This window comes from Streptomyces sp. NPDC055025 (assembly GCF_053608565.1).
On the sequence record NZ_JBSGVS010000070.1, the window covers coordinates 1 to 47207 of the forward strand.

Below are 47207 nucleotides of genomic sequence, written 5' to 3' on the forward strand. Positions count from 1 at the left end.
GGTCAGCCCAGTGGGCTGACCCCGTCACGGGTTGATGTCCAGATTTTTAGTACGGGTGTTGAAAAAGTACTTCACTACAGTCTCGGGAAAAGAGACAAACGGCTTCCCATCGTCATCAATCTCAACATTTCCGGCTTTGCCATCCGCGACCCAATAGAGCGTCGCAGTCCACTCAACTACGCCTTCCGTCTGCCCCATCAAGACAAACTTCTCAGGCTCGGAAGAAGAGACTCGATACGGGAAATCTATTGGCTTCGATATGAGATTTCCTTCATCGTCAACATCGGCGATTTCAAATTTTGGACGCGGCGCATCCAGATCCGTCTTGAAGAATCTCGCAGGAAACCCTCCACCACACTGATCCCCCACCGTCGCCAGATCACCCAGAGTGGACTTCTTTACGATATTCGGCTTTAGGCCCTCCAGTATCACAACCTGTTCTTTCTTTCCCTCAATTGTGACATCGACTCTATTTCCAGTGGGAACCTGAGAGCCTGTCGAATTTTTCGACTTTTCCAGAACACTATCCATTTGATCCCCGAAAGGGTCCACGCCTCGCAGATCGGATCTAAGTTTCTGCGCGAAAAAATTCGGCTCTTTGCTTAAAAGCCAGGTGGAACAAAAGACGGCATCATTCGCCCCGACAGTGAGTACCGGCTTGTTCGGTTCTTCGCCGCCGAACGCAGCGGAAAATACTTCGATCCCACCCTGCGTCAACCAGCCGCCGATCACAGCAGCCGCGACAACACCATAAGCCGTAACCAAGGCCGGTCTCTTCCACCAAGGGACCTGAGGGGCATTGCCGCCAACCTCTCCAGAACCAGGGCTTCCTGTGCTGCTCATTTAGCCTCCAGGTTCAATTCTGCACACGCTACACAGCACGTCGTCTGCATTGTTCCACATCCGAGACAAGGGATGACTTGACCTACGCTAACCTCAAGGACTTGCTCGACCGCCTTGATTGGGAACTTGACGCCGACGAGCTGCGAATCGGCGCCAGCGCCCTGGAAGATGCGACTGAGCTGGCGATCACTTACGGCCGGGAGTGGCCAGTAAACACCGTACCCCGATTGGTACGGACACTCGTGCTGAAGGCCGCAACTCGGTACATGCGCAACCCTGCCGGATACACCCAGTCGCGCGCCGGGGACGAAACGCTCGGCTGGTCTGACGCGCATGGACGGGACGCGGGGACCGTGTACTTCACCCGCGAGGAGATCCGGCTCCTTGAGGGAATCGCCGGGCAGAAGCCCGGACTCGCGAGCGTCGTCGTCAGCTCGTGGGGCACCAAGCTCCGGCCCAGGAATGCCGGACGTGTGCCCGTGGACTACGGGGGCGACTCGTTCCCGATGTTCTCGGACGAGGTGAGTCCCTGGTGAGCGTCCAGCGAAGGCGCGGCCAGAAGGCCCGCGTCTGGACGACGGCCGAGGTCGTCGACAACCGAGGCAACACGGTGATCGCCGCGGACCCGGAAGGGGCGATCGAGGTCACCGCGGCTTTCATTCCTCAGCGGAGCGCGCGGGCGGAGGTGCCCGGTCAGCAGCAGATCAACGTGACCCGGATGATCGTGAGCGCTCACCTCGAAGGCGTGTCCCTCTGGTCCCTGGTCGAGTACGCGGGCCGTCAGTGGGATGTGGTTTCCCCGCCCGCGTATCACCATGGCCACCGCCTCACCCGGCATTGGTCAATCGATATCCGGGAGCGGCCCTGATGGTTTTCATGTACGCGAAGACCCCTCGCATTCTGTCCCGGCATCAGGACGTCCAAGACGAGCTCGAACGAGTCGTGTTCGAGATCGCTGTCAGGGCCGAGGAGATTCTCGTTCAGCACCGCGCCGATGGTGACTCGTCGATCGAGGTCGAAGAGGGCGACGTGGACAAGTACGTCGTTCTGAGCGACGAGCGCGGCCAGAAGGCCGCCCTCAGCATCGAGTACGGCCGCGCGGCTTACACGGTGACTCGAAAAGACAAGTTCGGCAATGAATTCGAGGTCGAAGTCCCGGGGATGGACGGCCTATACGTGCTGGCGACGGCCTCCGGTCTTCCGAAGAAGCGCAAGGGCAAGGTGAAGCTCGACTAGTGGCCGGCGTTCCTGATCACATCAAGGCACTCGCCGAACTCAGCCCAGTCGAAGACCTGTTGCTCTCCATCCTGCGGGACAGATTGCCAGGTATCCGCGTGAAGTCTCTCGTCGACCAGCACGAAGTGTTCCCGCTGGTCCTTATCCGCCGCGATCCCTCATTCGGCGCGTGGAGTGGAGATACCCGTTTCACCGACGCAGCCCGGGTGGTCATCAACTGTTTCGCGCAGGACCCCGACGGAGACGAGGACGCGGCGATCCTCTCCGAGGCTGTACGCGTCGTCCTGCGGGACGCCTGGCTGAACAACGTCGTCGTACCCGGGCGAGGTCACATCACCCGCGTGGACATGAACAGTTCGCCGCGACGCGCCTCGGACTGGGCCACTGCGACGGGGCCGGTGCAATACGCGAATCTCCCCACGGGCGTGTGGAGGTACGAGTCGATTTACGACATCCAGATCAGGAAGCCGCGCACGCGCCCCTATCCCCTCCCTCAGTAACCATCCCGCACAAGACCTCGGTCAGCTTTCCAGCGGCCGGGGTCTTTGGCGTGCGCGAGTAAGGACTCCCCTCTTTGCCCATAAATGACGCTGCGACACTAGTCGTCGGCTCCGGTAACTACCTTACGGCCCCGACCGGCACCGCGATGCCGGATGACCTTCTGGTCCCGGTGTCGCCTTGGCAGAACGTCGGCCACACCAGCCTTGAAGACGTCTTCGGAATCACCTCCGAAGGCGGTGAGGCAACCACGATCGGCACGCTCCAGAACAAGTCTCTCCGCACGAAATACAGCGCGAGAACCGAAACAATGACGTTCACGCTGCAACAGCTCGACGCTGCGGCACTGCGTCTCTACTTCGGCGCGAACGCGCCGATCCTGCCGGACGGCAGCGTGGGTGTCCCAGCCAACCCGCAGCCCACGCAGGCCGCCTTCATGGCGATTTTCGTCGATGGCGAGAATCATTTCGCGTTCTACGTACCGAAGGCGGAGATCTACCGCAACGACGACATGGCGATCGGCGACACGGAATCCCTCGCAGGCTTGCCCCTCGGCGTCAAGCCGATGACGTTCGGGTCCAACTCGTGGACCTACGCGGTCACCCCGCTGGGCGGCACTGTCGCGACCGGCGCGACCGCAGGCATTCCCGGGTCCTTCACCCCGGCCGGCGCGGTCGCCCCAGCGAATCTGGCCGAACTGGCGGCGGTGATCGCCACCCCGTCGACCGCATGGACGACGGGACAGTATGTCGTCCTCGGTGACTCCTCGAAGGCGGCCTGGTCCGGCTCCGCCTGGGTGACCGGCCCCGCGACTTGACCTCCCTGGTCCGCTTCTCCGTTCCTCTTCACTCCCTCGGAGGTCCCACACCCATGGCTTCTTACTCTCTCGACGAGATTCGCGCCGCAGCCGAGGCCCGCTACGGCAGTACGGACATCGAGCTCGGCACCGGCACGGTGCGACTGCTCAACCCGTTGCGACTGCCGAAGCAGAAGCGCGACGACCTGGCCGGCCTTCAAGACAAGCTCAGCGCCGAGGACGCCGATCAGGAAGCGCTTATGTCCCAGGCGATCCGCCTCGTCGCCGACTCCGGCAAGGCCGCTGACAAGTTGCTCAGCGCGGTCGGCGGTGACCTTGCCGTCCTGGCGGAGATCTTCGACCGGTACGGCAAGGGCACCCAGGTGGGGGAAGCCTCGGCCTCTGCCGCCTGATCGACCAGTACGGAGAGGGTCTCTACCCCGATCTGCTGCACCACTTCGGTGTCGACCTGACCGAAGTGATCGCTGGCCGGGGGCCCTCGCCCTCTCTGGTCCTCGCGCTGGTGCGGAGGCTCCCCGATACGTCCCTGACCGTCGCCCTGGCGTCGGGCGGCAGGGAGTTCTTCGGCTGGGGTCAGGACCGCCACCTCACGGCTGACCTCTACGACGCCATCAATGCCAACACGCGGGCCACGGGCCAGTGGGGCAAAGGCAAGGCCCCGAAGATCCCGGCATACCCGCGCCCCAAGAAGTCCACGGCGAACACCGCCGGCAAGCGCCACCCCATGTCGGTGGCCGAGATCTACAAGCGGTTCGCGGGGAGGTAGCCCATGCCTGCGGGCCAGGTGATCGGGCGCATTTCCGTGCGCGTCCTGCCCGACACGTCCGACTTCAAGGAAGAGGCGAAGACTCAACTCCGCCGTATCGAGCAGCAGCTCACGGTCACGATCAGCACGAAGATCGACACGACCGGCGCGCGGAAGGGCGTCCTCGAAGCCGTCCGGGACATCAATCGGGACAACAAGGTCGACTCCCGGAAGATCCGCTTCTACACGAGGATCGCCACCGACGGCATGGCAACGGCCGTACGCCAAGCGGCTCGTGAACTCCAGAGCCGGGCGAACAGCCAGAAGGTCGCCTTCAAAGTCGATGACCTCAAGGCCCATGGCAAAATCGAGCTGGAACTCGACCAGCGTTCCGCCGACCGGGCCAAGCAGAAGATCAAGGACTGGCTCGACGGCATCTCCCCGCTGACGGTGCCGGTCAAGCTCGACATTGCCAACGGGACCGGCGCCGCCATATCCGCGCGGCTTCAGATCCTCACCCGTCCGCGTACGGTGCCGATCGTCCCCGAGCTGGACAACACTGCCGTTCTTCGGGTGGCAACGGCCCTGGCCGCGCTGTCCGGCGCCCGGGTGCTGAACTCGATGTTCGAGAAGCTCGGTAACACCCTCCGAAACCTCGACAAGAGCGTCCCGATCATCGGGTCACTCGCGCTCGCAATTGCCGGCCTCGCCGGATGGGGACTCTCCGCCGCCTCGAACCTGGCCGCGCTGTCCGCGTCCCTGGCCTCGATCGGCTCAACCACACTCCTGTTGCCCGGCCTCCTCGGCGGCATCGCGGTCGGCCTGGGCGTCACCATCGCCGCCTTCCGCGACTTCAACACCATCCTGCCCGAGGTCAAGGCGGCCCTGTCGGGTCTTCAAGACACGATCAGCAAGAACTTCTGGGCCAAGGCCGCGGAGCCGATCCGCACGATGGCCGATGAACTCCTCCCGGAATTCACGGCCGGAGTCGCCCAAACCGGCACACAGCTCGGCGGATTCTTCGCCGACTTCGCCGCATCGCTAAAGGGCGCGCTCAACCCGGCCCTGACCCAGATGTTCACCGACCTGTCCGCGTCGATCACGGTCGCGGCCACAGGCACAGGCGCCTTCGCGAACAGCATCGCTGTCCTCGGGCAAGTCGGCACGTCCTACCTGCCTGCCCTGGCTCAGTGGTTCGTCGACATCAGCACGCGGTTCTCCGACTTTCTTACGAAGTCCGAGGGGAACGGCAACCTCAAGGGCTGGATCGACGAGGGCATTCAGGCCCTCAAAGATCTCGGCTCGGTTCTGCTGAATGTTGGCGGCATCCTGGCCGGCATCGCGCGGGCGGCCGAGGCTGCGGGTGGCTCTTCGCTCGGCATGATGGCCGACACGCTGGAGCGCATCCACAGCACCGTGGACAGCGCGGGCTTCCAGGCGGGCTTGATCGGCGTCTTCAGGGGTGCCCACGCGGCGATGAACGCCATCGCCACCCAGTCGGGCCCGGCGGTCAAGGAGTTGCTCTCGCAGCTCGCCCAGCTTGCAGAAACGATTCTGCCGCAAGTCGGGCAGATCATCGGCACAGCTTTGTCGGCCGTCGCGAATGGGCTCAACCAGCCAGGCGTCATGGGCGGCGTACACGCCCTATTTGACGGCATTCAGGCCGCGGTGACCGGACTCGCCCCCGCGATGGCCCCACTCGGCCAGGCGCTCGGTGCGCTGATGACTCTCGTCGGCGCGTTCGCCGCGATGCTCGGCCCGCTCGCCGCCGCCGCGCTCGTACCGCTCGCCCAGGCGTTCGCGGCACTGGCCCCTTCGATCGTCCCAATCGTTCAGCTCCTCGGCGGTGCACTCACCACGGCCGTACAGGCGCTTGCCCCGATCGTCGCCCAACTGGTCCCGGTCGTCGGCGCAATGCTGGCTGCGGCGTTTGGCCTGCTCCAAGCGGTACTGCCCGTCGTTGCCCAGTTGTTCCAGCAGATCGTCACGGCAGTGGCTCCGCTGGTCACACAGCTCATCTCCGGACTCGGGCCGATCCTGCCCGTGATCGCTGGGTTCATCGCCCAGGTCCTCGCCGCGCTGACGCCGGTGGTCTCGATCCTGATCGAGATCGTCTCGGCCGTCATCACCCCGCTGATCCCGATGCTTCAGAGCATCGTCTCGGCGATCCTGCCTCCGCTCGCGGACGCATTTCAGCGTGTCGCCGAAGCCGTGCAGCCGCTACTTGAGGCACTGCTCGCGGTCGTCGACTTCCTGATGCCGGTCCTGGTACCGGTGATCCAGTTCGTCATCCAGGTCTTGGGCGGCGCCCTTGTCGCCTGTATCAACGGTGTCGCCCTGGTCCTCGAAGGATTCGTCGAGTTTTTCAAGGGCGTCTGGAACACGGTCAAGGGCGTTTTCGAGATCTTCTGGGGTCTCTTCGAGGGCATCTTCACCGGCAACTGGGACACCTTCAAGCAGGGCTTCGAGGATCTGTGGGACGGCATCCTCGGGATGCTCAAGGGCATCTGGGACGCAATCCTCGGTGCGCTGGAAGTCTTCCTGAACCTCGGAATTCTCGGCTTGGCGGGCAAGGCTCTCAAGGCAATCCGCGCCTTGTGGGATGCGGCCTGGGGCGGCATCCGCATGGCGGGTGTCGTCATCTGGGACGCCATCAAGACGGCGTTCACCGGCTTCGGGTCCACCCTGTCGAGCCTGGGCAGTTCGATGATGTCCGGCCTCCGTCAGCTCTTTTCGGCGGGCTGGGAAGCAATCAAGTCGGCTGCCGGTTCGGCGATGTCCGCCCTCGGACGGGTCATATCCACCGGCGTCACCAACGCGATCAAGTTCGTCAAGGAACTGCCAGGCGAGGCGAGGTCCGCTCTCACGAGCCTCGGCTCCACGCTCGTCAGCGCGGGAAAGGCCCTGATCCAGGGGCTCATCGACGGCATCACCTCGATGTTCAGTGCGGTGAAGGACAAGCTCGGGTCGCTGACCTCGAAGCTGACCGACTGGAAGGGCCCCGAGTCCCTTGACCGTGTGCTCCTGGTGGGCGCCGGCCAGCTCGTCGTTGACGGGTTCATCAAGGGCCTCGAATCCCGGTACGACGCCGTTCGCAAGTCGCTCCGCGGACTGACCGACGAGGTGGCGGACACCTCGTTCGCCTTGCCAGGCGTGAGGCAGACCGGTGCTTCGCACGCCATCAATACGGCCCTGTCCAGTGCGCTGAACGCCCGCTCCGAAGGGTGCGGCACGACGCGGGTCCTCAACTACTACGCGGCGCCCGGCGCCAGTCTCAGCGGCGAAGAGGATCTCTTCGCCGCCGCCAACCGAGCACGAATGGGGTGGTGAGTGACTGCGCTCCTGCTGCAAACCCCGGGCGATCAGCTCGACCTCAATGAGGTGGCCCAAACCGGTGTCGGCTACCAAGCCACCGCCGGACTCACCGGTCTCGGCCTGCCGCCCGTCGCGGTCCAGTGGTTGGAGGGGGCTGGGGACGGCGCGCGCTACCGGGGCCAACGGGCCCTGTCCCGGACCCTCGACATGCCGTTGAACGTCGTGGGTCGCGACAGACGACACCTTGCCTCACTCGTGTCCCGGCTGGCGCGGGCTGTCGCCAGCCCGTGCGCCCTCGTCGTAGTGGACGACGAGGGCACCCGCTGGTCCACATCGGTGATCCGCACAGGTGGTGGAGACATAGAACTCGATGGCAGCCATGAGCTTGACACGGTGATCACCTGGCGGGCACCTGACCCCTTCTTTACGGCCGAGAAGGTCTCCCGCCAGACAGTCGGCGGCGACCCTGGCATGCCCTTCCTGTCGGCGATGGCCTCTCTTCCCCTCGCCGCCTCGCAGGCAATTGGGGAGATGCAGCTCGACAACACCGGAGACGCTGACGCCTACCCGGTGTGGGAGATCTTCGGTCCGGGTCGGGACCTCACCCTGACAGCACCGACCGGCGATTTCCTGCGCTGGGCTGGAGCTCTCTCCTCGGCAGAGCGGCTCACGGTCGACACGCGCGCCGGAACGGTCACGGACGGCCAGGGCCTGAACCGGTACTCCGATCTCGCGTCGGCGCCTCGCTTCTGGACCGTGCCGCCCGGGGTGTCGACCGCCAGCGTGCAACTCCTCGACACCACGGCGGCTTCGAGGATCGTGTGCTCTTGGAGGCCGCGGCGATGGTTGGTGATCTGAACTGAAACTCGCGGACCTCACGGTCGAGGTCAGAGACAAGACTCTGACTCGCCTCGGCCTCATCCGGCCCGAAGACCTGGCATTCGAGGTCGCGGACACCTTCAACAACGTCGGTGCGTGGAAACTGACAATGGCCTCGGAGCACCCGCTCGCGGACGTGCTCCGCACACCGGGGTCCGGGCTGATTGTCACGGGCCCTGAGGACGTCCTGATGTCCGGGCCGGTCGTCTCCTCCCAGTACGCGGCCACTCCGGAGGACCGGCGCGGAAGCATCGTCTTCGACGGGGTGTCCGACTCGGTGATCCTCGCCGACATGCTCGCCTGGCCCCAGCCCTCCAACCCCGACGTGACCACCCAGACGGCCGGGCATGACAAGCGCACCGGACCGGCCGAGACTTTGATGCACGCATACGTCGCGGCGAACTGCGGTCCCCTGGCGCCCGCCGCGCGACGCAAGGCCGGACTGACCATGGGCATGGACCAGGGGCGCGGTCCGGTCATCTCCAAGTCCGCCCGCTTCCCCGCCCTGGGGGAACTGCTGACCGCCATCGCGGTCGTCGGGGACCTCGGGTTCCGCATCGTCCAGCGCGGCGCCCATCTCGCCTTCGAGACGTACCAGGTGACCGACCGGACGAAGGAGGTACGGCTCGACGTCCTGGCCGGCAGCCTCGCCGGCCAACGCGTCGCGGTCTCGACGCCCGGAGCAACCCGAGTGATCGTCGCGGGCCAGGGCGAACAGGTGGACCGGACATTCGTCCCTGTCGACAACGCGGTCTCGGTCGGCGCCGAGAACGACTGGGGCCGCCGTATTGAACGCTTCGTCGACCAGCGGAACACCGACAACCTCGACGAGCTCGCCCAGGCCGGCACCGAGGTGTTGGCGGACGAAGGCTTCACGGCAACCGCTGTGCAGGCCGTACCTGTCGAGGACTCCACGACCGAGTTCGGCGTCGACTGGGGCCTCGGCGACCGTGTCACCGTGATCGCAGGAGGCGAGGAGCTGACCGCGCCCGTCACTGGGTTGGTCATCAAGGCCAATGACAGCGGCTTCCGGGCCGGGGCCCTGCTTGGTGACCCGAGCACCTTCGACCCGAACCCGACTTCCGGACAACGTCCACAGAGCACTGAACGGCGCGTGTCCGCACTGGAGAGGACTGCCGAGGGAGGGGGGTCGAGCGGGGCTCCCGGGCCGCAAGGGCCCAAAGGCGAACCCGGTGTTGTCCAGGCCGTCAACGGGTTCAGCGCACCGAGCATCACACTTGTCGCGGCCGACGTCGGCGCCGCACCTGCCGTCCACACGCACACCGCCGCGCAAGTAGGAGCCATCGCCACAACCGCGAGGGGCACTGCGAACGGCGTGGCCTCGCTCGACGGGGCGGGCAAGGTCCCTCCCACCCAGCTACCCGAGGTGTTCCTCCCGGGCGATCTGGGCCTCAAGTCCTGGGCGTTCGACCCCGGCTTGGGAATGTCCGACTACAAGTACCCCTCGTCCGGATCGCTCCGCGTCACAGCCGTACCGATCCATGCCGCCACCACCGTGTCGAAGATCGTCTGGCACGTCTTCGGGTACGCGGGTGGCCTTCTGGCGGGCAGCAACGCAGGCATCTTCAACTCGGCCGGCACACGCGTTGCTCAGGTCGGCGACATGACTGGGGAAACCAAGCTCCCTGGCGTCCACAACGTCGGAGGCGCCACCGTCGCCGCACCGCTCACTGCGAGCGTGTCACTTCCCTCGGGCATCTACTACGTGGCCTGGTGGTTCAAATACACCGCGAGCCCGATTGACGGCCCTGCGCTGCTCGTCGCCGACTCGGCCGCGACCGCCCCGCCCGGCCGGTTCGGGCTGAACAACATCCACCGCTTCGGCGTCGTCAGCTCTGTGTCGAGCTTCCCGAGCACGCTCAACTTCGCCACGTTCGAAGGCGGCCCTAACCGATTCTGGGTTGGCCTCGCCTGAGTCCCCTATCTCTCCCCCACCATGAGCCCCCGCGAACGTCGGGGCCTTTCCGTTGCCACAGGAAGGAACCGCTTAGTGGCGAAAAGCTCGTACCCCTTTGACGGGCAGGCCGCGACCGAATCTCAGTACAGCCGCCTATTCCGCGAGTTCCAGGACTCAGGAGTCGTCGGGTCGGCAGATGGCACAGACCTGAAAGTCTTCGCGGACGGGTCCGGCATGAAGGTCTTCGTGCAACCGGGCTTCGCGATCCTGCGTGGCCACGCCTTCTTCTCCGCAGCCGTCGAGCCGCTGGACATCACGGCCGCCGGCAGCTCGGAGCGCAAGGACCGCGTGGTGCTCCGTCTCGATCCCACGGCGAACAGCATCGGTCTTGCCGTTCTGAAGGGGCCGACCGGCGGCGAGGCAGTAGACGTCACGCAGACGGACACCGACATCTTCGAACTCTCCCTCGGTCTGGTGACCGTGGCTGCGGGGGCAACGAACATCCCAGCCGACGCGGTGACTGAGGAGCGGCGCTACTCGGGCTCCCGAGTCGGCACCTGGACGACGAACACGCGTCCTTCCCTCCCTCGGACCGGTCAGCTCGGACTCAACCGCACCACTAAGGCGTGGGAGTACTGGGACGGGGCGGCCTGGGCTGATCTCGCCCCCACTGTTACGTGGTCGAACATCGCCGGTCGTCCGACAGCCTTCGCCCCAGCGGCGCACACGCACGGATGGGCAGCCGTCACCGACAAGCCGACGACCTTCCCGCCATCGAGCCATACGCACGATTGGGGAGCGGTCTCCGGGAAGCCTGCGACCTTCCCACCTGTCACCCACTCGCATGCGTGGTCGTCCATTACGAGCCGTCCCTCAACCTTCGCGCCGAGCTCGCACTCCCACGGTTCGTATCTGGAAGCAGGCGACACCATCTCGTGGGCCAACGGCACCAAGAGAGTTCACAACGACAGTGTGAGCGGCTCGGGCACGTACTACGCGGTGTGGGTGCAGGGTGATGGGACCTTTGCCCGGAACACCAGCTCGCTTAGGTTCAAGCAGAACGTCCGGGACCACGGCGTCGCCCCCGAGGCCGTCCTTGCCCTCCGGCCTCGGATCTACGACCGGCGCCCGAAGGAAAGTGGTTCGGATGATTATCTGCGGGACGAGTTCGGCCTGATCGCCGAGGAAGTCGCCGAACACCTCCCGGAGATCGTCACCCGAGACGAAAACGGCGTGATCGACGCCCTTCGCTACGACCTTCTCGGAGTGGCTCTCCTGCCTGTTGTCCAAGACCAGGCGAAGCGGATCGAACGCTTGGAGGCTCTCGTCGAGGAGCTAAGGCAGTGAGTCTCGACCCCTCCGTTCAGGTCGCCGCGGTCTCGGCAGGCGGAATGATCGTCGCCGCCGGCTTCGGCGTCCTGGTCGAGCTGCTGCGCCGACAGGGCAGCACCATCGCCGAGGTCGCCGAGCACGCACAGGAAGCCCGCGAACAGGTAGTCAACACGCACGAGACGAATCTTCGCGACGACCTGGACCGCGTGCTCGCGAACCTCGGCCGTGTCCTTGATGGCCAAGTCGAGCACAGCCGCAACATCACCGCCCTGCGCACCGAGCTGGCGCACGAGCGCGCCGAACGCCTCGCCGTCGCCGAACGACTCGATGAACACATAGCGCACAACCCCGCCAACTGACCAACCCAGCAGGGCCCTGTCTCGAAGAGGTGGGGCCCGTTCTCATGTCCCAAAAGGAGCAACTCACTCAGTGGCACGACCCCAGACCTATCCCAAGGCCGACGCGAAGACCCAGTGGTTCCAGACCAAGTACCCCGGCTCAACGATGGATGCCAATGTCGGCGTCATCCACACCACCGAGGGGACCGGTTGGCCTTCGTACGACGGCGGCGCCTCGGCCCCGACCATCACCGCAAAGCCCGACTTCAAGGCGAAGAAGCTGCTCTACCGCCAGCACTTCCCGATCGACAAGAGCGCCCGCGCCTTGGTCAACGCGAAGGGCGGCACTGAGACGAACACACTCAACGCCTTCCAGATCGAGTTGACCGGCACATGTGACCCGGCCACGCACGCCAAGTGGACGAAGGCCGGGTACTCGTACATTTACTGGCCTGCGGCGCCGGATTGGGCGCTTCGAGGGCTGGCCGAGCTGTTCGCCTGGCTCAACAAGGAGCATGGTATTCCGCTCAAGTCCACCGTGAACTTCCTGCCCTATCCGAAGTCGTCTGGCTCGTCGGGAGGCCAGCGCCTTAGCGCGAAGGCATGGCAGGGGTACTACGGCTGGTTGGGTCACCAGCACATACCGGAGAACTCCCATGGCGATCCGGGGAACTTCCCGATCGACAAGGTGCTCGCGTACGCCAAGGGCGTCACGCCGCCAAAGCCACCGACTCCCTCCAAGCCGACTTCGAGCATCGTCGCCAAGCCGACTTCGAGCATCGTCGCCCTGGCCTCAGGCGTGAAGCCGGGCGCGCGCCACAAGCAGGTGAAGGAGCTTCAGCAGCTACTGATCAAGGCTGGCTACGGCCCTATCCCCGGCTCGATCACCGATCTCTACGGGCCTGAGACCCAGAAGGCCGTGGGCCGCTTCCACAGCAAGAACCCCCAGTACCGGAGCAAGGGGAAGTCGTACGACCCGGTGATCGGGAAGAGCGGCTTCAAGGAGCTCCAGAAGGAAGCAGGCCGCAAGTGAACAAGATCCGCGGCCCGATCGCGGGCATCGTGAATGCTCTCCCGGTGCGCTACCGCACCCGTGCGGGGGCCGTCATAGCCGCGCTGGGCGTCCTCGTCAGCATCACGGCTGTCGTCTTCACAGACCGACCCGAGGTGGCCGTTGTCGTGCAGTTCCTCACCGCGATCGGCGCGATCGCCCCGGACGACTCCGTGGACGTCGAGTAACCCGAAGCCCCCGCTGGCCTACCTGGCTGGCGGGGGCCTCTCGTCGTTACAGCTTGCCGGCTGCCTTGGCCGCGTTGATCTCGTCGACCGTCATCTCCGGCGTCTTGCTGTGGCCGCGAGCAGTGGCGGACTTCTTCGCCGGGGCCTTCTTGGCGGTGGTCTTCTTCGCTGGGGCCCTCTTCGCCGGAGCTTTGGCTGTGGGGGCAGGCGGAGCGGGGGTGTCCTGTGGCGGGAGGTCGATGAGAACACCCTCGAACGCCTCGGCGTGGTCAGCGCACCGGTCCGTTTCACCTGCGCGGCCATCATCGGCCGAAATCGAGTACTGCTTGGTCGGTACCCCGACACGCTTGCACGTATCGCACACCCGAACTTTCACTTCGACGAGCACAACCCTTACACCTGCTCACTGGTCTCTGCTTGACGGGCTCAACTCTTACATGGCACAGTAGAGCCAGCGTGATCGGACCATCCCATTCACGCTGCTTGACGACGCCATCAAGGGAAGGACGACATGCCGGCCAGGTCCAAGGTACAGAACACGGGCGAAGCCGTCCGCTGGATCGAGGAAGGTAAGTCCTACTCCTGGATCGTCGAGAAGTACCTTGAGAAGTACGGCATTGAGACGACCACCTCAATGTGGGCAACCTTCCGGCACCGCCAGGGTCTCGATCGGCAGATCACCAGGGACACCGACCTGATTCCGTGGGCTGTCGACGCTAAGCACCGTTGGAAGTACCCACTGACCATGCTGCGCTACGAAGCGCGGACCCGAGCCGGGCACACGCTCAAGCCTGACCAGCGAGAACGCCTCGACAAATGGAAGGCGGCGCTGGAAGAGAAGAACCGCGTCGTCTACTACGACCCCGACACCGAGGCTGGCTTTTTCCTCGTGCCGCGCGAAGAGACGGACACCGATCTAATTCGCGTACCGAAGGCGCCCAAAGCAGAAGAGAAAGCGGCCGAGGCGGAGACGGAAGACTGAAAGGGCCCCACTGCGGGGCCCTTTATCGTTGCGCAGGAATCAGCCCCAGGGATGACATCCCTGGGGCTTCGTCGTACCCGAGAGGGAAGGTCAACCCTCCCCTACGACACTAGGCGGAGGGGATGCTTCCGGTAGTTTTTGAAAGGGTTGACCTTGCCGTCATCGACAGGCGAGACAACTAGCGAAGAGGAATCGAACGAACGCCAGGGCCGGGGGGGGCGCGCTGGCGAGGGAGAGGAGCCGGTGCATGACGCACGGCCGTGGGGCGGACTTTGGGACTGTCGACCAGCCGAGGACCGCTCGGCAGATCTGTCGCCCAGGTGTCACGCTCTACGTCAACGAGGAGCAGCTCGATTTCCACATCACGGCGAGTCCCGACCATACGACGGAGAACCTCACCGCAGTCCTGCGGGCCGCCGAAGATCTGGGCCTGAGTCTGCTTGACCAGGACGAATGCGAGCCGGAGGTCCTACCGGACGACTCCATTCGCCTCTACCTGAAGTCCATCGCCTGATGTCCCTGGAGATGCCAAGAGTGCCCCTAGATCTGAAGCAACTGCCTACCCCGACCCCGAGCGTCCCCCGTGACGGATGGGGTCGCCCCCTGGTCGTCCCGAAGGGCGGAGGGAAACCGCAGAGCCTGACCCGCACCACCACGTTCATCGACTGTATTGAAGACAAGTCGGCGCTGTCCGCCTGGCGCCAGCGCATGACGCTGGTGGGGACCGCGAGGCATCCCGCCCTCCTGGACGTGGTGAGGCAGCTCGATCCGGACGACGCGAGCGACAAGCGTCGACTGAACACCCTCGCCGAACAGGCGGCCGACCTCGCCGGGGCCAGCGCGAAGCGGGAGAGAGGCACTCACCTGCACGCCCTGTCGGAGTACGTCGACCGAGGCGAGGAGCTGCCGGCCAGCAGCTCGCCGAGCGACGTGGCGGACATGGCCGCCTACAAAGTGGAGACCGTCGACTTCGACGTGGTGGCGGTCGAACAGTTCGTCGTGGTCGACGAACTCGGCGCCGGGGGCACGTTCGACCGAATGCTCCGCTACTCCGGGCCCGGACCGGACGGAGAACTCATCGAGGGCCTGTTCATTGGCGATCTGAAGACCGGCTCGGTGCAGAAGGGCCGCCTGAAGATGGCCGCCCAGCTCGCGGTCTACTCGCGCGGCGAGTTGTACGACCACACGCTGTGTCCCGTGGACGCCGGGGACAAAAAGGCGCTCGCCGCCTGGAAAAAGTCGGAGGTGCCGGCCGCCGTGGCGTCCGCCGCATACGCACCCATCCCTGCCGTGAACAAGGACTGGGGCATTGTCATCCACCTGCCTGCCGGGGAGGCACGCTGCACCCTGTACTGGGCGGATCTCCGCCTCGGTTGGGAGGCCGCCCGGTTGGCCCTGGACCTGCGCCGAATGCGATCCGCGAAGGGCGCACTGGCTCAGTTCAACTGACGCTAGCTTCTACCCAATGATTGAGATAGTGTGGCAGAAGCACGGAAAAGTCCGCGCGGCAAGAACGGAGAGGGGTACAGCGAGTGGCCGATGAAGGCCGATCCATCACCGTCACCATCAAGTACGGCCGGGGCCACGACGACTCGTGGGCCGTATTTCGCGGCAGCCCGACCGAGGTCCGCAAGGACATCGAAGCTTTTTTCAGCCTCGATGGTAAGAGTGTGGCTGATCTCTCGCTACATGAACTCGTCGTCGAGGCCGGTCAGATCGCGCAGAGCACGACAACCGTGGCGAAGGGGCTGAACGCACGGATCGTGCCCCAGACCGCCCCGGAACCCACCGCCGCACGGAAGGCAGCAGAGGCCCCCGCCTCCGCACAGTCGATGGCCAACGCGGTACTGGAGCAGATCGCGGCCTGCAAGAACACGGAAGAGCTGCGACGGCTGTGGGCAACGAACCAAACCGCCTTCGGTGATCAGGCCGTCATGGACGCCTGGAAGGCGCGCGGTCGAGCCCTCAAAGGTTCGTAGTGGCCCGCCGCTCACGCTCCGCGTCCCCGCACAGCATCACCCATACCCCGTTCCCCGACAGAGTGGAGACCAGTAGTGCCCTTGAACCTCATGGACATCCCAACCGCTAACGGCGGCTGGTTCCGGCCCAAGGAGGTAGCCGAAGCAGTCGCGATCCTCCTGGAAGTCAAGCAGTTCGACCGCCAGCGGCCGACGCCCAACGGACCGAAGGACTCGGTTCTGTGTGATGTGACCGTCTTCAAGACCCCGGAGCAGCTCGACAAGCTCGCGCCCGAGGTCTCGAAGGGGCAGCGCATCGAGCAGACCGTCCTCGCCCGCGACCTCGAAACCGTCGTCGGCGGCGCCGTCCTGGTCACCGTGGCGCAGGTACCCGCGAAGAAGCCGGGCGCGCACCCCGCGTGGGTCTGGAAGCAGATCACCGACACGGGCATCCGCAACCAGGTCGTCGCGTACGCCTCCCAACGGGACGCGGCGGTCGACGCAGCCGTGGCGGACGCCCCCGACTTCGACTGAGCAGTGGCCGGCACGGGGGCGGTCGTCCTGGCCGCCCCCGGCTTCACCGATGGAAGGAGGCACCGCGGAGTGCTCACCCCTGGAAGGTCCCTGACTCTGCACTCGGAGTCGGGCAAGGAACTCCCGCGCATCGAGGCGTTCGACGCCCTCTACAACCTCGGCTGTCGGCCCCGGCACGGCGAAGTCGTGATGATCGCTGGTCGATCCGGCACGCAGAAGAGCGGGCTCGCCCTGTTCTGGGTCGCCAGCATGGGCCTGCCGACCCTGTACTTCAGCGCAGACATGAGCGCCTTCACGGCCAGCTCCCGCCTGGCCTCGATGGCAACCGGTGACACGACCGAAATGGTCGAAGCAGGTATGGCCGAGGGCGGCCGGTACCGCGAGACGTACCTCAACGCACTCAGCGGCAGCCGGATCACCTTCTCGTTCGGCTCGCCGATCACCTGGCGGGCCGTGGACGAAGAGCTGGAGGCGTACGTCGAACTGTGGAACGCGTACCCGGCCGTCGTGGTCTGCGACAACCTGATGGACTTCGAGAACGCCGAGAGCGACTACACCGAACAGATGGCGGTGATGAGCGGCCTGACCGAGCTGGCTCGCGCCACGGAGTCCACCGTCATCGTCCTTCACCATGCCTCCGACAAGTCGTGGGAGGCCAAGAGCGACCCATGGGCCCCGCCGAGCCGGGACCAGGTGAAGGGCGGGCTGAGCGAGAAGCCCGAGCTGTCGCTGTCCGTGGCACTCGATCCGACCTCGCTCGAATTCAAGATCGCCGTGATCAAACAACGAATGGGCCCGAGCGATCCAACCGCACGCCGGTACGCGACCCTGCGGTGCCATCCGGAGATCACGACGTTCTCCAAGCTCGAACCCCGTATCTCGCCCCCACCCCAGCCTGCGGCCCGCGCGTGGTCGCCGCTCGGGGCTCTGAAGCAGTGAGGATTGTAAGAGTTGAACGAGGTAGTAGCGCGGAACCGCAGGAACAAGCGGCGGGGCGCGAGTTGGGAAGCCGAGATCCGCGACGGCCTCCGGGGGGTCGGAGTCGACATCGAGCGACTGCGGCTCGTCGGCAAGGACGATGAGGGCGATCACGTCGTGCGCTGGGATGGCGGCCAGTACCTGGTCATAGAGGCCAAGAACGCTGCCTTCGAACCGGGTGCGTTCATCAGGGAGGCCCTTCGCGAGCGCGACAACTTCGCGCGGCACCGCGGCCTGGACCCGAAAGACGTGGACGTGATCGTGATTGTCCGCCGTCGGGGAGCGAACTGGCGCCAGGCGTACGTCCTGACCACCGTCGAGGAGTTTTTCGATCTGCTGCCGGAGGCGGCATGAGCCTCTTCGAGGAGATCGCCGAGCATAGGCGACTTGCCCGTGAGCTGGCCGAGCTCCTGGACGAGACCAGCGAACCGGACGGCCTGACCGAGTTGGGCTGGGACGGCGAGAGCGACTGCTTCAAAGGTCGGCGGGTCGCATGACCGACGCCGACGTACTGGCAGTCGACGCTTTCTTCGATCTGCTCGACGACGCCGAATTCGACGCGCAACTCCTACTCGCCACAGAAGAGTTCTTCGACATCAACATGCGCGACCTGGATTGGATGCTCCCGTGAGGCTTGGCCGCCTGGGGCACCGCGACTTCGACGACGAAGACGGCACGAGGCCGACCTTGGAAGCGGTGCTCGAACACTACGAGGTCGACTTCAACCCCCACCGGTCCTACGGCATGGCCCGTTGCCCGCTGCACCAGGACAACACTCCCTCGCTCTCCTACAACCTCGACCGGCAGGTCTGGAAGTGCCACTCCTGCCACAAGGGCGGGGACAGCTACGAACTGATCATGGAAAAGGAGCCGACCACCTTTGTCGGAGCGAAATCCCTTGCGGCCTCTCTCGCCCTCGCAGTGCGCGACGCTGGAGGAAGCGACGAGCGCGTATCAGGCAGCGCTTACGGCGGGCGCCGCACGGTACCTTCTCGCTCGCGGGATAGGGCAGGCCGAGGCGGATACGTACCGGCTTGGCGTCGTCGCTGACCCCGCCCCCGGCCACGCCCGCTACCGGGGCATGCTCTCCATCCCCTATCTCGACCGCACCGGCCAGCCGCTGACGATCCGCTTCCGCTGCTTGGAAGACCACGATCACCGAGCCCTCGGTCATGGCAAGTACAACACCGTCAAGGACGACGCCCCCCGCATGTACGGCGTGGACTCCATCCATGCGGCCGGAGATGAAATCCACGTCACCGAAGGCGAACTGGACCGGATTATCCTCCGCAAAGTCGGCTTCCACGCCGTCGCCATCCCCGGCGCCGCGCTTTGGCTCGGCCGGCACCGCCGGATGCTCGCCGGGTTCTCGAAGGTCTGGGTGTGGGGCGACCCCGACGACGCGGGCGCCGAACTCACCAACAAGGTCTGCCGGGCCCTGCGGAGCGCCAAGGGCATCCGCCTGCGCGACGGCGACGTGACCGAGACCTACACGCGCGGTGGAGCCGAAGCCCTGTACGGCCTGATGAGCAAGGAGATGGCGAGTTGACCGAAACGACACCGACAAAGCGGTCGGCACGCAAGGCCGATCCGACCACGGCTGTCCTGGCGGAGGTGAAGACCGCGCGCAAGGTGCTCGGTCCCCGGCACCTGCCAGTCGCCGGAGGCGAGCGCCCGGCGAAGGGGCGGGCGTACCACGAGCGCCAGTCCAACCGATGGCGTGCCATCGAGTACGGCCGCACGCTCGCGAAGACCTCCGGCTGGGACTCCGCCGTCCTGGCTGCCGCGTTCAGCGCGCTCGCCGAGACCGACCCGGAGCACAGCCGCTCCGGCCTGGTCCGCCTGGCGGCGGTCGCCGTCGCGGCCGTCGAGTCGCTCGACCAGGAGGCCCCGTGAGCGGAGCACTGCCCGGCAATCCGGGGCCTCGCCTTCAGCGGATCTGGCAGGCCCTTGGCGAACGCGAGCGAGAAGCGTTCGAGCGGCACCTCCTTCAGGGCACGGCCGCCGAGGACCTCGTCTGGATTCTCGACCGCTACGGGCATCGCGTGTCCGCGTCCACCATCCGTACGTACCGGCGCCGACTGCGCCAGGAAGAGAGCAACCACGCTTGAGTGACACCCTGCTCGACGAGCTTCTCTCCAAGCCCGTGGGCCCCTCCGTACCGGCCCGACAGACCGACCCTGACCGCGACTTCACCCGGCAGATCGAGGTGTCCGGGGACGCTGCCGAGGTCACCGTCCGAGGCCCGGCCGGGATGGACCCGAAGGGCACCGCGGCCACCGTCCTGCGCTCGCAGGGGCTCGACCCGGCCGAGTGGGAGGTGAAGGGCTTCCGCTCCTCGGAGTGGACGATGCCCAACGGGGAGATCGGGCTGAGCACCCGCTTCTCCTTCGCCCGCAGCGTGGTCGCTCTGGACGACGAACGCCCGGACATCACCGAGCTGCTCGAAGCCGTCGAGGTGTACGAGCCTCGCTGGCCTGCGGGCGGGCTGCCCCAGGGCGATCACACTCTCGTTATCGCAATCGGCGACATGCAATTCGGCAAGCTTGATGGGGACGGACCGGCCGGCACTCTCCAACGCACGATCGACTGCCTGAACCAGGCGGCCGACCTACTGGAGGTCTACCGCAGACGCTTCGCCATCGGGCACGTGCACTTGGGCTGGCTCGGCGATCACGTCGAGGGCTTCCAGTCGCAGGGCGGCGCAAACGCCTGGCGAACGCAGCTCACTCTTACTGAACAGATCCGCCTCACCCGCCGGGTGATGCTGCACGGGGCGATGACGTTGGCTCCGCTGGCGGAGCGGCTGACCATGGCGGCCGTGCCGGGCAATCACGGCGAGGCCGTACGCTTCGCCGGCCGGGGCGTGACGCGCTACGACGACTCGCACGACACCGAAGCACTGATCTCCGTACGAGACGCGCTGGAGCTGAACCCAGACTTGTACGGGCACGTCGAGTGCTACGTGCCAGACACGGACGAACTGACGGTCGTCGTTGACTGCTCGGGCACCGTCGTAGCCCACGCCCACGGCCACCAGTGGCGCCCCGGCAAGCACTTCGACTGGTGGAAGGGCCAGGCGTTCAACAAGGCGAGCGCGATGCACCAAGCCGATCTTCTGCTTGCTGGCCACCTACATCACGAGTTCGTGGACACGGACGGCCCCCGCACCTTCATTCAGCCCCCGGCCATGGAGAGCGAATCCACGTGGTGGCGGCACGCGCGAGGCACCACCGGAGCACCGGGCCTGGTCGTCGCTGTGACGAAGGACGGCGAGGTGCCGGTCAAGGAGGTGGTCCGATGACCTCGCAACTCGGTCATGTCGAACCAGCCGAAGCCGTAACGGCCGTCGACTGGTCCGTCCTCGCCGAGCCGCAGGTCAAGAGCGTCGCCCAGGCCGTTGCCCGCGCGTTTGCCAGAGACTACGGCCTCACCTTGGAGTACGAGGACGCCTTCCAGGAAGCGGTCATCGTGGCCGCCGAACGGGCCAGCGAGGTACGGCGCATCCTCGCGGAGGCGAGCGCTGGCATGTTGCACCGCTGGATGTCTCAACGGCTGCGCGACCGCTGGCTGACGGACGCGAAGCGCCGAACTCGGCATATCTCCTATGAGGCCGCCCGACGCACGGTCGAAAGAAGCGGCCCATGACCTACGACCGACGCCTCGTCGAGCACCTCCTACCGGCGGTGTGGGACCCGGAGGCGGCGTATGGCGTCCGCAGCCCCACCGCCCCGGACGCGGACATGCCGAAGGGCACGGTCGACAAGCGCGCTTCGGACACCCTGTTCGCCCACCTCGCCGACATCCGGCGAGGTTGGGCGACCACCCCTCTGTCTCTAGGCGAGCGCCAAGCTCTTGTTCTGCGTTATGGCGCCGACCTGCACGACAAAGAGGCGGGTGCTCTTCAAGGGGTGACGGACCGGACTGTGCGCTACCGCTGCGAGCGCGGTGTTGGGAAGATCGCGGCCCATCTGAATGGGCTTGTCTACGTGGATGGGTACGCCTCGGCGGAAAAACAGGCCGCATAGACTGCGGCTCCCCCTGGGAAAGCAAATGCGAGCGCCCCGCCCCCATCAGCAGGAGCGGGGCGGCTTCGCGGGCCGGGAAGCGCGCAGGCGGCGGTCAGCGGAGGTAGGTCTTCTGCCATTCGACCGAGGTCATGTTCAGAGCCGCCTCAGCGAGGGCCTGCGCGGAAGCGGTCTTGAGCTTCGCAAGGCTGCTGTCAATCCAGTTCTGAACATTCGAATAGCCTTGTTCACGGTATTCCACAGCCTGGACAAGGCATTCCAGCTTGTCGGCGTCGTGGGCGACGATGACTTCGAGCGAATCGCCGTTCTCGTACTCTTCGACAACACTCTGTACACCGGCCTGTACAGCCGGGTGCGCGGCCGACACCTGGTCTGCGGTGACCTTCTCGTTCGAAGCTGCTTCCAGGTAGCGCCGACCGATGTGAGGGATGTCGCTGACGCGGGTCTCCTGAGTGTCGTGGAACAGCGCGAGAAGAGCCACCTTCGCCGGGTCCGCGCCTTCCATCATGGCGAGGACTGCGCCGATGATGCCGGTCCGGAAGCTGTGCTCGGCAATGGTCTCGGGGTCCTTGACGCCAGCGATCCACCACCCGCTTCTCTTGGCTCGCTTGAGCATCCCCATCTCCAGCAGGAATCCCGCGGTGCCCCTCGCCTGATCGGTGTCGTCCGCCATGATGCCCTCCGGTCTGTCACTTGCGATTCTCGCGTAGAACGTAACGCACCGCGCTGAGTTCCCGACGTGATCGCGAGGAGATTCGCCCTCCGTCGAGCAGTCGGGTCACCTGCTCGGCGAGCTGGCCAGCGACGGCCGGCGACGCCAGCGGGAGCCATGTGTGAGCTGTCATCAATGCCCAGAGGGAATGGACATACAGGTCAACGTACCCAGGCGCTTGGTGCAGTCCCTTCACCAGGCAACGCATCAACGTGACCGGGTCCCAGCCCGACAGGTCACGGTCGCGCATGAAGCCGTCATCAACCTGTGGCTCGGGAAGCGCTCCTAGCCAGTACGCCCAGTAGTTCAGGTTCGCCGCCTCGGCCGCATCGTCGTCAGCCATGGCTCGATCGATGAAGTCAAGCAAAGGCTGTGGATCACCGAGTCGCGCCAGTGCTGTAGCGGTTGAGCGAGCTTCCGCCCAATGGGGCGTCCAGCCTCTCGCGGCGAGGGTTCCACGGCGGGCGTGGAGAGCAGAGGCCGTCCACGACGTGGCTTCTGGGCTCTTGTCATAAGAGCTGAGGTAGAGCGCTTGGCGATGCAGTAGGACTCCGTCCCCGCCTGACCGCGCCGCCGCCTCAGCCGCGCTTCTCAGATGGGAGAAGAACGCCTCACGGTCTTGGGCCGGGAGGAGCGGCGCAGCCGCGACAGGTCCACGACGGGGCTGGGCTGGGCGATGGGCGAGAGACGGCGGAGTGGTGCCGTTGACAGCCCACGCGATCATGTGTGCCGTGTCTCGTGTGTGCACCCACTGCGCAAGTGGGTGACCCCGGACCAGATCCGGGGCAACCGTAGCCACCCCGACGATTTGGTCTGCATCCATAGCGGCATCCAAGAGCCCGACGACAGACGCATCGGCTCCGAGCGCCAGTATCCGACGCCGCAGGTTGAGGAGCGCCCCCGCCTTCATGTTGGCCAAGGGGCGACGTCCTGTTTCCCAGCCTTGGACAGTGGCGAGATCGATTTCCAGCACCTCGGCCAGCCCCGCTTGGGTGCGAGGGATGCTCTCCCTGGCCAGGCGCAGCACGAATCCGGCGATGGTGCCTGTGGCCGCACGTCGCCGTGCGGGCGCCTTGGCGATCATGGACTCCTCTGAGTGCACACAGCTATCCAACACGTACTCACAGTCAGTCCTACTGCGTTGGGATCGACCGTACGGTCAAGACACGGAATCAACCAGGGCTGTCCCTCATCCCAAAGTTGACGCCGCTGCGGCCGAGTTGGCCACATCCCCCAAGGCTCCCCGCTCTGCGGCATGGAGGAGAACAACGGCTCTGCCCCGTCAGGGCCAGATGTTCGACCACTCCGGAGGGAAGACCCCCGTGACCATGACTGCGACCAGACCCACCGCGATCGGCACTCCCGGCTACAGCGAGACGCTCCCCTGCGAGGTTGTGTCTGCGGGCCGCGCTCGCCTGCTGATCAGTGCGGCCCTGAACGCTTGGGGACTCGGCAACCTCGTTGACACTGGGGTGCTCATCGTCTCCGAACTCGCCTCGAATGCCGCACGGCACAGCGGATGCCACCTGATGCGGGTGAGTATCAACCGCACCGCTGAAGGCCGCGTACGCATTGCCGTAAGCGACAACTCCCTTACTGCGCCCGTCGTCCGAGAGCCCAGCAGTGACGCGGAGGCCGGCCGGGGGATGCTCCTCATCGACGCTTGTACCTACCGCTGGGACACGGATGTGTACCGATGGGGTAAGCGGGTCTGGGCCGAGCTCCTCGTCGAGAATTCCGACCGTCACGTGATGTCGCCTGGCAGGGAAAGAACATGACAGGCCGACGAGGAAGAAACTTCACCGTACTCACCCCGGAATCTCGTCGCGAAAGCGAGACGTGGCGATGAGCGTTGGGGAGAGTTCCATCGCCGAAGAGATCAACGGCTACCTGCATCATCATCCCGACGAAACAGCAGCTTTGATGCCGCCTTTCGATGCCTTGCTCGATCAACAAGCAGGGTAATCGCGCGGAGCGGCGCAGCTGGCGACACGGAGAAGAAGGCCAAGAAGGCGGACAAGAAAAAGAAGTAGGGGCTCGCCGAGCTCCGCAACGAATCCCACAGATTCCATCCTCGCCGCGTCCACGCGGGGATGGGCAATTCCCGCCCCCACCACGGTCGACCGCCGGGAGATCCCCGTCCCCGGCCACTCCCCGGTGGGGGCGGGTCCCACCGGCGCGGGGAACCGCCCCGAGCCGGAAAACATCACGAGTGAGGAGATCGAGATGGAGAACGAAACGCAGGCCAACCCCGCCCCGAGCGGGGGTGGCCTTCTGGTGGCCCGCGCGAAGGTGACTGCCGCTCGCGCCAGGATGTCGACCCCGTCCGACACCACCGCCGGCAAGTCCGACGGCAACGACTGACGAGGACTCACATCATGACCGCTCGCACATCTGCGGTCGTCGCCCGCCTCGGTGAGGACTTCCTCACCGAGGCGTTCGGCCGCACCCATCGTGTCCTTCCCGGCGCCGATGACGATCTCTCCGCCCTCATGGGCTGGGACCGTCTCGGTTGGGACGACCTCAACGACTTACTCGCCCGCCACCGCCTTGAGCCTCCTCGACTTCGCCTCTCCGCCGACGGAGAAGTCATCCCTCAGGACGCCTACACCGCTCCTTTGGTCACCCGGCGCAGCACGGTGTGGCAGCGGCTTCACCCGGCCGCCCTGCATGACCAGCTCGCCAACGGCGCCACCCTGGTCATCGACGCGATCGATGAGCTGCACGACGGCGTGCGCTACCTCGCGAGCGCTCTTGAGGCGGCCCTGCGCACCCAGGTGCAAGTGAATGCGTACGCGTCCTGGACGGGGCGCGAGGGCTTCGGCGTGCACTGGGACGACCACGACGTCGTGGTCGTCCAGATCTCGGGCGCCAAGCGCTGGAAGGTGTACGGTCCGACCCGCATCTCTCCGATGCACCAGGACGTCGCGGAACCGGAGGTGCCTCCGGAGAAGCCGGTCGACGAGTTCGTTCTGACGGCCGGCGACATGCTCTACCTGCCGCGCGGATGGTGGCACAGCGTCGCGGCCTCCGAAGGCGAACGCTCCCTGCACCTGACATGTGGGCTCACCACGACGACCGGAGCCGATCTGCTGATCTGGCTGTCGGAGAAACTTCGGGCCGAAGAGATCGTGCGTGCCGACCTCCCCCGATTCGGCACCCAGGCGGACAAACAGGAATTCGTAGGCGCCCTCCGCGGTCTGCTGGCCAAGGAGTTGGAGAGCGGAAACCTGATCGATCGGTACGCCGAGCACCGCGACGCCACAGAGCGTGTCAGGCTGCGGCCGTCCCTTCCGTTCGTGTCCGAAGTAGCGGCTGATGCCAACGTGACGGTGGAGATGCTCACCACGCGGCACACGCTGGCGTCGGACGAGAACGGCAACGCCGTACTGACAGCGGGCGGCGAGACGTGGACCTTCGCCCCCGCCGCCCGGCCACTGCTGGACCGCCTGACCGGCCAGGGGAGATACCAGCTCCGCGATCTGGTCTACGGAACCGGCCTCTCGCTGAAGCAGGCCGCAAACATCATCACCGAGCTGGTGAAGGGGCAAGTCGTCTCGGCCGGGAGCATCTGGTGACCGCCGCCCTCGGGATGGGCACCTACCGGGCGCGTGGCGTACCGGAAGCCGCCGAAGCCGCCATTCGGAGCGGGGTGTGCTGGATCGACACCGCGCCCAACTACCACCACGGAAAGGACGAAGCCCTCCTGGCCCCCGTCCTGAAAACGCATCGGGGCGTCCGCGTCTCGACCAAGGTGGGTTTCCTGTCCGAACCGCAGCAGGACGAAGCGGTACGCAGGCGAGTCCTCACCCATTCCGAAGCTGGCCAGGGCCACAGTCTCGCCCCCCAGTACGTGCGATGGCAGGTCACCCGCAGCAAGGAGGCCCTGGGCCGCACGCCCGACGTCGTGTTCCTTCACAACCCCGAACACGGCGGCCCCTCCCCGATACGCCTGGCGGACCGCATCCTGAGGGCCTTCGGCGCACTGGAAGAATGCTGCAACCGAGGGCTGATCAAGGGGTACGGGGTGGCCACCTGGTCCGCCCTGCACGACGGATCACTGACCGTGGAAGAACTCGTTGACCTGGCCCGCTCGGCGGGCGGAGCCGCTCACAGGCTCCGAGCCATCCAGCTCCCCTTGTCCCTCGTTCAACTCGGCCCCCTCGCGGACGCGGTCGACGGATATGGAGTACTGATCGACGCCCGGTCGGCCGGCCTCGACGTCTACGCGTCCGCTCCGCTCCACGGCGGCGAACTGACCGACATCATCACGCCCCCCGTCGCGGACGAACTACTGCCCGGAGCCACCCCACTGCGCATCATCCTCGGCACCGTGGCGTCCGCCCCCGGCGTCACCAGGGTTTTGCTGTCGGCAAGTACAGCAAAGCACTGGTCCGAGGCCGCCCAAGGGGCCCTGGGACATTCACTCGACACCAACGATCTCCGGAGAATCACCGATGCCTTCCGCACCTGATGACGCCACAGCCGAGCGGATGCGCCGCGCGCACCGCACAGCCGCGAGCGCCCTCTTCGTCACAGCGGAGCCCGCCGAGACATGGGGCTGGGAAGGCAAAACCCTCAGCAAGCCCGCGAAAGACCGCCTCTGGCTCCGCCTGGCAGCCGTGCCCGCAGACAAGGCCGCCACGTCCTCGTGGGACGGCCCGGAAATGGCCGAGAAGCTGATCCCGCACGGCGTCCCACGGCCCGGACTGCGCGGCGTACATGAATGGAACGACGGCATCTACGCCTACCGGGCCGAACTCTACGACCGCCTCAAGGGCGAACCCGTAAGCAAAGGCCCCTTGCCGCCGGAAGTGCTTGATCTGCCGGACAGTTGGTGGGCATCACTGCGCCGCGCCCTGGCCGTCGTCTCATCGGTACCCACCGACCGAGTGGCCGTACGTCAGCAACGACTCCACTGGGCCATGCCGCAGTTCATCCGAGCCGACGTGCGGACACGGGTGCCCGAGTGGACAACAGCACACGCTGACATCCAGTGGTCCAACCTCGTCGGCCCCGAACTGTCCATCATCGACTGGGAACGCTGGGGACTGGCCCCCACCGGATACGACGCAGCCACCCTCTACGTCTCCAGCCTCACCGTTCCCGAAGTCGCCAAAAAGGTCTGGCACTGCTTCGGGTCCGTACTCGATTCCCCCGCCGGCCGCTTCTCCCAACTCGTCGCGGCGAGCGAATACATCCAAGGCATCCAACGGGGCAACAATCTGGAGCTGGAAGCCCCCCTGCGGAAGCTGATCGCTCAACTGCTGGTCTGAACCGGCATAGAGCAGATCCACCGCAAGACCACCCGAGCCCGCATGCCCCGAAGAAGCGTCCTCCGGGGCAGCATCAGCCGCAGAAGCCTCCGGGGAGGCGGGCGCATTCATGGGCGCATTCGCTCCCAGAATATCCGCGTCCTTCGTCGAAGATTGTGCTGACCGGACGCAGGTCCCCTCTGAAGATTCGGAAAGGCTTATTCCGTTTAGCAGACCATCCAAACCAAAGCGGAGGTAGGGTGACTTTTGGGATCTTGAAACTCGTTCTCCAGTCGCATAAGTGCCGACGCCAATGGCCGACACCAAGGAACGAGCAGCCTTGAGGATCGCTCCGACGCTGAAAGAAGCGCCCTGACCTGGTGTTTTCCCAGATCAGGGGCAACTTTCCGTCTATGCGGCAGACGAGTCGGGCTGTACGCCGGATTTTGTCGCCGGCCGACCTCGCGGTCGGCCGGGAGACGGCCATCCATCTAGGGCCGGCGTTGCCGCCGGCCTCGTGCGGTCTACCCGCGGACTCGGGCGGGCAGCCCTCGATCGTCCGCGCAGGGCCGCCTTTCGGTGGCCCCTCTTGACCTTGCTCCGGGTGGGGTTTACCTAGCTGCCCAGGTCACCCTGGGCACTGGTGGTCTCTTACACCACCGTTTCACCCTTACCGGGGACCGAGGTCCCCGGCGGTCTGTTCTCTGTGGCACTGTCCCGCGGGTCGCCCCGGGTGGGCGTTACCCACCACCCTGCCGTGTGGAGTCCGGACGTTCCTCGGGGAGGTCCACAAGAACCCCCACGCGGCCGTCCGCCCGGCTCGTCTGCCGTAAAGGTCATCTTACCCGTCCGTGCGGGCCGGACCGTATCGCGGCCGGTGGGGGAGACGGGCTCCTTGACCTTGCCGCGGCGTCAGGGTCTCTACTGGGTTCATGCGGATCGGAGAGATCGCCGCCCTCGTCGGGGTGACCCCACGGGCGGTACGGCACTACCACCACCTCGGCCTGCTGCCCGAGCCCGCGCGGCGTGCCAACGGTTACCGCGACTATTCGGTACGTGACGCGGTGCTCCTCGCCCGGATCCGGCGGCTGACCGAGGTGGGGCTCGGGCTGGACGAGGTACGGGATGTCATCGCCGACGACCAGGGGCGCGAGTTCATCGAGGTCCTCGGTGAACTGGACGCCGATCTGGCCCGTCAGGAGGCCGGGATACGGGCCCGGCGCGAGAGACTCGCCGAGCTGATGCGCCGGCCTGCGACGGCCGAGGAGCCGGTGTCCCCCGCTCTGGCCCGGCTGCTGGGATCCCTTCCCGTCACCGACTCCCCGATGGCGGGCAAGGACCGGGAACTGCTGGCCCTGTTCGACACATCGGAAGGCAGCGAACGTCTCTACGACGCGTTGCGCCCGCTGACGCGGAGCACCCATGTCCTCGGTCTCTACCGGCGGCTCGACGAACTCGCCGACACCCGTCCCGACGACCCACGGATCGAGCCCCTCGCCGCCGAACTGGCGGGCGTCGTGCCCGATGAGGTGCTGGCCGGTATGACGGCGGCGGAAGAGCGGGAAGAGCCGGCGGTCGCCACCGGGTTCCGGGACGCCCTGCTCGCCGAGTTCCCGCCGGCGCAGGGCCGGGTCGTACAGCTGATGGTCGAGACGCTCATACGACGGGCACGGGAACGAACGCGCGAACCCAGGCAGGAAGCGACGCAGGAACCCACGCAGGAACTGACGCAGGACGGGGAATCGGGATGAGAGGCATCGCCTGGCGCGGAATCGTCAGCCAGAACATACGGTCCATGGGCAGCCTGGCCCGGTGGGCCGTACGCCGCACGCACGGCGTACGGGAGGGCGATCAGCCCGTCCCGTACACCGGTCCGCAGACGGCGATGATGTACGGACTGCTCTTCGTGGCCGTCGTGGAGACGGTGATGCTGGCGCTGCTGATCCCCTGGCCGCCGGTCCACCGGGTCCTGCTCGTGCTCGACGTCTACACCGTGCTGATGGTGCTGGCGCTGCACGCGGGCTGTGTGACACGGCCTCATGTGGTGGGCGCGGACGGCTCGTTGAGGATCCGTTACGGCACGCTCCTCGATCTGCGGATCGACGCGGACCGGATCGCCTCCGTACGGGTCGAACGGCGGTACCCGGACGGCAAGCTGATCCAGTACGACCCCGCCGACGGCGGGATCCTGGACCTCGTGGTGGGCAGCCAGACGACGGTACGGGTGGAGCTGACCGCGCCCGTCATGTTCGTACGGCCGCTGGGCGGGGAAGGGCGGGCGCGGGTGATCCGTTTCCACGCCGACCGGCCGGAGCTGGTCACGAGGGCGATGGCGGATGCGGCGGCGCGGGCCCAGGAGCGGGGGCGCTCGGTGTCCTGACGGGACCGACGCCCCGACCGGCGCCCTGACCGGCACCGCGACCAGGCACCCTGACCGGCGGCGGGGGCGGCGGGGACCGTACGCGTGCGGCCGGGCGTCGCCTACCCTGGCGCGGGGGCCGTACCCCGTATCCCGTTGCTCCCCCGCACTGCCGACACCCCACACCCACATCCCGCATCCCGCACCCCCACATCCCCGAGGAGAAGTCACGTGCTCGTCCTGCTGCCGCCGTCGGAAGGCAAGTCCGCTTCCGGGCGCGGGGCTCCGCTGAAGCTGGAGTCCCTGTCGCTGCCTGGGCTCACCGAGGCCAGGAGCGCCGTGCTGGACGAGTTGGTCGAACTGTGCGCGGCCGATGAGGAGAAGGCGCGCGAGGTGCTCGGTCTGAGCGAAGGCCTGCGGGGCGAGATCGCGAAGAACGCGGTGCTGCGGACGGCCGGTACCCGTCCGGCCGGGGAGATCTACACCGGCGTGCTGTACGACGCGCTGGACCTGGCCACGCTCGACACCGCGGCGCGCCGTAGGGCCGGGAAGTCGCTGCTGGTCTTCTCCGGGCTCTGGGGCGCGGTACGGGTGGGCGACCGTATCCCCCCGTACCGCTGCTCGATGGGGGTCAAGCTGCCGGGGCTCGGCGCGCTGGGCGCGTACTGGCGCGCGCGGATGGAGTCCGTACTGCCGGAGGCGGCCGACGGCGGGACCGTACTGGATCTCCGCTCCTCGGCGTACGCGGCGGCGTGGCAGCCGAAGGGCGAACTGGCCGGCCGCACCGCGCGGGTACGGGTGCTGCACGCGCAGACCGATCCCGTGACCGGGGTGGAGAAGCGGTCGGTGGTGAGCCACTTCAACAAGGCGACCAAGGGCCGGCTCGTACGGGACCTGCTCACCGCGGGCGCCCGCCCGAAGAACCCCGCGGCCCTGGTGGAGACGCTCCGGCAGCTCGGACATGCGGTGGAAGCGACGGCCCCGGCGCGGGCCGACCGGCCATGGGCGCTGGATGTGGTGGTCACGGAGATCCACTGACGGCACGAGGCCGGCGCAGGGCCGACGGGAGCCGCGAGGGCCCGCGACGGGCAGCGGCGGCACGGAGCCGGCGGGCGGTCAACCCGGCGGCCCGGGGACTCCCGCGCCACGCGTCCCGCCCGCGCCGCCGCAGGCGTGTTGCGCGGTGTGCAACGTTCATTGCGGAGCATGGCCGACGCACGGCAGGATGACGCCATGACCTCCGTGCTCGACCTCGCCCCCGTCATCCCTGTCGTCGTCATCGACGACGCCGCCGACGCCGTGCCCCTCGCCCGTGCCCTGGTCGCGGGCGGGCTGCCCGCGATCGAGGTGACCCTGCGGACCCCTGCCGCGCCCGCCGCGATCCGCGCGATCGCCGCCGAGGTGCCGGACGCGGTGGTCGGTGCCGGGACGGTCCTCACGGCCGGGGCCGTGACCGACTCGGTGACGGCGGGCGCGCGCTTCCTGGTCAGCCCCGGGTGGACGGACGCGCTGCTGAACGCGCTGCGGGACTCGGGGGTGCCGTTCCTGCCCGGGGTCTCGACGGCCTCGGAGGTGGTCGCGCTGCTCGAACGCGGGGTGACCGAGATGAAGTTCTTCCCCGCGGAGGCCGCGGGCGGCACGGCCTATCTCGCCTCCCTCGCCGGCCCGCTCCCCCAGGCGCGCTTCTGCCCGACGGGCGGGATCACCGCCGCGAAGGCACCGGCGTATCTCGCCCTGCGGAACGTGGGCTGCGTCGGCGGTACGTGGATGCTTCCGCCGGACGCGCTCGCGGCGAAGGACTGGGGGCGGGTCGAGTCGCTGGCCCGTGAGGCCTCGGCGCTGCGCACGGCGGGCTGAGCGCAGCGGTCCGAGCGGGGCGGTCCGAGCGGGGCGGTCCGAGCGGGGCGCACGGCGGGCTGAGCACGGCGATCCGAGCCCCCGGCCGCGGAGCCCTCGCCAACCGCCACCCGCCGACCGCCACCGGCCACCCGCTACCCGCCGCCCGTCCCCGGGCCGGGGTCAGCGCAGGTGGGACGTGTCGTTCAGCAGCCGTACCGACGCGTTGCCGTCCGCGTAGTACGCCACCGCCGACAGCGACGCCGCCGACAGTTCCATCCGGAACAGCGACTCGGGCGGTGCGCCGAGCGCCAGTCTGATCAGCGTCTTCACCGGGGTGACATGGGTGACGAGCAGGACCGTCCGCCCCTGGTACCGGTCGAGCAGCCGGTCACGGGCCGCCCTGACCCGGCGGCCGACCGTCGTGAAGCTCTCGCCGCCGCCCGTCGGCGCGACGGCGGGCGAGGCGAGCCAGGCACTGAGGTCGTCGGGGTGGCGCTCCCGTACCTCGGCGAAGCTCAGCCCCTCCCACGCGCCGAAGTCCGTCTCGCGCAGGCCCTCTTCGACCATGACGTCCAGCCCGAGCCGGGAGGCGACGGCCTCCGCCGTCTCACGGCAGCGCCTGAGCGGTGAGGAGACAATGTCCTGGACGGTGCCGCGCGCGGCCAGCGCCGTGGCGACGGCCTCCGCCTGACGGCGGCCGATCGCGGAGAGTTCGGGGTCGCCGCCGCCACTGCCGGAGAAGCGCTTCTCGGGGGTGAGGGCGGTCTCGCCGTGCCGCAGCAGGACGAAGGTGGCGGGAGTGCCGAGATCGGCGGAGGGGCCCCAGCCGACCGTCGGGGCCGCGGTCGTGGAAACGCCCTGCGCGCCCGACGCGCTCGCGCCCGACCCGCCGGAGGTCCCCGGGGCCGCCTTCCGCGCCTCGGACGTCTTCAGGTTCGCCGTCGTGAGCGGCTCGTCGGCGGGCTCTTCGTACGCCGGGGCCGCCGGGGCCGCCGTGCCCCCGGCTCCGGACGCGCGGCCACCCGCGAGCGCCGCCCGCGCCTTCGCCGCGCCCGCCGCCGCGTCACCCGCAGGCCCGGAAGGCACCGAAGGCGCGGACGTACGGCCCGGCCCCCGGCCGGAAGGACCAGCGCCCGCGCCCGCGCCGCCGCGTGACGCGTTGCGCGCCGCCCCCGTGTCCAGGTCCGCCGTGGAGGCCGACGGCTCCCACCGCTTGCCCTTCTTGCCCGCGTCCATCGCCTCGTTGGCCAGCCGGTCCGCGTGCTTGTTCCGCTCGCGCGGGATCCACTCGTAGGTGACCTGTCCCGTCGGCAGGATCCGCCCGGCCTCCGCCGCCAGCGGCTTCATGTCCGGGTGCTTGATCTTCCAGCGCCCCGACATCTGCTCGACGACGAGCTTGGAGTCCATACGGACCCGCACCGACGCGGCCGGGTCCAGTGCCTTCGCCGCCTTCAGGCCCGCGATCAGCCCCTTGTACTCGGCGACATTGTTCGTCGCGACCCCGATGTACTCGGCGGCCTCCGCGAGCGTCTCGCCCGTCACCGGGTCCAGGACGACCGCGCCGTAACCGGCGGGGCCCGGGTTGCCCCGGGAACCGCCGTCGGCCTCCACGACGAACTTCGCCATCACAGACCCGATTCGGACGTACGGACCAGGATCCGGCGGCAGTTCTCGCACCGCAGCACGGCGTCCCGCGCCGCCGCCCTGACCTCGTTGACCTCGGTGATGTTCAGTTCGAGCTGGCAGCCCTCGCAGCGGCGCCGGAAGAGCCGGGCGGCGCCCACCCCGCCCTGCTGGACGCGGAGCTTCTCGTACAGCTTGAGCAGATCGGCCGGCACCGACGCGGCGATGATCTCGCGCTCCTTGGTCACGGCCGCGGTCTGGCCGTCGAACTCCTCCAGCGCTCCATCGCGGCGCGTGGCGGCGTCATCGGCCTTGGCCTGGACGGAGGAGACACGTTCCGTCAGCTCGGCGACCCGCTCCTGCGCGGACTCACGGCGCTCCATGACCTCCAGGACGACATCCTCCAGATCGCCCTGGCGCTTGGCGAGCGAGACGATCTCGCGCTGGAGGTTCTCCAGGTCCTTGGGCGAGGTGACCGCGCCGGAGTCCAGTCGCTGCTGGTCGCGTACGGCACGCTGGCGCACCTGGTCGACGTCCTGCTCCGCCTTGGTCTGCTCGCGGGCGGTGTCGCTCTCCTCGGTCGTCGCGGCGACAAGCAGGTCACGGAGCTGGGCGAGGTCCTTGGTGAGCGACTCGATCTCGGCGTGCTCGGGCAGCGAGCTGCGCTTGTGGGCGAGCTGCGACAGTCGTACGTCCAGGGCCTGGACGTCGAGAAGTCGGATCTGGTCGGCGGGCGCGGCGTTCAGTTGGGGGCTCCTGAAGAATCGTGGTGGGCGGACCAGGGGTCGGTGACGGTCTCTGAGACATGGACCCGCAGGTCCCAGCCATGGCGGTCGGAGATCTCGTCGAGCTGGGCGGCGGCCTGCTCGCACCAGGGCCACTCGGTGGCCCAGTGCGCGGCGTCGATCAGTCCCAGCGGTGAGTGCTGTGTGGCCTCGGAGGCGGGGTGGTGACGCAGATCCGCGGTGAGGAACGCGTCCACACCCACCGCCCTGACCTGGTCGAAGAGACCGTCGCCCGAGCCGCCGCTGACCGCGACCGTACGGACGAGGGCCTCCGGGTCGCCCGCCAGCCGTACGCCCTGCGCGGTGGCGGGCAGCCGGTGCGCGACGCGCGCGGCGAGGTCCCGGAGGGTGGCGGGACGGTCCAGTTCACAGATCCGGCCGAGTCCGCGCCGTCCCGCCGGATCCGTCGGGTCCGGTACGAGGGGTCCGACGATCCGCAGGTCCAGCGCGCCCGCGAGGGCGTCGGAGACCCCGGGGTCGGCGGTGTCGGCGTTGGTGTGGGCCACGTGCAGCGCGATGTCGTGCTTGATGAGGGTGTGCACGACACGGCCCTTGAAGGTGGAGGCCGCGACCGTCGACGTACCGCGCAGATAGAGCGGGTGGTGGGTGACGATCAGCTCGGCGCCCAGCTTCACGGCCTCTTCGGCGATCTCTTGGACGGGGTCGACCGCGAAGAGGACCCGGGTCACCACCGCGTCGGGATCGCCGCAGACCGTACCGACGGCGTCCCACCGCTCGGCCCGTTCGGGGGGCCAGAGGGCGTCGAGCGTGGCGATCACTTCGGACAGGCGGGGCACGGAGGGCACGGAGCAAAGGCTACCTGTCCCACGTGCCCCACCGGCCATGACCGGAACAGCTCATGACAGCCGGGCCCCGCCCGGCCGGTCCTCGCGGATCGGCCCGGGGAGTCCGGGTGGCGGGGGTACCTCCGTACCCCGGTCCCCGGGGCCGCGCGAAGGGGTACCTCCCGTGTCCCGGGCCCCGGGGGCCGCGCGCTACTTGACCAGGTAGCCGCGGAGATCGTCGAGCACCAGGCCGGCCGCCGTCACGCCCAGACCCAGGTACCAGGTCTCGTCCTTGACGTCCTTGGCCTGGCCGGCCTCGACCGCCTTGAGGTTCTTCCAGAGGGGGTTGGAGCGCGCGGTGTCCCGCTGGGTCTTCGCCGGGTCGCCGTACACCCCGGTGAAGATCCAGTCGGCGTCGGCGTCGTCGATCTTCTCCGGGCTGATCTCCACGGCGAGATCGTTGATCCGCTGGTTCTCGGGGCGCGGCAGACCGACGTCGTCGAGGATCGTGCCGATGAAGGACGCCTTCGCGTACAGCCGCAGCTTGTCCGGCATGTAGCGCACCATCGAGACGGTCGGCTTGTCCTGGCCGAGGTCCGCGCCGAGGTCCGCCGCCTTCTTGTCGTACGCGGCGAGGGCCGCCTTCGCCTCGGCGGTACGGTCCAGCGCCTGCGCGTTGAGGAGGTAGTTCTCCTTCCAGGTGAAGCCCGGCCGGATGGAGAAGACCGTGGGCGCGATCCGCGACAGCTCCTTGTACTTGTCGGCCGCGCGCAGCTGGCTGCCGAGGATCAGATCGGGCTTGAGCCCGGCGATCGCCTCAAGGTTGAGACTGTTGATCGTGCCGACGTTCTCGGGGTCGCCCGCGCCCTGCTTCAGATAGCTCGGGATGGCCTCGTCGCCCTCGGTGGGGGCGTAGCCGACGGGCTTGACGCCGAGCGACACGACATTGTCGAACTCGCCGACGTCCAGGACCACGACCCGCTCGGGCCGGGCCTTCAGCTCCGTCTTGCCCATGGCGTGCGTGATCGTGCGCGGGAACCGACCCGGCCCGGCGTCGGTCCCGTAGGTGGCCGTCTTCGCGGCCGCGTCGGCGAAGTCCTTGCCGCCCGTGGCGACCGCGGCCTTCTTCCCTCCGTCGTCGGAGGCGGCGGAACCGCTGTCGGAGGAGTCGCCGCCGCTGCCGCAGGCCGCGAGGGAGAGCGCGGCGGCGAGTGCGACCACGGCGGCTGAGCCACGGCGTCGTATGGACATCTGGATGCTCCTGGGAAGTGCTGGGGTGCACGTCGGGCGTGCGGATGCGGGGCCCGCGTACGGGTTCGGGGCGCCGGTCGGGCGCCGGCCGGACACCGACTTAGGTATGCCTTACTTTAAACACCCCCTCGTCCCGTCAGCACACCCGCCCCCACACGCTCCGGCAAATCCCGCCATGGCCACCCATATGTGTGAAGTGGTCGACGTCGTGTTGTTCGGTAGGAAGTGCGAAAACTAGCTTCGTCGCCGGAGGTGACGAACCGATGACGGCCTGTGCCATCGAGACGGCTGCGGAGGACGGAGCGCTGCGGCGTACGGGGTTCGCGATCACGGCGGACGGGACCTACGCGGCGCGACTGACGCTCGGAAGCGGAAGCGGCGGAAGCGGGGACGGGGGAAGCGGCGGCGGAAGCGGGGGCGGGAACGGGCGGGGCGACGGGGGCGCGGGCGGGGGCGGGAACGTCGGGGACGGCGGGACCGGCGGGGGCGGGCGCGGCGACGCCTGGTTCCCGGAGCGCTGGACCCTCGACGGACCCGAGCCCTATGCCGTACCCCTCCCCCTCGACCAGCCCGAGGAGCCGGACTCCGATGTCCTGCCCATGGCCGACGGACGGGTGCTCATCCGCCGCCGGGTCGCGGACCGGCACGACTTCTCGCTGCTCTATCCGACCGGACCGGGCACGGGTCAACTGCCGTTGGGCGCGATCGGCTGCGACCGGCTGGCCCTGCTTCCGCCGTCACCGGACGGCAGGAGCGCCTACGCCCTGGCGCCCGGCGAGCACTCCACCACGGTCTGGCTGGTGGCGGGCGGCGCGTTCGGACCCGAGCGGGTGGCCGAGGTCGCGGGGCACTGCTCGGGCGGCGTCTGGCTCGACCGTACGGGGCGGATACTGGCCCTGGACCGGGAGAGGGACGGCGTGGTCAAGGCCGTCGCCGTCGATCTGGGGCGCGGTGGCGAGGCGACGCCGCTGCTCCAGATCACCGAGGAGAGCAACGACCGGCTGCTGCTGGCGGACGCCGACAGCGGACTGCTGCTGATCCGCTCGGACGCGCCGGGTCACGACCGGCTGGGCTGGGGCGTACTGGGCAGTCTGCGGCCGGTGCGCTTCCCCGAGTGTCTGCGGCTCGCGGACCACGCGGTGACACCGTTCGCCGTACAGCCGGGGCAGGTGCTGATGCCGGAGAGCTGCGCGGTGGCGCTGCGCATCGACGGCGCGGCGGGCAGCGGACTCGGGATGTGGCGTCCGATGGGCCGTCGGATTCATCAACTGCCCACGCCCGCGGGGTGGCTGGCGGGATCGGGGTTCTGGACCCGGGACGGTGTGCTGCGGCTGCCGTACGCGACGGGTGATGTGCCGTGCGGAGTGGCCCGGCTGGTGGCCCCGGCGGAACCGGCCGGATCCACCGCGCCGTTGGAGCCGTCGGCGGAGGTGAGGACTGCGGAGGTGCGGTCCGCGGCGCCGCTGACGTCCGGGACCGCCGTCGCGTCCGGGGCGGCCGTGGCCTCCGTGACGGTCCCCGGGCCGCCGACGCTCACACAACTCACACAAACGGAATCCCCGGTGGGGGAACCGTTCGCACCTCCGCGAACTCCTGTGATGTGCAGGCCGGTCCCCTTGCAGCAGGCGCCTCTCACCGGGCGCGGGGTACCTGGATAGACTTTCTTCCGGGGCCACGCAGCCGTACCGACCGGGCATTTGTCGGGGACTGTGATGTGGAACGGTGACCGTCACTTCGTCGGGGCGGTACAGGGAGAGCCGGGGCCCCTGCGCCACAACAAGAAGCGATCACGACGGGGTGACTTCCCACATGTCCGAAGCCCGAAGCAACACCACCCAGGAGCGCCCGCAGACGACGGCCGCCGATCGGGATGACATCAGCCACTTCGGAAAGCACCGAGGTGGCGCGGCCTCCACGGAGGACTCGATGTCCCCGGCCCACGGCCGCCACCGCCGCCCGGCGGAGGGGGAACACAGCAACGCGGCCTGAGTTCCGGGCCGGTGCACCATGAGAGGCCGTCGCGGCACGGACGCGGCGGCCTCTTCCTGTTGGCGCGGCGGCCTCTTCCCGTGGGGGCGTCCGCGCTCTGTCGAGGGGTCCGCGTCCTGTCGGCGTATCCGCGCTCCGCCGGGCATCCTCGCCGGGACATTTGTACCGGGCGAGTCCGTACATCCGCGTCTGCCGGAGCGACGGCCGCGTTCCGTAGCGTCATCGGCATGACACGGACGAACGACATGACCTGGAAGTCCCGGGACAAGGACCGGAACCGGCACCCGGGACGGAGCTGGGACGGCGGCGGACCGGGCGGCGACGGCGGCGGACCGAACAGCGACGGCGGCGGCGAACCGGGCCGCGGCAGACCGGGGCCGCCCAGCGGTTACGCGATGCTGCCCTGGCTGCTCCTCGGCCTGGGGTCCTTCTCAAATCTCGTCCAGGGCAGGACCCCGAACCCCTGGCTGGGCGGGATCGGTCTGCTGGTCTTCAACTCCCTCTATGTCTCCGTCGTGTTCACGGCCTTCGTCCCGGGGAAGCGGCGGAGCCACATCACCTGGTGGTCGCTCGCCGGGATGGGGCTGATGACCTTCGGGCTCGGCGGTCTCTACGGCGGGAGCTGGCTGCTGTTCTTCCCGCTCTTCGGGCTGGCCTGCGGCACCGTGGTGCGCGGGCGCGCTCTCGCCTGGGTGGGTCTTGCGCTGAGCGCCGTCGCGGGGGCCGTCGGCGCGTACCACGACGGCTGGGGCGCGATCGGCGTCGCGTACGGCACGTTCATCTCGATGATGGTGACCGCGGCGATCCTCACCCTCGCCGAGACGGTGGGGGAACTGCGCGCCACCCGCCAGGAGCTGGCGCGCTCGGCGGTGGAGCGCGAGCGGCTGCGGTTCTCCCGCGATCTGCACGATCTGCTCGGTCACACGCTGTCCGTGATCGTGGTCAAGGCGGAGGCCGCGCGCAGGCTGATGCCGGACGATCCGGACGCGGTCCTGACCCAGGTCTCCGACATCGAGTCCGTCGGGAGACAGGCCCTGACCGAGATCCGGGAGGCCGTCACCGGTTACCGCGAGGGCAGTCTCGCCACGGATCTGGACCGGGCGCGCTCGGCGCTGACGGCCGCCGGGATCGAACCGGTGATACGGCGGTCCGGGCCGCCGCTGGAGCCGTGGGCGGAGGTGCTGCTCGGCTGGGTGGTACGGGAGGCCGTCACCAACGCCGTACGGCACAGTGCCGCGACCCGCTGCACGATCACCGTGGACGGCACGTCCGAACAGGTCGGACTGACGGTCACGGACGACGGCGTCGGGGCCGGTGCGGGGGAGGGTGCCGGGGCGGGCGCTGGTGGGGGTACGGGGCTCAAGGGCCTCACCGAACGGCTCGTGGCGGCGGGCGGGTCCCTCGAAACGGGCCCGGCGGGCACCCCGGCGGACGGTACGGCGGAAGGCTCCGGGCCAGGGGCGCGACAGGGCTTCCGGGTGACCGCCCTCCTGCCGGTGGACACCTCGACGGCGCGCGTCTGAACGGCGCGCTCTGATCAGCGCGCGCTCGTGCGCGCCTCGCCAGGTCCCGGACTTCGCGTCCGGGGCGGGCCGGTCCCCCCGCCCTACCCTGTGCAGATGACAGAGATGCCCCGGGACCACAGGCCGGCCACGTCCGTACGCGTCCTTCTCGCCGAGGACCAGGGCATGTTGCGCGGGGCCCTCGCGCTGCTGCTCGGTATGGAGCCGGACATAGAGGTGGTCGCCCAGGTGGCCACCGGCGACGCCATCGTGGACACCGCGCTCGTCTCACGTCCCGATGTGGCGCTGCTGGACATCGAACTGCCCGGTATCAGCGGTCTCGACGCCGCCGCGCTGCTGCGGGACGAGGTGCCCGGCTGCCGGGTGCTGATCCTGACCACCTTCGGCCGGCCCGGCTATCTGCGCCGGGCGATGGAGGCGGGAGCGGCGGGCTTCCTGGTCAAGGACGGACCGGTGGAGGAACTCGCCGCGGCGATCCGCAAGGTGCTGACCGGCGAGACCGTCATCGATCCCGCGCTGGCTGCGGCGGCCCTGAGCGCGGGCCCGAATCCGCTCACCGCGCGCGAGCGTGAGGTGCTGAACTCCTCGGTGGACGGCGCGACCGTCGCCGACATCGCGGCCAGGCTCCATCTCTCCGAGTCGACCGTACGGAACTATCTCTCGTCGGCCATCGGCAAGACCGGCACACGCAACCGCATGGAGGCGGTACGCGCCGCCCGCCGCCAGGGCTGGCTCTGATCCCCGGAGCCCCGGGTCAACGGAACTACGGATCCCCGGAACCGCGGACCGCCCCCTTGCCGGTCAGCCGGTCACCCGTCCGAGGAGCCGCGCGGCAGCCACAGCACCATCAGCACAGCCCCCGCCAGCACCACCGCGCCGCCCGTCCTGAACGCCAGCGCGTATCCCTCCGTCAGCGCCTGCGGACTCGTACCGCCCGCCGTACGGGACGCCGCCACCGTGGACAGGACGGCGAGACCGAGCGCCCCGCCCATCGTCCGCGAGGTGTTGACCAGGCCCGAGACCAGACCGGCGTCACCGGGTTCCGCGCCGCCCGTGGCCAGCGCCGCCAGCGTGGTGCCCGTCAGCCCCAGACCGGTCATGATCAGCAGACCGGGGCCGAGGATCGACGAGAGATACGGTCCGTCCGGGGTCAGCATCGACTGCCAGCCGAACCCGGCGACCGCCACCAGCGCCCCGATGACCGCGACATTCCGGGCACCCGCCAGGGACATCAGCCGGGGCGCGATCTTCGAACCGAGCACAATGCTCAGAGAGCTCGGGACCAGCGCGAGACCGGCCTCCAGCGGCCCGTATCCCAGCACGTTCTGGGCGTAGACCGTCATGAAGAACCAGACGGCGAAGGACGCGGAGCTACAGACGAACATCGCCGTGTTCGCCGCCGACACCGCCCGTACCCGGAACAGCCCCAGCGGCATCAGCGGCACCCTCGTCCATGCCTCCACCGCCACGAACAGCCCCAGCAGCACCACTCCCCCGGCCAGCGGCAGCAGGGTGTCCCCCGCGCCCCAGCCCCGCTCCTCGGTCTGCACGATGCCGTACGCCAGCGCCGCCAGACCGCCCGTGACCAGCACCGCGCCGGGCAGGTCGAGGCGCCGTCCCGTATCCCTGCGGCTCTCGGTCAGCCACACCGCGGCCCCGGCCAGGACCAGCACCCCGACCGGCACATTGATCAGCAGCACCCATCGCCAGGAGAGCAGATCGGTGAGCACGCCGCCGATGAGCCCGCCGGCCGCCCCGCCGCCCGCGCCGACCGCCGTCCAGGTGCCTATGGCCCGGGTCCTGGCGGCTCCGGCCGGCACGGCCGAGGTCAGGATGGCGAGCGTCGCGGGCGCCAGTACGGCGGCGCCGAGGCCCTGTACGGCGCGGGCGGCCGGCAACTGCCAGCCCTCCTGGGCGAGTCCGCCCGCGACGGACGCGAGGGTGAACACCCCGAGCCCCGTCAGGAACATCAGCTTGCGGCCGAAGAGATCCGCCGCCCGTCCACCGAGCAGCATAAAACCGGCGAAAGCGATCGAATAGGCGTTGAGCACCCACTGAAGACCACCGGCGGAGAGCCCGAGGTCCGCGCGCATCGACGGCAGTGCGACATTCACCACAGACACATCGAGGACGACGAGGAACTGTCCCGCACAGGCGGTGAGGATCACCGCCCAGGTTCGGACACCATTACGGGCGGGGCCATTTGGCCCCTTTTGGGCGATTGACCCGGATATGTCTGCGTTATCGGCGGCTTCGGAATCCGCGGCGGCTCGGACCATGCGCGTCATGGTCGCAGCCCAGGAGCGAGCCGTACATCGGATTGCCGGAGCGCGTTTCCGCCCGAGGGGCGGGACGCACGGACCCTCCGCCGGGGTTTCCCATCTGACGAACCGTCAGAAGAAAGCGCACCGGCGTCGGACCGTGTTCGTACCGCGTTCGCCGGAATAACGCGGCGACGGGGAAGGTTGCACACTGCACCCACTTGGCGGACCGCGCTGTCCGCCCGTCCCCACCGCCACGCCCCTGCCCCGACTCTCTCTTTCCTGCCCGGAGGACGCACGTATGCCACAGCCGACAACCGATCAGCACCCGGAGGCCTCCCCAACCCGTGAGGGCGGTGCCATCGTCCCCGTTCTCGCCTTCGCGGGCATCACCGTGGCGGTGATGCAGACCCTGCTCGTGCCCGTCATCAAGGACCTTCCCGCACTTCTCCGCACCTCACCCGCCGACGCCACCTGGGTCCTGACGGCGACCCTGCTGGCCGGTGCCATCGCCACCCCGATCATGGGCCGGCTCGGCGATCTCTTCGGCAAGCGCCGGATGCTGCTCGCCAGCCTCGCCGTCATGGTGATCGGCTCACTGATCTGCGGATTCACCGACGATCTCGTCATCATGATCGTCGGCAGGGCGCTCCAGGGCTTCGCGATGGGCGCGATACCCCTCGGTATCGGCATCATGCGGGACGAACTGCCGCGCGAGCGCCTCGGCTCCGCGATGGCGCTGATGAGCTCCTCCATCGGCGTGGGCGGCGGGCTCGCCCTGCCCGGCGCGGCCCTGGTCGCGCAGAACGCCGACTGGCACGCGCTGTTCTTCTGCTCGGCCGGTCTCGGCGCGCTGTCGATCCTGCTCACCCTGCGCTTCGTACCCGAGTCGTCGGTACGGGCCACCGGCGACTTCGACTGGCTCGGCGCGATCGGGCTCTCCGCGGGGCTCGTCTCCCTGCTGCTGCCGATCACCAAGGGCGGCGACTGGGGCTGGGGATCGACCACCACGGTCGGGCTGTTCGTCCTGGCGGTCGTCATCCTGCTGCTGTGGGGCGTGATGGAGCTGAGGAGTTCCGCGCCGCTGGTCGATCTCCGTACCACCGCGCGCCGTGAGGTGCTGCTCACCAACCTCACCTCGATCATGATCGGGGTCGCCTTCTACGCGATCTCGCTCGTGCTGCCCCAGCTGCTCCAGTTGCCCAGGTCCACCGGTTACGGTCTCGGCCAGTCGATGCTGGTGGCCGGGCTGTGCGTGGCGCCGCTCGGGCTGGCGATGATGTTCACGGCGCCGCTCTACGCCCGGATCTCCGCGCGGCGCGGCCCCAAGGTCTCGCTGATGCTCGGCATGCTGATCATCGGTATCGGCTACGGGGCGGGCCTCGGCCTGATGAGCGCGCCGTGGCAGACCATCGTCATCTCGGTGGTCGTGGGCGCGGGCATCGGCCTCGCGTACTCCTCGCTCCCGGCGCTGATCGTCGCCGCCGTGGATCCCTCGGAGACGGGCGCGGCCAACGGTCTGAACACCCTGATGCGTTCCATCGGCACATCGGTGTCGAGCGCGGTGATCGGCATGGTGCTGGCCCATACGTCGGCCGTCTCGGACGGGGTGACACTGCCCACCCTGCACGGCTTCCGTATCTCGTTCCTGATCGCCACGGGCGCGGTGGTCGCGGGTCTGGTGCTGGCGGCGTTCCTGCCCTCGCAGCGGTCGGCGGCGAACGGGCCGAAGGCGACGTCCATGGCACCGAAGTCCCTGGCGTCGCTTGAGTCACTGGAAGCACTGGAGTCGCGGGGATCAGCCCCGGACGAGAGCGAGCGAGGACCGCAGCACACACTCGTCGCCGGGTCCGGCGGTTTCCGGGGACGGGTGCTGGACCCGGACGGTGCGCCGGTGGCGTGGGCGAATGTCACACTCATCGACGCCGGGGGCAGGCAGGCGGGGCTCACCACCAGCGACGAGAACGGCGCCTACGCGCTGCTGCCGCAGACCGGCGGGAACTACGTACTGGCGGCCACTGCGACGGGGTACGCGCCGCACGCGCGCCCGGCGGTGTACACGGGCGACGGTCTGCCGGTCGATGTCGATCTGGTGCTGGCGCAGAGCGCGCCGGAGCGCACCGCCGCCGTCTCCTCCTGAACGGGGGGGCACCCGTCCCGTCGTCGTCCGCCGGGCCGGCCCTGTTCCCCTCCGTCACCCCCGCGCACCCCCGGCTCCCGTACGGCCGGGGGTGTACGGCACCATGGGCGCCCGCGCTCCGGCAGGAACCGGTGCCTCAGCCGTCAGACCGAGAAGAGCCGCCCATGCCCGCCGGGACCGAACCCGCGTCCGACGTCCTCGCCGCCTTCCAGGCCGCCAAGGGGTTCATGCCCGTACACGAAGGGCTCGCCCTGTACGCGGCGGCCGCCGACGCCGGGGCGCTCGGTCTGCCGCTCCTGGAGATCGGTACGTACTGCGGACGCTCCACCCTGCTGCTGGCCGCCGCCGCGCGGGAGGCGGGGACGGTCGCCGTCACCGTCGACCACCACCGGGGCAGCGAGGAGCAGCAGCTCGGCTGGGAGTATCACGACCCGGCCGTGGTCGACCCGGACACCGGCGTCATGGACACGCTCCCCACCTTCCGGCGCACGCTCCACCGGGCCGGTCTGGAGGACCGGGTGATCGCGGTCGTCGGCCGTTCACCGCAGGTCGCGAAGGTCTGGGGCGGGCCGCTCGGACTCGTCTTCATCGACGGCGGCCACACCGAGGAGCACGCCAACGGGGACTACGAGGGCTGGGCACCGCATCTCGCCGAGGGCGGGCTGCTCGTGATCCACGACGTCTTCCCCGACCCGGCGGACGGCGGCCGGGCGCCGTACCACATCTATCTGCGGGCGCTCGCGTCCGGCGCCTTCACCGAGCTGCCGGGAACGGACTCCCTGCGCGTCCTGCGCCGTACCGGGCCAGGACTCTGACCATTCGCATTAGCATCGCGACGTGCCGTACCACAAGAACCACCAGCCCGAGCCGAGCCACCAGCCCGAGCCGAACCGGCGGACCGATGAGAGCCGGCAGTCCGTCCGACGCCGTTCCGGCCGGAGCGATGCCGCTGTCGCGGTCGGCGCGCTGGTGTCGGCCGCGCTGGCGGGGTGGCTCGTCTGGCAGGGCATGAGCGGTCCTGACGGTGGAGATCCGGCCGCCTCCGGCGCGTCCTCCAGCGCCTCCACCGCACCGCCGCCGTCCGGCGCGGAAGGCGGTGTGAACGAGGACGACGTCCCGGGGGGCTCGGACCCGATCGGGCCGTCCGGGCCGGGCGCCCCCGACGTCTCCGGCGCCCCCGTCGCCGCCGGCGGACCGCTCGCGGGAAAGGTCGTCGTGATCGACCCCGGGCACAATCCACGCAATCGCGAACACACCGCCGAGATCAATGAACCGGTGAATATCGGAACGACCAGCAAGGAATGCGACACCACCGGCACCGCCACCAACGCCGGTTACGCCGAGGCCGCGTTCACCCTGGATGTCTCCCACCGGCTGAGTTCCCTGCTCCGGAAACTCGGCGCGACGGTCGTCCTCACCCACGACAACGACCGTCCCTATGGCCCGTGCGTGGACGAGCGGGCCCGTATCGGCAACCAGGCGAAGGCCGACGCCGTGATCTCCGTGCACGCCGACGGTTCGGCGTCGGGAAACCGTGGATTCCATGTCATTCTGCCCGCCTCGGTGAAGGGCGGGGCGGCGGACACCACGGCGATCGTCGGTCCGTCGCGCGAACTCGGCGAGCACATCGTCGGCAATTTCGTACGGGAGACCGGCAGCGCCCCCGCCAACTATCTGGGCGGGGGCACGGGGTTGGACGTACGCGAGGACCTCGGCGGACTGAATCTGTCGAAGGTTCCCAAAGTCTTCATCGAATGCGGCAATATGCGCGATTCGCACGATGCCGCCCTGCTCACCGATGCGGAATGGCGGCAGAGAGCGGCCCGGGGGATGGCGGATGGAATCAGGGGATTTCTCACCAGCTGACCCCGAACGCCCGGTCGTCCGCCCGGTGGCCCGTCGCGCGACGGCCGTCCTGATCGCATGACGCGCCGTGTCGTCACACGGTCGTCACACGCCGCGTAACAGCTTGCCACCGAGCCCGGTAACAGGCCCGCTACCGCGCCTGATACCGGGCAGACGACCCGATCGGGCAGGCGATACATTCATCCGTACGATAGGGAGCCGCCCCCGAGCTTCGCACCGCGCACCGCCGTATGCCGGCGGCCCGCGTCGACCGCCCCGACGAGACGACAACGAAGGACTTCTCACGTGAACATCCGCTCCCTCACTCGAGGCGACGGCGTGGTGATCGGAGCAGCGGTGTTGCTGTTCATCGCCTCGTTCCTCAATCTGTACGAGTCCAGCGCGTTCGGATCGAGCAACGCCCCGAACGCCTGGGACTCGCTGGGCACCGTGATGAGCATCCACCTGGCCGGGGTCATCGCCGCGGCGCTGATCGTCACCTCCCGTGCGCTGCCGCAGCCGCGCAGGATCGCGGGGCTCGACCTCGGACAGTTCGGTGTCTCGCTGGCGATCTTCGCCGCGTGGACGGCGCTCTGGTCGCTGATCGGTCTGGACGGTATCGACGCGGGCAGCGGTCTGATCCTGGGCTTCGTCGCGGCCCTGATCCTCGCCGCCGCGGCCGTCGCCACTCCGCTCGTACCCCCGCTGAAGGCCGCCCTCGTCGGCGCGCCGAGGCCGCGTACCCCGCAGCCGTACGGCGGTCAGCCCGGCGCCACCGGGCAGGGATACGGCTACCCGGGCGGCCAGCAGCCTTACGGTGCGCAGGGCCAGGCCCAGGGTCAGCAGCCGTACGGCGCCCAGGGCGGACAGCCGGGACAGTCGTCCGGTCCGTTCGGAGGCGGGCAGCCGCAGGGGGGCGGGGCCGGCCGTCCGTCGGCGGGCGGCGCGACGCCCGCCGGGGACTTCGCCCCGTTCTGGTTCGCGGTGCCGGTGGCCCGTCCGCTGTTCGGTGAGGACGGCTCGCAGACGCCGATCGCCGAACTGGCGCCCGGCACCTGGTATCTCGCGGTCGAGCAGCGCGGTCCCGGTCTGGTGGCCCAGACGCAGGACGGGCGGCGCGGTGTGCTCCAGGACACCTCGGGCATCCAGCGCGGCTGACCCCGTACCGCCTGTACACGGCTACAGCGACGGCCTCCCGCC

General features: G+C 68.3%; 57 protein-coding genes and 1 other RNA gene. 48 read left to right on the forward strand and 10 right to left on the reverse strand.

The window, feature by feature from the left end; translation table 11 throughout:
* Positions 1-24 precede the first annotated feature (24 nt).
* Complete coding sequence (locus ACWGDX_RS32530) at positions 25-843, reverse strand: hypothetical protein (RefSeq protein ID WP_453631418.1); 819 nt, start codon at positions 841-843, stop codon at positions 25-27.
* Between the two features lie 266 nt (positions 844-1109).
* Here ACWGDX_RS32530 and ACWGDX_RS32535 point away from each other — a divergent pair, with 266 nt between their 5' ends.
* The 14 genes from ACWGDX_RS32535 to ACWGDX_RS32600 all read left to right on the forward strand — a co-directional run bounded on the left by ACWGDX_RS32535 (position 1110) and on the right by ACWGDX_RS32600 (position 13160).
* Positions 1110-1379 carry a hypothetical protein gene (locus tag ACWGDX_RS32535; RefSeq protein ID WP_453631420.1) on the forward strand — a complete coding sequence of 90 codons (270 nt, stop codon included), beginning with the start codon at positions 1110-1112 and terminating at the stop codon, positions 1377-1379.
* The gene (locus tag ACWGDX_RS32540; protein WP_453631422.1) at positions 1376-1711 is read left to right on the forward strand and encodes a phage head-tail adapter protein; all 336 of its coding nucleotides are present in this window, start codon (positions 1376-1378) and stop codon (positions 1709-1711) included. The genes ACWGDX_RS32535 and ACWGDX_RS32540 overlap by 4 nt, the downstream gene beginning before the upstream one ends.
* 8 nt (positions 1712-1719) lie before the next feature.
* Positions 1720-2079 carry a DUF5403 family protein gene (locus tag ACWGDX_RS32545; protein ID WP_453631423.1) on the forward strand — a complete coding sequence of 120 codons (360 nt, stop codon included), beginning with the start codon at positions 1720-1722 and terminating at the stop codon, positions 2077-2079.
* Positions 2079-2579, forward strand: coding sequence for a hypothetical protein (locus tag ACWGDX_RS32550; RefSeq protein ID WP_453631425.1), 501 nt, complete (start codon positions 2079-2081; stop codon positions 2577-2579). The genes ACWGDX_RS32545 and ACWGDX_RS32550 overlap by 1 nt, the downstream gene beginning before the upstream one ends.
* A 74-nt stretch (positions 2580-2653) precedes the next feature.
* On the forward strand, positions 2654-3394 hold the full coding sequence (locus tag ACWGDX_RS32555; RefSeq protein WP_453631427.1) for a phage tail tube protein: 741 nt from the start codon (positions 2654-2656) through the stop codon (positions 3392-3394).
* Between the two features lie 53 nt (positions 3395-3447).
* A complete protein-coding gene (locus tag ACWGDX_RS32560; RefSeq protein ID WP_453631429.1) occupies positions 3448-3786 on the forward strand; it encodes a phage tail assembly protein in 339 nt (112 codons plus the stop codon).
* Positions 3787-3851: 65 nt separating this feature from the next.
* The gene (locus ACWGDX_RS32565) at positions 3852-4160 is read left to right on the forward strand and encodes a hypothetical protein (protein WP_453631431.1); all 309 of its coding nucleotides are present in this window, start codon (positions 3852-3854) and stop codon (positions 4158-4160) included.
* 3 nt (positions 4161-4163) lie between these two features.
* Positions 4164-7469: a phage tail protein gene (locus tag ACWGDX_RS32570; protein WP_453631432.1), complete on the forward strand. Its 3306-nt coding sequence runs from the start codon at positions 4164-4166 to the stop codon at positions 7467-7469.
* Complete coding sequence (locus ACWGDX_RS32575) at positions 7470-8312, forward strand: phage tail family protein (protein WP_453631434.1); 843 nt, start codon at positions 7470-7472, stop codon at positions 8310-8312. It abuts the gene before it with no gap.
* A gap of 1 nt (position 8313) precedes the next feature.
* Positions 8314-10269, forward strand: a complete 1956-nt coding sequence (locus ACWGDX_RS32580; protein ID WP_453631509.1) for a siphovirus ReqiPepy6 Gp37-like family protein — start codon at positions 8314-8316, stop codon at positions 10267-10269.
* A gap of 75 nt (positions 10270-10344) precedes the next feature.
* The gene (locus ACWGDX_RS32585; RefSeq protein WP_453631436.1) at positions 10345-11598 is read left to right on the forward strand and encodes a tail fiber domain-containing protein; all 1254 of its coding nucleotides are present in this window, start codon (positions 10345-10347) and stop codon (positions 11596-11598) included.
* Entirely contained in the window at positions 11595-11942 is a 348-nt protein-coding gene (locus ACWGDX_RS32590; protein WP_453631438.1) for a DUF2746 domain-containing protein, read from the forward strand. The genes ACWGDX_RS32585 and ACWGDX_RS32590 overlap by 4 nt, the downstream gene beginning before the upstream one ends.
* A 70-nt stretch (positions 11943-12012) precedes the next feature.
* Positions 12013-12954: a peptidoglycan-binding domain-containing protein gene (locus ACWGDX_RS32595; RefSeq protein ID WP_453631440.1), complete on the forward strand. Its 942-nt coding sequence runs from the start codon at positions 12013-12015 to the stop codon at positions 12952-12954.
* Positions 12951-13160, forward strand: coding sequence for a DUF7439 family protein (locus ACWGDX_RS32600; RefSeq protein ID WP_453631442.1), 210 nt, complete (start codon positions 12951-12953; stop codon positions 13158-13160). Before ACWGDX_RS32595 ends, ACWGDX_RS32600 begins: the two co-directional genes overlap by 4 nt.
* A 46-nt stretch (positions 13161-13206) precedes the next feature.
* On the opposite strand, the gene ACWGDX_RS32605 is transcribed toward ACWGDX_RS32600, so the two are convergent.
* Positions 13207-13548, reverse strand: coding sequence for a hypothetical protein (locus ACWGDX_RS32605; RefSeq protein ID WP_453631444.1), 342 nt, complete (start codon positions 13546-13548; stop codon positions 13207-13209).
* A 123-nt stretch (positions 13549-13671) separates the two neighbouring features.
* On the opposite strand from ACWGDX_RS32605, the gene ACWGDX_RS32610 reads away from it, so the two are divergent.
* The 16 genes from ACWGDX_RS32610 to ACWGDX_RS32685 all read left to right on the forward strand — a co-directional run bounded on the left by ACWGDX_RS32610 (position 13672) and on the right by ACWGDX_RS32685 (position 21640).
* Positions 13672-14142: a hypothetical protein gene (locus tag ACWGDX_RS32610; protein ID WP_453631446.1), complete on the forward strand. Its 471-nt coding sequence runs from the start codon at positions 13672-13674 to the stop codon at positions 14140-14142.
* A 247-nt stretch (positions 14143-14389) separates the two neighbouring features.
* Positions 14390-14656, forward strand: a complete 267-nt coding sequence (locus ACWGDX_RS32615) for a hypothetical protein (RefSeq protein WP_453631448.1) — start codon at positions 14390-14392, stop codon at positions 14654-14656.
* Entirely contained in the window at positions 14656-15591 is a 936-nt protein-coding gene (locus ACWGDX_RS32620) for a hypothetical protein (protein ID WP_453631450.1), read from the forward strand. Before ACWGDX_RS32615 ends, ACWGDX_RS32620 begins: the two co-directional genes overlap by 1 nt.
* A gap of 83 nt (positions 15592-15674) precedes the next feature.
* Positions 15675-16121, forward strand: coding sequence for a hypothetical protein (locus tag ACWGDX_RS32625; protein WP_453631452.1), 447 nt, complete (start codon positions 15675-15677; stop codon positions 16119-16121).
* Positions 16122-16211: 90 nt separating this feature from the next.
* Positions 16212-16634: a hypothetical protein gene (locus ACWGDX_RS32630; RefSeq protein WP_453631453.1), complete on the forward strand. Its 423-nt coding sequence runs from the start codon at positions 16212-16214 to the stop codon at positions 16632-16634.
* Positions 16635-16703: 69 nt separating this feature from the next.
* Positions 16704-17573: an AAA family ATPase gene (locus ACWGDX_RS32635; RefSeq protein ID WP_453631455.1), complete on the forward strand. Its 870-nt coding sequence runs from the start codon at positions 16704-16706 to the stop codon at positions 17571-17573.
* Positions 17574-17585: 12 nt separating this feature from the next.
* The gene (locus ACWGDX_RS32640) at positions 17586-17966 is read left to right on the forward strand and encodes a hypothetical protein (RefSeq protein ID WP_453631457.1); all 381 of its coding nucleotides are present in this window, start codon (positions 17586-17588) and stop codon (positions 17964-17966) included.
* The gene (locus ACWGDX_RS32645; protein WP_453631459.1) at positions 17963-18109 is read left to right on the forward strand and encodes a hypothetical protein; all 147 of its coding nucleotides are present in this window, start codon (positions 17963-17965) and stop codon (positions 18107-18109) included. The genes ACWGDX_RS32640 and ACWGDX_RS32645 overlap by 4 nt, the downstream gene beginning before the upstream one ends.
* The gene (locus ACWGDX_RS32650) at positions 18106-18243 is read left to right on the forward strand and encodes a hypothetical protein (RefSeq protein WP_453631461.1); all 138 of its coding nucleotides are present in this window, start codon (positions 18106-18108) and stop codon (positions 18241-18243) included. Before ACWGDX_RS32645 ends, ACWGDX_RS32650 begins: the two co-directional genes overlap by 4 nt.
* Complete coding sequence (locus tag ACWGDX_RS32655) at positions 18240-18662, forward strand: CHC2 zinc finger domain-containing protein (protein WP_453631463.1); 423 nt, start codon at positions 18240-18242, stop codon at positions 18660-18662. Before ACWGDX_RS32650 ends, ACWGDX_RS32655 begins: the two co-directional genes overlap by 4 nt.
* 31 nt (positions 18663-18693) lie before the next feature.
* The gene (locus tag ACWGDX_RS32660) at positions 18694-19161 is read left to right on the forward strand and encodes a hypothetical protein (RefSeq protein ID WP_453631464.1); all 468 of its coding nucleotides are present in this window, start codon (positions 18694-18696) and stop codon (positions 19159-19161) included.
* The gene (locus tag ACWGDX_RS32665; RefSeq protein ID WP_453631466.1) at positions 19158-19508 is read left to right on the forward strand and encodes a hypothetical protein; all 351 of its coding nucleotides are present in this window, start codon (positions 19158-19160) and stop codon (positions 19506-19508) included. The genes ACWGDX_RS32660 and ACWGDX_RS32665 overlap by 4 nt, the downstream gene beginning before the upstream one ends.
* On the forward strand, positions 19505-19723 hold the full coding sequence (locus ACWGDX_RS32670; RefSeq protein WP_453631468.1) for a hypothetical protein: 219 nt from the start codon (positions 19505-19507) through the stop codon (positions 19721-19723). The genes ACWGDX_RS32665 and ACWGDX_RS32670 overlap by 4 nt, the downstream gene beginning before the upstream one ends.
* Positions 19720-20916, forward strand: a complete 1197-nt coding sequence (locus ACWGDX_RS32675) for a hypothetical protein (RefSeq protein WP_453631470.1) — start codon at positions 19720-19722, stop codon at positions 20914-20916. The genes ACWGDX_RS32670 and ACWGDX_RS32675 overlap by 4 nt, the downstream gene beginning before the upstream one ends.
* Positions 20913-21260 carry a hypothetical protein gene (locus ACWGDX_RS32680; RefSeq protein ID WP_453631471.1) on the forward strand — a complete coding sequence of 116 codons (348 nt, stop codon included), beginning with the start codon at positions 20913-20915 and terminating at the stop codon, positions 21258-21260. The genes ACWGDX_RS32675 and ACWGDX_RS32680 overlap by 4 nt, the downstream gene beginning before the upstream one ends.
* Positions 21257-21640 carry a hypothetical protein gene (locus ACWGDX_RS32685; RefSeq protein WP_453631473.1) on the forward strand — a complete coding sequence of 128 codons (384 nt, stop codon included), beginning with the start codon at positions 21257-21259 and terminating at the stop codon, positions 21638-21640. Before ACWGDX_RS32680 ends, ACWGDX_RS32685 begins: the two co-directional genes overlap by 4 nt.
* Positions 21641-21734: 94 nt before the next feature.
* Here the strand turns inward: ACWGDX_RS32685 and ACWGDX_RS32690 are convergent, their stop codons facing one another.
* Positions 21735-22313, reverse strand: coding sequence for an HD domain-containing protein (locus ACWGDX_RS32690; protein ID WP_363084713.1), 579 nt, complete (start codon positions 22311-22313; stop codon positions 21735-21737).
* A 16-nt stretch (positions 22314-22329) separates the two neighbouring features.
* Positions 22330-22695 carry a hypothetical protein gene (locus ACWGDX_RS32695; RefSeq protein WP_453631475.1) on the reverse strand — a complete coding sequence of 122 codons (366 nt, stop codon included), beginning with the start codon at positions 22693-22695 and terminating at the stop codon, positions 22330-22332.
* Positions 22696-23680: 985 nt separating this feature from the next.
* Between ACWGDX_RS32695 and ACWGDX_RS32700 the strand changes: the two genes are divergently transcribed.
* The 6 genes from ACWGDX_RS32700 to ACWGDX_RS32725 all read left to right on the forward strand — a co-directional run bounded on the left by ACWGDX_RS32700 (position 23681) and on the right by ACWGDX_RS32725 (position 27628).
* Entirely contained in the window at positions 23681-24130 is a 450-nt protein-coding gene (locus ACWGDX_RS32700; protein ID WP_453631511.1) for an ATP-binding protein, read from the forward strand.
* Between the two features lie 61 nt (positions 24131-24191).
* Positions 24192-24317: a hypothetical protein gene (locus tag ACWGDX_RS32705; protein WP_453631477.1), complete on the forward strand. Its 126-nt coding sequence runs from the start codon at positions 24192-24194 to the stop codon at positions 24315-24317.
* A gap of 261 nt (positions 24318-24578) precedes the next feature.
* Complete coding sequence (locus ACWGDX_RS32710) at positions 24579-24716, forward strand: hypothetical protein (RefSeq protein WP_405986254.1); 138 nt, start codon at positions 24579-24581, stop codon at positions 24714-24716.
* Between the two features lie 14 nt (positions 24717-24730).
* A complete protein-coding gene (locus tag ACWGDX_RS32715; RefSeq protein ID WP_453631479.1) occupies positions 24731-25930 on the forward strand; it encodes a cupin domain-containing protein in 1200 nt (399 codons plus the stop codon).
* A complete protein-coding gene (locus ACWGDX_RS32720; RefSeq protein WP_453631481.1) occupies positions 25927-26826 on the forward strand; it encodes an aldo/keto reductase in 900 nt (299 codons plus the stop codon). Before ACWGDX_RS32715 ends, ACWGDX_RS32720 begins: the two co-directional genes overlap by 4 nt.
* Complete coding sequence (locus ACWGDX_RS32725; protein WP_453631483.1) at positions 26810-27628, forward strand: hypothetical protein; 819 nt, start codon at positions 26810-26812, stop codon at positions 27626-27628. Before ACWGDX_RS32720 ends, ACWGDX_RS32725 begins: the two co-directional genes overlap by 17 nt.
* 398 nt (positions 27629-28026) lie before the next feature.
* Here ACWGDX_RS32725 and rnpB read toward each other — a convergent pair.
* An RNA gene (gene rnpB / locus ACWGDX_RS32730) (RNase P RNA component class A) lies at positions 28027-28430 on the reverse strand.
* 109 nt (positions 28431-28539) lie between these two features.
* On the opposite strand from rnpB, the gene ACWGDX_RS32735 reads away from it, so the two are divergent.
* From ACWGDX_RS32735 to eda, 4 genes are all read left to right on the forward strand, one after another.
* Positions 28540-29358 (forward strand): MerR family transcriptional regulator, encoded by an 819-nt coding sequence (locus tag ACWGDX_RS32735; protein ID WP_453631485.1) that lies wholly within the window; start codon positions 28540-28542, stop codon positions 29356-29358.
* Positions 29355-29987, forward strand: coding sequence for a hypothetical protein (locus ACWGDX_RS32740; protein ID WP_453631487.1), 633 nt, complete (start codon positions 29355-29357; stop codon positions 29985-29987). The genes ACWGDX_RS32735 and ACWGDX_RS32740 overlap by 4 nt, the downstream gene beginning before the upstream one ends.
* A 210-nt stretch (positions 29988-30197) precedes the next feature.
* Positions 30198-31004: a peroxide stress protein YaaA gene (gene yaaA, locus ACWGDX_RS32745; protein ID WP_453631489.1), complete on the forward strand. Its 807-nt coding sequence runs from the start codon at positions 30198-30200 to the stop codon at positions 31002-31004.
* Positions 31005-31199: 195 nt separating this feature from the next.
* Positions 31200-31823 (forward strand): bifunctional 4-hydroxy-2-oxoglutarate aldolase/2-dehydro-3-deoxy-phosphogluconate aldolase, encoded by a 624-nt coding sequence (gene eda / locus ACWGDX_RS32750; protein WP_453631512.1) that lies wholly within the window; start codon positions 31200-31202, stop codon positions 31821-31823.
* A gap of 162 nt (positions 31824-31985) precedes the next feature.
* Here the strand turns inward: eda and ACWGDX_RS32755 are convergent, their stop codons facing one another.
* From ACWGDX_RS32755 to ACWGDX_RS32770, 4 genes are all read right to left on the reverse strand, one after another.
* Entirely contained in the window at positions 31986-33431 is a 1446-nt protein-coding gene (locus ACWGDX_RS32755; RefSeq protein ID WP_453631491.1) for a bifunctional RNase H/acid phosphatase, read from the reverse strand.
* On the reverse strand, positions 33431-34174 hold the full coding sequence (locus ACWGDX_RS32760; protein WP_453631513.1) for a zinc ribbon domain-containing protein: 744 nt from the start codon (positions 34172-34174) through the stop codon (positions 33431-33433). The genes ACWGDX_RS32755 and ACWGDX_RS32760 overlap by 1 nt, the downstream gene beginning before the upstream one ends.
* Positions 34171-35010, reverse strand: coding sequence for a Nif3-like dinuclear metal center hexameric protein (locus tag ACWGDX_RS32765; protein WP_453631515.1), 840 nt, complete (start codon positions 35008-35010; stop codon positions 34171-34173). The genes ACWGDX_RS32760 and ACWGDX_RS32765 overlap by 4 nt, the downstream gene beginning before the upstream one ends.
* A gap of 198 nt (positions 35011-35208) precedes the next feature.
* Positions 35209-36249, reverse strand: a complete 1041-nt coding sequence (locus tag ACWGDX_RS32770) for an ABC transporter substrate-binding protein (RefSeq protein ID WP_453631492.1) — start codon at positions 36247-36249, stop codon at positions 35209-35211.
* A 263-nt stretch (positions 36250-36512) separates the two neighbouring features.
* On the opposite strand from ACWGDX_RS32770, the gene ACWGDX_RS32775 reads away from it, so the two are divergent.
* The 4 genes from ACWGDX_RS32775 (at position 36513) to ACWGDX_RS32790 (ending at position 40499) form a co-directional block, all read left to right on the forward strand.
* A complete protein-coding gene (locus ACWGDX_RS32775; protein WP_453631494.1) occupies positions 36513-37907 on the forward strand; it encodes a hypothetical protein in 1395 nt (464 codons plus the stop codon).
* 151 nt (positions 37908-38058) lie between these two features.
* On the forward strand, positions 38059-38238 hold the full coding sequence (locus ACWGDX_RS32780; RefSeq protein ID WP_453631495.1) for a hypothetical protein: 180 nt from the start codon (positions 38059-38061) through the stop codon (positions 38236-38238).
* 227 nt (positions 38239-38465) lie between these two features.
* Positions 38466-39761: a sensor histidine kinase gene (locus ACWGDX_RS32785; protein ID WP_453631496.1), complete on the forward strand. Its 1296-nt coding sequence runs from the start codon at positions 38466-38468 to the stop codon at positions 39759-39761.
* A gap of 96 nt (positions 39762-39857) precedes the next feature.
* A complete protein-coding gene (locus tag ACWGDX_RS32790; RefSeq protein ID WP_453631498.1) occupies positions 39858-40499 on the forward strand; it encodes a response regulator in 642 nt (213 codons plus the stop codon).
* 71 nt (positions 40500-40570) lie between these two features.
* Here the strand turns inward: ACWGDX_RS32790 and ACWGDX_RS32795 are convergent, their stop codons facing one another.
* Positions 40571-42049, reverse strand: coding sequence for an MFS transporter (locus ACWGDX_RS32795; RefSeq protein WP_453631500.1), 1479 nt, complete (start codon positions 42047-42049; stop codon positions 40571-40573).
* A 274-nt stretch (positions 42050-42323) separates the two neighbouring features.
* Here ACWGDX_RS32795 and ACWGDX_RS32800 point away from each other — a divergent pair, with 274 nt between their 5' ends.
* The 4 genes from ACWGDX_RS32800 to ACWGDX_RS32815 all read left to right on the forward strand — a co-directional run bounded on the left by ACWGDX_RS32800 (position 42324) and on the right by ACWGDX_RS32815 (position 47165).
* A complete protein-coding gene (locus tag ACWGDX_RS32800; RefSeq protein WP_453631502.1) occupies positions 42324-44162 on the forward strand; it encodes an MFS transporter in 1839 nt (612 codons plus the stop codon).
* Positions 44163-44326: 164 nt separating this feature from the next.
* A complete protein-coding gene (locus tag ACWGDX_RS32805) occupies positions 44327-44977 on the forward strand; it encodes a class I SAM-dependent methyltransferase (protein WP_453631503.1) in 651 nt (216 codons plus the stop codon).
* Between the two features lie 22 nt (positions 44978-44999).
* On the forward strand, positions 45000-46028 hold the full coding sequence (locus tag ACWGDX_RS32810) for an N-acetylmuramoyl-L-alanine amidase (RefSeq protein WP_453631505.1): 1029 nt from the start codon (positions 45000-45002) through the stop codon (positions 46026-46028).
* A 285-nt stretch (positions 46029-46313) separates the two neighbouring features.
* A complete protein-coding gene (locus ACWGDX_RS32815) occupies positions 46314-47165 on the forward strand; it encodes a DUF5336 domain-containing protein (RefSeq protein ID WP_453631507.1) in 852 nt (283 codons plus the stop codon).
* Positions 47166-47207 lie beyond the last annotated feature (42 nt).

What these genes read in the sequence shown, in the direction of transcription:
- ACWGDX_RS32530 (WP_453631418.1), bottom strand. Translation starts at nt 843, where the DNA reads ATGAGCAGCACAGGAAGCCCTGGTTCTGGAGAGGTTGGCGGCAATGCC.
- ACWGDX_RS32535 (WP_453631420.1), top strand. Translation starts at nt 1,110, where the DNA reads ATGCGCAACCCTGCCGGATACACCCAGTCGCGCGCCGGGGACGAAACG.
- ACWGDX_RS32545 (WP_453631423.1), top strand. Translation starts at nt 1,720, where the DNA reads ATGTACGCGAAGACCCCTCGCATTCTGTCCCGGCATCAGGACGTCCAA.
- ACWGDX_RS32560 (WP_453631429.1), top strand. Translation starts at nt 3,448, where the DNA reads ATGGCTTCTTACTCTCTCGACGAGATTCGCGCCGCAGCCGAGGCCCGC.
- ACWGDX_RS32570 (WP_453631432.1), top strand. Translation starts at nt 4,164, where the DNA reads ATGCCTGCGGGCCAGGTGATCGGGCGCATTTCCGTGCGCGTCCTGCCC.
- ACWGDX_RS32610 (WP_453631446.1), top strand. Translation starts at nt 13,672, where the DNA reads ATGCCGGCCAGGTCCAAGGTACAGAACACGGGCGAAGCCGTCCGCTGG.
- ACWGDX_RS32615 (WP_453631448.1), top strand. Translation starts at nt 14,390, where the DNA reads ATGACGCACGGCCGTGGGGCGGACTTTGGGACTGTCGACCAGCCGAGG.
- ACWGDX_RS32620 (WP_453631450.1), top strand. Translation starts at nt 14,656, where the DNA reads ATGTCCCTGGAGATGCCAAGAGTGCCCCTAGATCTGAAGCAACTGCCT.
- ACWGDX_RS32630 (WP_453631453.1), top strand. Translation starts at nt 16,212, where the DNA reads ATGGACATCCCAACCGCTAACGGCGGCTGGTTCCGGCCCAAGGAGGTA.
- ACWGDX_RS32645 (WP_453631459.1), top strand. Translation starts at nt 17,963, where the DNA reads ATGAGCCTCTTCGAGGAGATCGCCGAGCATAGGCGACTTGCCCGTGAG.
- ACWGDX_RS32650 (WP_453631461.1), top strand. Translation starts at nt 18,106, where the DNA reads ATGACCGACGCCGACGTACTGGCAGTCGACGCTTTCTTCGATCTGCTC.
- ACWGDX_RS32660 (WP_453631464.1), top strand. Translation starts at nt 18,694, where the DNA reads ATGCTCTCCATCCCCTATCTCGACCGCACCGGCCAGCCGCTGACGATC.
- ACWGDX_RS32680 (WP_453631471.1), top strand. Translation starts at nt 20,913, where the DNA reads ATGACCTCGCAACTCGGTCATGTCGAACCAGCCGAAGCCGTAACGGCC.
- ACWGDX_RS32685 (WP_453631473.1), top strand. Translation starts at nt 21,257, where the DNA reads ATGACCTACGACCGACGCCTCGTCGAGCACCTCCTACCGGCGGTGTGG.
- ACWGDX_RS32690 (WP_363084713.1), bottom strand. Translation starts at nt 22,313, where the DNA reads ATGGCGGACGACACCGATCAGGCGAGGGGCACCGCGGGATTCCTGCTG.
- ACWGDX_RS32695 (WP_453631475.1), bottom strand. Translation starts at nt 22,695, where the DNA reads ATGGCTGACGACGATGCGGCCGAGGCGGCGAACCTGAACTACTGGGCG.
- ACWGDX_RS32700 (WP_453631511.1), top strand. Translation starts at nt 23,681, where the DNA reads ATGACTGCGACCAGACCCACCGCGATCGGCACTCCCGGCTACAGCGAG.
- ACWGDX_RS32710 (WP_405986254.1), top strand. Translation starts at nt 24,579, where the DNA reads ATGGAGAACGAAACGCAGGCCAACCCCGCCCCGAGCGGGGGTGGCCTT.
- ACWGDX_RS32715 (WP_453631479.1), top strand. Translation starts at nt 24,731, where the DNA reads ATGACCGCTCGCACATCTGCGGTCGTCGCCCGCCTCGGTGAGGACTTC.
- ACWGDX_RS32725 (WP_453631483.1), top strand. Translation starts at nt 26,810, where the DNA reads ATGCCTTCCGCACCTGATGACGCCACAGCCGAGCGGATGCGCCGCGCG.
- ACWGDX_RS32735 (WP_453631485.1), top strand. Translation starts at nt 28,540, where the DNA reads ATGCGGATCGGAGAGATCGCCGCCCTCGTCGGGGTGACCCCACGGGCG.
- ACWGDX_RS32740 (WP_453631487.1), top strand. Translation starts at nt 29,355, where the DNA reads ATGAGAGGCATCGCCTGGCGCGGAATCGTCAGCCAGAACATACGGTCC.
- eda (WP_453631512.1), top strand. Translation starts at nt 31,200, where the DNA reads ATGACCTCCGTGCTCGACCTCGCCCCCGTCATCCCTGTCGTCGTCATC.
- ACWGDX_RS32755 (WP_453631491.1), bottom strand. Translation starts at nt 33,431, where the DNA reads ATGGCGAAGTTCGTCGTGGAGGCCGACGGCGGTTCCCGGGGCAACCCG.
- ACWGDX_RS32770 (WP_453631492.1), bottom strand. Translation starts at nt 36,249, where the DNA reads ATGTCCATACGACGCCGTGGCTCAGCCGCCGTGGTCGCACTCGCCGCC.
- ACWGDX_RS32775 (WP_453631494.1), top strand. Translation starts at nt 36,513, where the DNA reads ATGACGGCCTGTGCCATCGAGACGGCTGCGGAGGACGGAGCGCTGCGG.
- ACWGDX_RS32780 (WP_453631495.1), top strand. Translation starts at nt 38,059, where the DNA reads ATGTCCGAAGCCCGAAGCAACACCACCCAGGAGCGCCCGCAGACGACG.
- ACWGDX_RS32785 (WP_453631496.1), top strand. Translation starts at nt 38,466, where the DNA reads ATGACACGGACGAACGACATGACCTGGAAGTCCCGGGACAAGGACCGG.
- ACWGDX_RS32790 (WP_453631498.1), top strand. Translation starts at nt 39,858, where the DNA reads ATGACAGAGATGCCCCGGGACCACAGGCCGGCCACGTCCGTACGCGTC.
- ACWGDX_RS32795 (WP_453631500.1), bottom strand. Translation starts at nt 42,049, where the DNA reads ATGACGCGCATGGTCCGAGCCGCCGCGGATTCCGAAGCCGCCGATAAC.
- ACWGDX_RS32800 (WP_453631502.1), top strand. Translation starts at nt 42,324, where the DNA reads ATGCCACAGCCGACAACCGATCAGCACCCGGAGGCCTCCCCAACCCGT.
- ACWGDX_RS32805 (WP_453631503.1), top strand. Translation starts at nt 44,327, where the DNA reads ATGCCCGCCGGGACCGAACCCGCGTCCGACGTCCTCGCCGCCTTCCAG.